We start from the raw sequence: 57,671 nt of genomic DNA, 5'->3' as shown, positions 1-57,671 counted from the left end.
GCTGTCATCCAGCAACGATTGACCGATCTCGTAACCTTGAGCTTTAAAGAAGGTATAAGTAAGACCGCCGCCGATCAGCACGTTATCCGCAATGTTAAGCAGGTTGTCGATAACATCGATTTTGTCCTTAACTTTGGAACCGCCGATGATCGCTGTGAAAGGACGATCCGGATTCGACAACGCTTTGCCGAGAACGGACAATTCTTTTTCCATCAACAAGCCGGATACAGCCGGAATTTGGTGAGCGATGCCTTCTGTCGATGCATGCGCACGGTGAGCGGCGCCGAACGCGTCGTTCACGAACAGATCAGCCAGCTCGGCAAATTGTTTTGCAAGCTCCGGATCGTTCTTTTCTTCGCCCGGATAGAAACGGACGTTTTCAAGCACGAGCACGTCGCCGTTGTTCATAGCGTCAACTTTCGCTTTTACCGCTTCGCCGATTGCTTCGTCAGCTTTGGCTACTTCTTTCCCGAGCAATTCGCCAAGGCGTTTAGCAGGCAGCGTCAAACGCATATCTTCGTTCACTTGGCCTTTTGGACGTCCCAAGTGGCTAGCCAGGATCACTTTCGCGCCATTTTCGATCAAATACTTAATCGTCGGCAGCGTCTCGCGAATCCGGGTATCATCCGTAATTTTGCCATCTTGCATAGGTACATTGAAATCTACGCGGACAAACACGCGTTTGCCGGTTACTTCCACATCACGTACACTTTTCTTATTCATCTCCACGTTCCTCCTATAGGTATGCGCGGCGCCCACCAGGGCTTGAGCACAGACAGGCTGCGCATTTCCGTTGCGACTTCGACTCTTGATTTCTCTCCTAAGCGGTACTACTTCTCTTTTTATATAAAAAAACGGTGTGTGTGTGAATGTCGGATTACATATAAAACCATGAACCAAAGAGGAGTCCTCCATAAAGGTTGCTCCTCTTCGGTAATGTTATCAAGGAAAAACGATATTACTTAACTTTTTTTGCGAAGTATTCCAAAGTACGAACCAATTGAGCAGTGTAGGACATTTCGTTGTCATACCAAGCAACCGTTTTAACCAGTTGTTTGTCGCCAACAGTCAATACTTTAGTTTGTGTAGCGTCGAACAGGGAACCGAAAGTCATACCTTTGATGTCCGAAGATACGATTTCGTCTTCTGTGTAGCCATAAGTTTCTGGGTCGGAAGCAGCTTTCATAGCTTCGTTGATTTCAGCTGCAGTTACTTTCTTCTCAAGAACAGTAACGAGCTCAGTCAGGGAACCAGTTGCAACTGGAACGCGTTGAGCCGCGCCATCCAATTTGCCTTGCAGTTCAGGGATAACCAGGCCGATAGCTTTTGCAGCGCCAGTTGTGTTAGGGATGATGTTCTCAGCAGCAGCACGAGCACGACGGAAGTCGCCTTTCGCATGCGGAGCATCCAAAGTGTTTTGGTCGCCAGTGTAAGCGTGGATCGTAGTCATCAAGCCTTCAACGATACCGAATTTGTCTTGAAGCGTCTTAGCCATAGGAGCCAAGCAGTTCGTTGTGCAAGATGCACCGGAAATAACGGTTTCCGAACCGTCAAGGATTTCATGGTTTACGTTGTAAACGACAGTTTTCATATCGCCTGTAGCAGGTGCGGAGATAACGACTTTCTTAGCTCCGCCTTTCAGGTGAAGCTCAGCTTTTTCTTTAGTAGTGAAGAAGCCTGTGCACTCAAGCACGATGTCTACGCCAAGCTCGCCCCAAGGCAATTCTTCAGGGTTGCGGTTAGCAAGAACTTTAACTTCTTTGCCGTTTACTTTGAAGAAGCCGTCATGTACTTCAACTTCGCCGTCGAACTTGCCTTGCGTCGTATCATATTTCAACAAATGAGCCAACATTTTTGCGTCTGTCAGGTCATTGATTGCTACTACTTCGATGCCTTCCACATTTTGAATACGGCGGAAAGCCAGGCGTCCGATACGTCCAAACCCGTTAATACCAACTTTTACACTCATGAATAGATCCTCCCAGTGTTTTTTTTATTATTCAAGACAGGCTGAATAACCCGCCATGAGTAAACCATTTAATAAACTTTCTTGTTTTGAGTGCGGAAAAGAGTTATTCCGCTTTGCGGCTCTCGCTTCGCTCGATCTCTTCCACGATTTCCTCCGCCGCGGCTTCATCGATCACAAGAATATCTTCGTGCCCGAATTTCAGCACGGCAAGAATGGCCTTCGCCTTGCTCTTACCGCCCGCGATGCCAATGACGGTTTCGGTACTCTTGATGTCTTCCAGCCGAAGACCCAGAGTCAGCATTTTGTGAACGACAACGCCATTTTCATCAAAATAGTATCCGAATGATTCCGCTAACGCGCCTTCCTTCTGCAGCTCTTGGACCACGGAAGATTCCAATTTGCGGCGGCGCGCCATCTCCATAGCATCACCGATTCCATGAATGATAATCCGCGCCTCGCGGATCATCTCTACGATATCGTGGATGTTAGGATCGCCTACGAGCGACTCGTACGCTTCTTTTCCGAGCAAATCAGGCACATGCAGCAGACGATACCCTGCTCCAAGCCGTTTTGCCATCCCGGAGGCAATCGTGTTGGCCTGTATCTCCAGACTTTCACCCAATCCGCCTCTCGCCGGCACAAACCAACATTGCTTCAGCGAAAGATTTGCCGGCGGGCTAAGTTGCTCCGCTACCTCGGCAATAGTAGAACCGCCGGTAACCGCAACTACGTCCTGGCTGCTCATGGCGCTTAGCAGAGCTTTGGCTCCTGCCCGGCCCAGTTCCTTCTTCGTCAGCGGGGAAGCCTCGCTGTCGCCAGGAACGATAACAACCTTACGAAGTCCGAAAGCCTTCTGAATTCTTTCTTCCAGATTGGATAATCCGAAGATTTCCTTAACGATCGGCTCCAAAGCCTCCAGCAGTTTCCTGCCCGAATCACTGATTCTCATGCCTATATTCTCGATTTCAATCAGGCCCTGAGCCTTCAGGAGATCCGTCTCGGCCCGCAACACTCGTTCTGTCATGTTCAGCGATACCGCAAGCGTTCTGCGGCCAATCACGTCCGACAACAAGATCTGGTGAAGAATGGTATACCTTTTCTTGAGAATTTCCATGAGATCAGGAAGAAGCTGCTTTTGCATTTCCAAAATAGTTCGCATGCTTTCCACTCCTGCAAGCTTCGTCTTCTCTCTCCTTCTCCTTGGTCCTAAAATGTCCCGGGTAAACTTTTTAAGTCCCACTGATATTCTAACCAATTTTTAGCTCTGATGCAAGCCTGACGTCCGTATAATTTACATTCTCGCCAAAGCCTATGCATAGCCTGATTTCGAACCTTTGGGGGATGGGCCCAGACAATAAAAAGGCTCCTTAGTGTTGTAATAGACGTCTTACCATCTATCCGACCATAAGGAGCGTTGCTCTTAAACTACATATATCCGTAAGCTTTAAAAGGCCGCTTTAATTGATATCGCGCTTTTAGGGGCCATCGAGAAGGAGAGTTCCGCTTCTCCTCGCAGCCGGAGTGATACATTCTCTACACCCTCCCCATCATTAAACAAAACGACGGCAATTGAATCATCCGTATTTTTGAAGGCGACGGAGCGAATGTGGTCTCCGGAGCTGTCGGAGTGTATTCGCACCGCTTTAGGGCGGATGATCTTGCTGAAATGCGCCAGCGCGTAGTAATCCAGCGTATAGGTCAGCTCGCGGGTTTGCTGATTGACCGTCACGATGCCGCGGCAAGTACTGCGCCCGAATCCCGGCACCACCGGGCCGTTGTTTTCATCGAGGGCCATGTTCCATAACACGAACGATTTGCTATGATTCCGTAGGATCTCGATCCCCGTCCGGAACACATTGGAGAAGGCCGGCTCGAAGGCAGGAATCCATTCTCCGCCCGATCCTTCGGTGAAATGAACTTCCTTGGCCGGAAAAGCCCGGCTGACCTCGCTCTGTGCCGACGCCTGACCTCCGTACCAGTGCCAGGCCACGCCGTCCACCTCTTCCTCCGCTTGGTTCAGCACCGTCAGCGGGTACTCCGGTTTATCCCAGTTGTGATCATAACAGAGAATCTTGGTGGAAATTCCATTCCGCCGGAAGGCAGGCTTTAGAAAATCTTTGATGAACTCACTCTGTACTTCAGGCAGCATCAGCATGCCGGGGTAATGTCCCGGAACAAATAACGGTTCATTCTGCGGAGTTATGGCATAGATCTGAAGCCCGTTCTCTGCGTAGGCCTGAATATACCGTACAAAATACTCCGCATACGCTTCATAATATTCTCTCTTCAGCTCCCCGCCGATCATGGAGCCGCTTGTCTTCATCCAGCCCGGCGCACTCCATGGCGAAGCCATCAGCTTGAGTTCCGGATTCCACTTTACCGCCTGCCGCAGCAATGGAATGATGTCCTGCTCGTCATGGGCGATCGAAAACCGGTTTAACGCCGGATCCGTTTCTCCCTGGGGAAGATCATCGTAGCTGTACATTTCCCTAGCATAGTCCGAAGCTCCCATGGGGTTACGAACCACCGAAAGCCCGATCCCCTCATTTGGATCAAACAGTCTCTGCATTACTTCCGCTTGCTGCTCCTCATTCAAAATCTGGTTCATCAAAAAGGCGGCTGAATCGGTAAAAGAGGCTCCAAAGCCGTCCATTTCTTGAAAAGTCCGGGTTTCATCCAAAGCCACCCGGACGGCTTCCACACCGATGTCAGCCGGCGTCAATTCCTGAGGGGATTTCTTGATGAACAGCTCGCGTTCTCCCAAAGATTCATATATCGTAAGCTCCTGCATGCTGTGTCCCTCCGTTTAATGGGTTAATCCGTTTTTACTTCATGCCCAGTTTTTCTTTGTTTTGCTTCATCTTCTCGCTGCGAATTTCAACGATCTTACTCCAGTTGTTGTCTTCCAGGAACTTTTTGTAAATCGACAAATTGTTGTTGAATTCATCGTCGCTCTTGGAGCGGATCATGCTGACGAGCGACGTGCTCCACTGGGTGTTGATAGCGGTCAGGGCGCGCGCTTCCTGCGTTCCTTGATCCGGATTTGTATTTTCCAGGATGAAATGCGGCTTCATTTTGCCTTTGCCCCACTCCTGCATTTGCTTGATCGCCTCAGGGAAAGCGTCGGCGCTCAGCGCTTTATGACGGTCATGTCCGAAGAACATGAATTCGCCCATCCGGTAATCCTTTTTGAATTTATCGGCATTGTTCAATTGAAGGTCTTTCACTTCCGGCGTGAATTGCACGCTTCCGTCGGCGGCTTTCGTATACGTTTCACCTTCGATACCGTAGTTCATCAGCATTTGGCCTTCTTCGCTCAGCAGGTACGTGAACACCTGGATCGCTTTAGCAGGGTCTTTACACTTCTTCGTGATGAAGCTGACCATCCAACCGGAAATGCCGGACTGGTTCAAGGTCGGCTGATTGCCGACAGTGCTTTGTGGACCGTCGATCGCGATGTATTCTTTGCCCGGATTCGCGCTCATGAAAATTTGCAGATTGCCGCCTTGCTGCGGCGTGCCGTCAAGCAGCATCGTAGCGTATTTGCCGGACTTCACTTTCTCTTCAAAGGCCGGGCCGTCATCGGCAAAGCTGTCGTCGCTGATCGCTCCGTCGCGGTACGACTGATTCAGCGTTTTCAGCCAGGTCAGATAGTCTTCATCGAGGTTACGGTCGTAGAACCCGCCGTTCGCGTCTTCCAGGGGCACTCCGATGAAGTCCTGCAACACATCGCCCAAAGAACCGGTGCCGGTGCCGATCGAGTTAAAGCCGAATGGGAACAGTTCAGGGAATTTCGCCTTGATTTGCTGCATCGAATTTTTGAAGTCGTCCGGCGTAGCAAAGCTCGGCTGGCCCAAAGCTTCATAAACATCCTTCCGAATCACGAACGCTGTCTTCGCCGGAATGTTACCGCTGTCATAATCCTCTTGCGTATTGGAGTAGTTCGGATAGCCGTAAGTTTTGCCGTCTTTAAGCTGGAACCAGTTCAGCGTGTCTTGAGCCGCTACTTTATTGAAGTAAGGATCGTATTTCTCGGCCAGCTCCGTCAATGGAAGCGCCCAGGTTGCCGCCTTCTGTGCGGCCGGTGAATTGTTGTCGAACGTCGTGAGGATGTCCGGCATGTCGCCGCCCGCGAAGAAGGTGTTCAGCTTCGTGTCGTCGCCTTTGATGAATTTGATGTTGATATTCAAATCTTCCTTAATCTTTTTGGTGACCACATCATTGCCAAAGTCGGTGTTCCACCAGTCGGCATTCACATACCAGGTCAAGTCCGTAGTCTCTTCTTTCGTATCCAGCTGCCAGGCCGGCTTCTCCGGATCCGGCGTATATCGTCCTTCTAGGGAAACCTCTTTGCCGGAGCTTTTCGAGCCGCCGCCGGATCCCCCGCCGCAGCCCGTTACGACCAGCGCAGCTGCCAAAAGTGCCGTGCCCACCTTAAGCCCTGTTTTGCCAAAAGCCTTGTTCATCTTCAACATCCAAACCCCTCCTCTTTTGTATTAAAGCGCTTTCTAATCCGCCCGGAGCCTACCCCGTATCGGTCGTTTTCCCCGGTTTCACAACATATACCTTATCTCTACTCCTTCACCGCCCCCAGCATCATGCCCGAGATAAAGTACCTTTGCAAAATTGGATACATCACAACAATCGGCAAGGTTGTAATGACGATCGTTGCTAGTTGAACCCCTTTCGTCGTCGTTTCAATGACGACCGATCCCCCGATATTCTGCATCGACTGCGTCTGGGACTGAACGATAATCTCGTACAGCTTCATTTGCAGCGGATAGAGGGCCTGATCGGTAATGTACAGCTTGGTCGTCATGAAATCGTTCCATTGTCCGACCCCGTTAAACAAGGCGATCGTCGCCATGGCCGGCATCGACAGCGGAATAAATATTTTCAGGAAAATGCGCCAGTCTCCGGCCCCGTCGATCTTGGCCGACTCTTCCAGCGAATCCGGGACATTTCGGAAGAAATTCATCAGGATGACCACATCGTAGTAACTGAACAGCGCAGGGATGATATACACCCAGAAGCTGTTGAGCAGCCCCAGCGATTTAATCAGCAAGTAGGTCGGAATCATACCGCCCGAGAAAAACATGGTGATCACGCCCATCGCCACATAAAGCTTGCGGCCGCGGACATATTTTTTGCTCAGACCGTAACCGATCATGGCACAGAAGAATACGTGCGTAATGACGCCGAGAAATGTTTTTGAGATCGAAATAAAGAAGGATTGCCAGATGCTCGTATCCCGAAAAACAGCTTGGTAGTTCTCCAATGAGAACTCTTTCGGCCAGAATACGAAGCCCCCCTCAGCCAGCGATTTGCCGGAACTGAAGGATGAAACGATGACGTTCCAAAGCGGTACAACAATGATGATCGTAAAAATACTCAGTAAAATCAGATTTATCGCATCAAAGACCCGGCTATCGAGATCTTGTTTAGCCACCGTTCTGCTCACTCGGATGCCCCCTTACTAAAGCACGGATTGATTATCATTCAATTTGCTGGTGACCTTGTTTGCCGTGACTAACAGAATGACGGACACAATTGAGACACCCAGGCCGACCGCCGTCGCGTAGGAAAAGTCGCCTTGCGTCATCCCCATGCGGTAGACGTAGGAGTTAATGACTTCCGCGCGGGCCCGGTTCTGCGAGTTCATCAGCACCAGCGTTTGATCCAGGTTGGAGCCGAGCAAGCCGCTGATCGTCAGAATCAGGTTCAAGCTGATGATCATTTTCATGTTCGGAATGGTGATGTTCCAGATTTGCCGCAGCCGGCTGGCTCCGTCAATCTTGGCCGCCTCGTAGTAGGTCGGGTCGATCTTCGACATAATCGCCAGATACAGAATGGTTCCCCAGCCCGCTTCCTTCCAGATGTCGGACAACGTGGCGATCCACCAGTACTTGCCGGCATCCAGCATAATATTGTGAGGTTGAGAGATCACGCCGAGATCCAGGAGCAGCTGATTGAACATCCCTGTCGTTGAGAACCAGGTAATCAGCATCCCGCCGAGCACGATCCAAGACAGAAAGTGCGGCAGATAGGAAACCGTCTGAACGATCTTTTTGAATCGGGTGTGACCAACTTCAAAGATCATGATCGCCAGCACAATCGGAATCACGAAACCGATCAACAGCTTCAGGAAGCTGATCCCCAGCGTATTGACGACCGAGTCCCAGAAATATTTGTCGGACAGAATGATTTTGAAATTTTCCAGTCCCACCCACGGGGCCGTGTCCAACGTATCGATGACCGTGTAGTTTTTAAAAGCGATCGTCAGTCCATAAATCGGAATGTAACAAAAAATAATCATAAAAATGACGCCAGGCAAAATCATCGACTGCAGTTCCCATTGCCTTCCGTAGTCGACCATAAAGTCTCTAATCCTTTGCCCCATGGGCTTTCTCTGCTCCAAATGCGCGTCTGATTTGGCCATCCCTTGGTCCCCCTTTTGGCTTCCATGCAATAAAAACGTTTTTATTTTCACATATAAAAATCTGTCCCTGGCCCCGCCAAATTTTCGCGGATTCTTCAGAATACAGCCTTCTTACTCTTGGCCAAGGTCGTTTCTTTGGATTTTCACTTGGCTTGATCCTCTGACAACCAGTTCTCCCGCCAATTTCTGCTTCTTGCCCTGTTCCTTCTTCTGGATCATGCGTACCAAATGGTCGATAGCGAGTACACCCTGCCTGGCGATCTGGTTCCTTACCGTTGTTAATGGAGGCGTGAAGTATTGGGCGATATCGATATCGTCAAACCCGACCACGCTGATGTCTGCAGGAACGTCGAATCCATGGGATTTCAGCGCCCGGATACAACCGATGGCACTCAAGTCGTTCCCCGCCAGGAATGCATCCGGCAATTTGTCCGGGTGCATATGAAGAAATGATTTTACCGCGTTGTAGGTGCCTTCTTCCTCAAAATAACCTTGGAGCACATAATCTTCATCCACGAGTAACTGATGCTCCCGCAAAGCCTCCAAATAGCCGTCCCTCCGCTGCACGCTGTCGAACATCGTGTCCACGCCGGAGATATAAGCGATTTTCTTGTGTCCGAGACTGATCAAGTATTTGGTTGCTTCGTAACCGGCCACGAAGGAATCGAAAATCACGCTGCCCATCGTTTCATTCTCCAGAAACCGATCCAGAAACACGGCCTTGATCTTTTCTTTCATCATCATGCTGACGTCTTCATCATCGATGCGCAATTCCTCATAAATAATGACGCCGTCGACCCGCCGGCCCAAAATATTGCTCATTATGACCTGTTTGTCGCGGGTTACAAATACGTTCAGCCCATAGCCGAGCCGGTCGCATTCACGGGCCATCGATTCAACCAGCGTATAGAAGTAGGGACCCGATACGCTGGTTGTAAAGAAGCCTAGCATTTTCGTTTTGCCTGTTTTAAGCTGCTTGCCGTTCAAATTCGGAACATAATTCATTCGTTTCGCCACGTTTAGCACATGCGATTTGGTCTCGGGGTTCAAAACATCGACATTGTTTAACGCATTGGAAACTGTCGAGATCGATACACCCGCCTCTCTAGCCACATCCTTGATGGTAACCTTACCCATATCCAATCTTCCTTTTTATAAAAACGTTTTTATAATCCTAAATTAGCATAGAAGCGCTTTCATGACAATGCCTATTTTGCAAAAATAGTTCTCGTCTACCACTCTCGCCCGTTCTCCATATATTCCCCTGGAACTTTTTTAGAGAACTTGCTTGCTTTTTAAACTCGTATGTCATATAATCATTTTTGCTACGCTAAATGGATGTAACTAATCCATACAACTTGCGCCCGTGGTCCAATGGATATGACGTAGGCCTCCGGAGCCTGAGATCGAGGTTCGATTCCTCGCGGGCGCGCCATTATACTTATCAGCAGATTGCTGGATATCATATGTTTTACCCACTAACCCTTATGCACGGGTTTTTTTATTACACAGAGTTTGACTTTCTTTGACTTTCTGTTTTAAATTGTTTATTATGAGGTTAATATTCATCGATTCCGTCAATTCTGAAATTGATTGAACCGATTTCGTTCACATGGTTGATCCAACTAATAAGGAGGTTTTATCGGTGAGTTATATTCCTATGGTCGTTGAACAAAGTAACCGCGGTGAGCGCGCTTATGACATTTACTCCAGACTGCTGAAGGACCGCATCATTTTCCTGGGTTCTCAGGTGAATGACGTCGTCGCAAATGCGATTATTGCGCAAATGCTGTTTCTGGACGCGGAAGAACCGGGCAAAGACATCCATCTCTACATTAACAGCCCTGGCGGTTCCATTACAGCCGGGATGGCCATTTTCGATACGATGCAGTTCATTAAGTCCGACGTCTCCACCATTTGCGTGGGTCTCGCGGCTTCCATGGGCGCTTTCCTGCTGAATGCCGGCGCCGAAGGCAAACGCTACGCGCTGCCGAACAGCGAGATCATGATTCACCAGCCGCTCGGCGGAGCCGAAGGCCAAGCTACCGATATCGAAATCCGTGCCCGCCGCATTCTGAAGATGCGCGACAAGCTGAACAAGATCTTGGCTGAACGCACTGGCCAGCCTCTTGACCGGATTGAGAAGGATACGGACCGTGACTACTTCATGAGCGCGGCCGAAGCTAAAGAATACGGCCTGATCGATCGCGTTATCGAGAAAGTCACGCCACAAGGCGTATAAGAGGTTAAACTTCATACGTTAATAAAGCCAAGGACCGCTCCTGGGGTGTACCGCACTCCTAGGGCGGTCCTTTTTTTATTCGTGATAAACCGGTACTAGGATGGGTTGTTGCTCCCCAAGCGCACCGTCACTTTGCCGGGTTGCCTTGCTTTTTCGCCGATTCGGTGAAAAAATATGAGCAGAGAAGTTAGCCACCCACCAACTAAGGAGTGAACAAGATGAGCCATACCCACGATGAACAATGGACCGAGGTTCGCCGGACGCTTGCCCAAGTAGCCACCGGAACAAAAAAGGCCGACCTGGTCGTTAAAAACGGAACGCTCGTCAACGTATACACCGGACAGCTTCAAGCTCATACCGACGTGGCTATCGCCGCAGGGCGGATCGCTTATGTCGGCGATGCCAGCCATACGATCGGCGAAGATACGGTAGTGCTGGATGCGAAGGGACGCTTTATCGCACCGGGCCTGCTGGACGGGCATATGCATGTCGAGAGCACCATGCTCTCTGTCACCGAGTTCGCCAAAGCCGCATTGGCGAAAGGCACCACCGGCATTTTCATGGACCCTCATGAAATCGCCAATGTGTTTGGAGCCGACGGCGTACGCTGGATGCACGAAGAGGGGCGTGCTCTGCCGCTGAAGGTATACACAACCTTCCCTTCGTGCGTGCCCGCCACGGACAATCTTGAGGACGCCGGAGCGGAGCTGAACGTAGCCGATATCGAGGACGGAATGACCTGGGAAGGCGTCGAGGGACTCGGCGAAGTGATGAACTTCCCGGGCGTCGTGTACGGCGACCCCAAAATGACCGGCGAAATCGCCGCGACATGCCGGGCAGGCAAGGCGGTCACCGGGCATTTCCCGAGCGAGGACGAGCCGATGCTGCAAGCGTACATCGCCTCAGGCGTCACGTCCTGCCATGAGACGGTAACGCGCGAGCAAGGCCTGCTGAAGCTTCAGCTAGGCATGCATCTCATGATCCGCGAGGGCTCCGCCTGGCATGATGTGAAGGAAGTGATCAAGGTCGTGACGGAAGATCACGTGCAGCCGGGCAACATCATGCTGGTTACGGACGATGTTTACCCGCAGACCCTGATCGAGAAGGGTCATATGAACCACGTCGTCCGCCGGGCCATCGAGGAAGGCGTCGAGCCGGTCACCGCCATCCAGATGGGCTCGATCAACACGGCCCGCTATTTCCGGGTCGACGGTGACGTTGGCGGCATCGCGCCGGGCAAATGCGCCGATCTGCTGCTCATCGACAGCCTGAAGGACATGGAGCCGTCCACCGTCATCACGGACGGCAACGTGGTGTTTGACGGCGGCGCGCTGAAAATGGCCTTCCCGGCCTATGTATATCCGGAAGCCGCACGGCAGTCGGTGCACTTGGCGCGGCCGCTGGAGGCGCGCGACTTCGCGCTGGCGAGCAGCCGTAAGGACGCCGCAGCCGAAACGGAAGTGAACGTGATCCGCGCGATCGAGAACAGCGCACGGACTGCACGCGGCACTGCACGGCTCTCCGTGAAGGACGGCTTCATTCAGCCGAGCCTGGAGCAGGATGTCATTACGCTGGCCTGTATCGACCGCCATCACGGCACCGGGCAGATTTCCCTGGCCTTCGCGCAGGGCTTTGGTCTGCAGCGCGGTGCGGTCGCTTCGACCGTGGCGCACGACAGCCATAACCTCCTGGTCATGGGCACCAATCCGGAGGATATGGCCTTCGCGGCCAATGAATTGGCTAAGCTCGGCGGCGGCATGATTGCCGTTCTGGACGGAAAGATACTGGCCTCCGTGCCGATGGTTATCGCCGGCTTGATGTCCGATCAGCCGCTGGAGGTCGTCGTGAAGGAAGTCCAGGCGCTGGAGCAAGCGTGGAAGACACTGGGTTGCGAGTTGAACGCGCCATTCATGACGTTCTCGCTGATCGCCCTTCCGGTTATTCCCGAGCTTCGCATCACCAACCGTGGCTTGGCGGACGTCGACAAGTTCGAGCTGATCCCTGTGGAGATTGTCTAATTTCAGCTAAATCACAAAAAAGACGGTACAAGGATATTCCCTTGCACCGTCTTTTTTTTATTATTTCGATTTAATCCCCAGCTCAGGGAACGAAAAATAGAACTCAGGGAATCCGAACACGTACGGAAGATAATCGTACAGCTGGAAGAAGATAACGACGCCGTTATCTTTTAAATAGTAATCCGGGTTGTTCCCGATCGTCTTAAATCCGCCGAAATACCCCTCGGTTTGTTGAAGCTGCTTGGCAATGGAAGGATCGACGATGCTGCGGAAGTTCGGATTGGCACGCAAGATTTCATCAAGGGTCAGCAGCTTTCCGTCGCTCAGACGGAACGTCAGCCCTTCCCTGACGCTTATGCCGTGTGCCCCGCCTGTATAAGCATAGGTCTGCTCAAGAATGCTCAGCAGCCCGCCACGGTTGTATGTGACGGTGTAATTGCCGAGATACTCGTACGGGCTGCCGTTGGGTGAAGGCTGGTTCTTCTTCGCTTCTTTAAGCGAATTTTGCATAAACGTCTCGGCCCTGGATTGGAGCAGGGTGTTGATCTTCTCCTCGGCTTGCTTGCTTTTCAAATCGCTGACCTGAGGATATTGGATCTTGATGGAGGCCTCGGGAATCACCTTCTCCAAGTTACGGGTGCTGATTTTAATATCATTTAACCGGTGAGGAGTCAGGTTTAGCGCAGTTCCGGCCTCATTCCACTGCGTGGTATATCCCAAATTGTCCGAAAGTACTTTCACGGACACATAAGGGTTGCCGTCCACTACTTTCCACTCGTAGGGAAGGATCTGCGTGCTCCCGTCTACAATAGCTTTGGCTCCGGTTTCCCCCGGTTGAAGCTGAACGACCACATTCTGCCGTTTAAGAGTGTACGTATTCGATGATTTGTCGTACTTGACCGGAATCTTCAAGTCTTTACGGATCATCTCAAGAGGGACAAGCACGCCCTCCTTGCCCTGCAGACCTTGCTGTTTAAGCGGCTTCCCCTTCAGCGTAATATTGACCGGCTGTCCGACCTCAGGCTTTTGGACCTGCTTCGCCGAAAGCTGCCCAGAAGCATGCGCTTGAGCCTGAGCCTGGGCTCCCGGCCAAGGAGGGGTGCCGCTCCATCCCGAAACCAGCAAACCGATGGCGAGCATACCGCTCCCTATTTGAAAAGCGAACTTTTTCATTTCTCGACCTCATCTCTTCTCGGAGTTACACCCATTATTTCCGCGAGTGAGGAAAATCATGTAGACGTTCTGGAGTTTACTGACCGGTTGTGCCCGCTACAGCGTCCGTCCGGATTTCTCCTTCGATTGGAACCGTCAAAGCCGATGCCTTGCCCCCGTTCCCCGCCGAGCTGATTCTTCCGAGCTCGGTGGACTTCCCGTCAGGGGTTACGGTACCGTAAACCAGTAATTCCGCCATAAAGTTATCGGAGAAAAACACCGCATCGCCAAAAGACTTTGGAGGTTTCCCGCTTTCACTTTTTTCTCCAAGACTATCCTTCTGCCACTTTACGACCAGCAGACCTTCCTTGTTGACTTCCGCATACCAGGTCATCCCTTTATAATCCCGCTTCAAACGGAGCGCTTCTCCTTTAGGAAAAGTGTTGGTGGTTGTAAACCCTTCCCCCGTTATCGGAAGCGGCTTGAAGCTGTCCTCATAGACCAACTCCAACCGGGAGGCGACCTCCCGGGCGTCGGTCAAGTCTCCGCTCATGAGGGTAGCATAATCCGCCTGTCCGGAAGGCGTCCGGATCACCGCCCGATTCTGGTCCTTATTAAAGGATACGGCACCGCCGAGTTGCTCGGAAATGAACCTTAGCGGCACATATGTCCGTCCTTCCTTCACGGTAACCGGCACATCGATGGCCACCTTTTTACCGTTGATTTCTGCGGTCTTCTCTCCCGCTTTCAATATAATCGTTTTCTGATTGGACGGGCTGGACACAATTACTGTTTTCTTTTTTGATTCATAGGAAATGTTCCAAGCCGGATCCTTCAAAGCAACAAGTTGAATCAGGGTACGGTTGTTCACGTTCAATACTTCCACTTGCAGTCTTCCGTTTACAAATACACTCGCTTCCTCTTTAACGGCAGGTGCTGCGGAGGCCGAACCCTGGGCCGCAAGCAGTGAGCTTAAAATGCCCGCCATAACTGCTGTTCTCTTTAAGTTGATCATCGCTTAGGACCTCTCTTTACTCGAATTTAAATTATAGACGCAAAAATACGGGGCAAAGTTTCCGCTACCCTACATCCATCCCTACCCCCGATTAAATCTTCACAAACAAAAAAAGAGCGTGTTATCCACGCTCTTCTCAAAGGCATTATTCCCGGCCGCTCTTAAGCTCGGTCCAGAAACGGTCATATACTTGCAGCTTGTCGCCGACATCCTGTAACCACTCGGTCCAGGACAATTCGTCTTCCGACAAGTTGATCATCTTATCGTTGTTGTATTCTTCGCTATGAAACTCGTGAGCTTTCGTGTTCGGATCGCTGTAACCGATCGATTCATAGTTTGTGGCGCTATTCTCGGGATCGAGCATGAAGTTAATAAACTTCTCTGCCAGCTCCTGATGCTTTGCGCCTTTTGGAATCGCATAGTTATCGGACCAGATCGTGCCGCCTTCCTTAGGCACCACGTAGGCCACGTCCGGGTTATCCTTGACGATGACGGAAGCGTCGCCGGACCAAACCGTAGCGATCCAGCCTTCCTCTTGAATCATCTTTTGCTTGATGTTGTCGGTGTCAAAAGCGAGTACGCTTGGCAGCAAGTTCTTCAAATCTTCCACAGCTGCGGTAATTTCGCCTTCGTCCGTCGAGCTGTTGGATTTCCCGGCTTTTTTCAACGCCATGCCAATAACCTCGCGGTTATCGTCAAGAAGGATGACTTTTCCTTTGTATTCCGGATTCCAGAGATCTTCCCAGCTGTCGATTTCGTCTTTCACATATTTCGTATTGTATGCGATGCCTGTGACGCCGGAGGTATAAACTACAGAGTACTTGTTATCCGGGTCAAAGGACGGGTTCTTGTAGGTATCGGCAATATTCGAGAAATTCGGGATATTGTCCTTGTTCAACGGGGCCAGCAAATCCTGCTTGATCATGGTGGCAACCATGTAATCGGAAGGCTGGATCAGGTCATAGCCCGAACCGCCCGCCTTGATCTTGGCAAGCAAGTCTTCATTGTTGGCAAATACGTCATAGTTGATCTTCACGTCGTACTCTTTTTCGAATGCCGCGAGGACATCCGCATCAAAGTTGTCAGCCCAGCTGTAAATGTTCAGCGTTTCCTTGGAAGATCCGCAACCGGACAATACTGTAAGCACCATAGCGGCCGCCAGTGCCAGGCCGGCCCATTTCATTTTTTTCAATTCTTTATCTCCTCTCTTTCTTTCATCTGATATATCTAATATATCGATAATCCGGTGGTCATTTGCTTAAGCATTTGCCGGGATATCTAGAATTTCGTCAACTAACTCCGTTAAAACGGCAGGACCGAGCGTTTCTTTTGGCCCTTTCCTCTATTTAACACGAACTGGGCCAAGAAAATCAATGTGACGCTCACAAGGATCAAAATGGTACAAAGCGCGTTAATTTCCGGGGAAATACCCCGTTTGACCTGTCCGTAGATGTAAATCGGCAGCGTCGTCGAGCTTGGTCCGCTGACGAAGAAGCTGACCATGAAATCGTCCAGCGACATGGTGAATGCAATGATCGCTCCCGAGATGATCCCCGGCATAATCTGCGGCAGGGTGACATGGCGGAAGGTCTGCCAAGCATCGGCCCCAAGATCCTGGGCCGCTTCTTCCAACTGGCCTCCCATGCCGGTCAGTCTCGTCGTCACAATCACATAAACATAAGAAATGCTGAACGTGATATGCGCGATAATAATCGTCAACTTGCCGAGCGGGATATGAAATTGGGTAAATAGCACAAGCAGAGACAAGCCCATAATAATATCCGGAATAATAATCGGCAAATAAAGCAACCCGCCTATGCCGGCTTTACTTCTTCGTCCGACTTTACGGATAGCAATTGCAGCCATCGTTCCCAACAGCGTCGAGAACACGGTCGATACCAGTGCCACGATCAGCGTGTTGCTGAGCGCCTCCATGACACGGCGGTTGCTGAACAAGGAGACGTACCATTCAAACGTAAATCCGCTCCAATCTGCGGCAAGCCGAGAACTGTTGAACGAATACGCAATGATAAAGGCGATGGGCAAATAAATAAAGATCATGACCAGCAGGGAATGGATCCCGAGCAGCGGGTGATTCTTGCTCTTCATCAGCGCCCCTCCTTTGCAGTCATGTGTCTGGATGTCATGGCTTTATTGAAGAGGGCGATCAAGATCAGCGACGTGATCACGAAAATAACCGACAGCGCAGAGCCGAAGGGCCAATTTCGCGCCCCAAGAAACTGGCTTTGGATAATGTTGCTGATCATCGCCGATTTGGCTCCGCCGAGAATATCGGTCACCACGAACATTCCGGTTGTCGATACATAAACCAGCACCGAACCGGTCATGATTCCGGATTTGGTTTGCGGCAGCGTAATATGCCAGAACGATTTCCAACCGGTCGCTCCCAGATCGCTGGCAGCCTCAAGCAGTTTCTTGTCCATTTGCTCCAGCGCCACATAAATCGGCAGCACCATGAACGGAATGAAGGTGTATACCATGCCAAGCAGCACAGCCCCCTTCGTATAAAGCATTTGAAGCGGCTCTTGGATGAAGCCTAAGTCGAGCAACAGATTGTTGACCACGCCCTGCGTCCGCAGCAAAAGCACCCAAGCATAGGTACGGATCAGGAAATTGATCCAGAACGGAACCGTGATTAACGCGAGTCCCCAAGTCTGCATTTTCGGCCCGGCATTCGCAATATAATAGGCCAGCGGATAACTGAGCAGCAGGCATAAGGCCGTTGTCACTATGGACAGGACTATCGTGTCCCAATAAATGCCTAAATAAAGCGGGTCGAAAAACGTGGCGTAAGCGTCGAGATTAAAATGAAATACCACGTTGCCGAGATCGTCCCGGCTCATAAAAGAAATCCCTACCACGATCAGCATTGGCACGACCAGGAACAGGCTCAGCCACAGGAGGACCGGCAGAAGGCCCATGCTAGATTTCTTCATGGCCCGATTACCACCTCATCCTCCGTATTCCAATTTACGCCGACTTTCTCTCCAACCTGCCAAGTGCGTTCATCGGTAAAATCAAGTACGATGGATACCGTCATCGGCTCATCCTCAAGCTGAACGACCAGTTTATGGATGCTCCCCAAATAAAGGACGTCCAACACTTCGCCGATGCGCTTGGCTCCGTCCTGCGAACGGACGGCCTTCAATTTTTCCGGACGCACGGCAAACAACCGCCCATCCTGTGAGAAAATATTGTTCTCTCCCACAAATGTAGCGGAAAACAGCGTAGTCGGCGTAGCGTAGATTTCCCGCGGCGTGCCGATTTGCTCAACCTTACCGCTGTTCATGATCACGATCCGGTCGGACAGCATCATGGCTTCCTCCTGATCATGCGTGACGTACACAAACGTAATGCCAAGACTGCGCTGCAGATGCTTCAGCTCCGATTGAAGGTTCTTCCGAAGCTGCAAATCCAGTGCGCCTAGCGGTTCATCCAGCAACAGCACCTTAGGCTTGTTTGCAATCGCGCGGGCAATCGCTACGCGCTGCTGCTGTCCGCCGGAAAGCTGGTGCGGATAACGCTTGACCAGCGGCGTCAGCTGAGTCATTTCTACCGCTTCCTGTATACGTTCCTGCTGCTCTTTGGCCGGCAGCTTTTTCATTTTCAGCCCGAAGGCGATATTGTCCTCTACCGTCATATGCGGAAACAACGCATAATGCTGAAAGACCAGGTTCAAATCCCGGCGATTCGGTGGCAGACTCGTCAGATCGGCACCATCCAGCAGGATTTTCCCCTTGGTCGGATACTCGAATCCGGCGATCATGCGCAGAATCGTTGTCTTGCCGCAGCCGCTCGGGCCCAGCAAGGTCAGGAATTCCCCTTCCTTAATGGTGAGCGAAAGCGGGTGCACAACGACTTGTCCAGCAAAGTGTTTTTCAACCCCGGACAATTCAATCATTTATGCAGCAACTCCTTCATAGGTTGTGATTGTGGTTAAAGTCAGCTTTAAGAAAAAAAAAGCCATATCCATTGGTATGGCTTTATCAGGTCCAACGATTCATTTTTTGCATATTCACTATACCTTGTTTTAGTCCCGGTTACAACACTTTTCTAGGGAGGTTGCCGGATCTCGGGCGCAATGCCGATGCTGTTTTACAAAGAAACAAGCTCCCGCCGGAGGGCGGAAGCCTGTTTTCAGAAACATGTTGCAAACTTGTTACAGCTCGCTCCAATTTATTGTAACTTCAATATATCCTTCCGCATCCCTTTCGGAGCCGCTGCTAATCATAGAGCTTTCCTTCGTGCTCTCTCCCATCAAGGATACGCTGGATTCTGTAGAAGCATTTAGCACATCGGCATAACTGCGCTTCTTCAGATAATCGGAATACAGCTCATTCAGTTTTTTCGCGTCTTCTTTTGTTTTATAAATCATCAGTACGGACTTTTTGCCGCCGGAACTAGTATCATTGAGATGAGTTGTCTTGAAGTCTGCCGGAAGCGGAAAATCGGAAGGAAGATGCTGCGGTCTCTTTGAAGAGCTCCCCGATGTGGCCGGAGGCTCAGTCTGAGTCGGCGGAGGTGTGACCACCGGCGAGGCGGAAGATCCGTCGCTGCTGCCGATGCGTACTTTGTTGTTAGCAGCGTCAAATTCAACGGGAACTTGAAGCGCCTCCGATACGGCTCTTACAGGCAGATAGGTCGTGTTGTTATAAGTAATAGGAGTCAGTACCTTACCCTTACTGTCCACCGGTTTAAAATCCTTGTCATTTACAACGATGCCAAGACTGGTATTAAGATAAGCCTTGATTTCCTGCAGGTTGCTTCCCGCATATACTCCAGCGGCACCTGTTGTCAGCATTCCGATGATGGTAGCGCCTGCCACCCATTTCTTTTTGACCATAACTCGTCTCATCTCCCGTCACTACCATTTAATGGACTACCTACGAATTTTAGAATAAATCCCTAAAGATAGTAACAGGCCCATGAGTCTCACTCAAGGTGCTTTATCCCCATTCGATTAGTTCTAACACCCTAAATTCACCCAAATAAACCTAATACCACCACAAGCAAGTCGGCAGGGGCTCGGTTTCTGGGAGTGAGTGGATCCTTATCGCCGTGCCGGAGGGCGGTGCTCAATTCTTAACTAACCCCAACAATCCCCCATCGCTTGACGCTGTAAAAAGAACAGGTTGATTCTTCCGGTTAAATAGCAAGACGAGGGGCTGCTGCCCAGGCTCAAATATGACGATTGCCTCACGAATCATATCGTCAAACCATTCGTTGTGCACGCGTGTATGCAGCGGAACCTTCATTAATATGCCTTTGGGAAAGTCCAAGTTGCTGCGTCCGTTCAGTCGCATGTCAGCTAAAACGACCTTCATCTTATCGCTGAGCTTATTATCGAACTTTACTCTTTTGATCAGCACGTTTTTATCCAGATCCACAATTTCAATAAACCCCTGCGGCGGCTCCTCCTTAGCAGCGACGATATCCGCTTGGCTATAGCATCCAATCATTAGGGCAACGCACAAAATCCCGGTGATCCACTTGCTCCGTAATCGCATCCTCATATCCCTCCATCAGTGAACAAAATTGTGAAATAGTGAGACCATACGGCTCGGATATAATATGTGCATACATATCCCTAAAAAACAGTACAAAAAAGAAGCCAAGTCTCATGACAGTTACAACTGCCTTGAGCCCGGCTTCGGTTCGTTTCTTATTTCATTTCAAAAATGACGCTGAGCGTTGTCTTCAAAGTCACTTCGCCCGGCTCAATAGCTGTGCTCGCGGCTGAATCCATGGTCTTCATCTGAAGAGCTTCATTTTGCATATAGACCGGAGTTTCTCCTCCGCCCGATTGCGTTACGCTTACTACTACCCCAAGACTGCGGCCGGCGGATTTGGCAATCGCTCCCGCTTTCATCTTGGCATTGTTCATCGCCTTCTCGATTACTTGCTCCTGGTATTGATCCGGATTCTCGGTGCTAAACCGGATATTGTCGATGCGGTTGGCTCCGGCTTGCGAAACGCCGTCCAGCAGTTGACCGACTTTTGCCAAATCGCGATAAGTCACGTTCAACGTATGCTGCGCGGTGTATCCTTTTACCTTTTGTCCTTCTTTTTCGGTGTAGGTATAGTTAGGCTGTACATAGAATTGACCGGTTTGAATGTCCTTCGCGTCAATCTTCCAAGTATCCTTCAGTAATGTATTGATTTTAGCAATCTTTGCCGCATTTGCAGCTTGCGCTTCTTTTGCCGTATCGGCCTGTGTTTCCACGCCCAGCGACAGATAAGCGACATCCGGCTTGGCTGAAATTTCCCCGCTCCCTACGACGCTAATAATATTCTTCTGCAACTCATTGTCGGCATAGACCGGATGGTTGGAATTGATCGATCCACTCAAAAAAGTCCCTCCTACCAGCAAAGTTCCTGCTATTAACACTGCGCCTACCGGCTTTATCCAAGTTTTCATGTCATGACCCTCCATTTATTGGTGAATTTAACTACTAAACGCAATACAGAATCAAATGTTGCAGGACATACCATAATCAAAAAAATTATCTTACTCCTGTTATGACCGATCGCTTAATCCTGAAAAACCAAAAGGGGATGAAACCGCTCGCATGAACGGAGTCATCCCCTTCTTTTGTTGGATAAGAAAAGTGAATTGGAGTAATCTTACTGGTTCTCCAATTCCTCTTTGCTAACCAGATTGATCAAAGCGTTTGCAGCCTGCTCGGCGTCTGCACCTTCCGCGCTGATGTAGATTTCGGTGCCGGTGCTGATGGCAAGGCTCATTATACCCATGATACTCTTGGCATTCACTTTTTTATCGTCTTTCTCAACGAAAATTTCGGACGAGTATTTATTCGCTTCCTGAACGAAAAGCGCCGCCGGCCGGGCGTGAAGACCCGTTTTCAGACGAACGGTTACCGGGTTTTTGATCATCAAACCTTACCCCCTATTACAATTTCGATCACGTGTTCAACAATGTGAACATTTATAATTTATATCATTATATCATACACAGCCTGCGTCACACTAGCAAAACAACTTTAGCTCCCCCGAATTTTTTCCGCCAGCTCGTCGATTTTGCGCAGCCGGTGGTTGACACCGGATTTGCTCACCGTCCCTTTTAACAACTCGCCGACTTCCTTCAGGTTCATATCCGGATGCGCCAGACGCACCTCGGCAACCTCCCGCAACTTATCGGGCAGGTTTTCCAGGCCCATTTCCTTCTGCAGCAGCTTGATGTTGTCGATTTGCCGTACCGCCGCGCCGATCGTCTTGTTCAAGTTCGCCGTCTCGCAATTGACGATCCGGTTGACGGAGTTACGCATATCGCGCATGATCCGCACGTCCTCGAATTTGAACAAAGCCTGATGCGCACCGATGATATTCAACAGCTCGATGATTTTTTCGCCTTCCTTGATATAAAAAATAAAGCCTTTTTTCCGTTCAATGCAGCGCGCATTCAGATGAAACTCATTGGCCAGATCGACCAGCGACTGGCAGTGCTCTTCATACATGGAGGAAATCTCCAGGTGGTACGAAGACCCTTCGGGATTATTGACCGAGCCTCCAGCAAGAAAAGCTCCCCGCAGGTACGCCCGCTTACAACAGTTTTTCCGGGTAAGCTCCGGATTAATCCCGGGCGTGAAAATAAATCCTTCCGAAACAATATGAAGTTCTTTCAGGACTTCCTGAACCCGGCCAGGGATCCGTACGATGTAAACATTGTTCTTCTTGAGACGCATTTTCTTACGTACAAGAAGTTCCGTATGGATCTGGAAATGCTTCTTCAACAAAGAATAAATCCGCCTTGCTATCGCGGCGTTTTCCGTTGAGATATCCAAAATGACCTTTTTGTTCGAAACCTGAACCGAACCGTTCATTCGAATCAGCGCGGACAACTCCGCCTGTTCACAGCAGGCATCGGCTTCGACCATGGTCAATTCTTTTTTGGTTTGCGCCGCAAACGACAAGGGACTCACCTCTTTCGTAAAATCCAGTTTTGCACCAGCTGATAAATATGGTGGCTCAATTTGTCCGCATCATGCCGCAAATAGCGGCGGAACAGGACAAGCGTATCCGCGATGACTTTATAGCCCCGGCCTGTCACAACATCCCAATCGACCTGAACGGGCTTGGCGCCTTTCTCGGCGTAGAAATCCTGGACCTGGGTCGGGATTTCGCCATCGTTGACAATGACGTAATCAAACAAGTGGTGACCCACATGCTCATACACGGCTTGCAAATGGTCGCTCACCGTGTAATCGTCGGTTTCGCCCGGCTGGGTCATCACATTGCAGACGAATATTTTAATCGCGCTCTCATTTTCCAGAACCGCCTCGGCCAGCTTGGGCACCAGCAAATTCGGAATGATGCTCGTGTACAGGCTTCCCGGTCCGATCAGAATCGCATCGGCTTCCCGGATCGCCTCGACAGCTTCCGGTAAAGGTTCGACCTCTTCCGGCTCGAGAAAAATCCGCTTAATTTTGCCGCCGGCTTCCGGAATCTTGGATTCGCCCGTAATAATCGATCCGTCTTCCATCTCCGCATGCAGCACGACGGCCTGGCCTGCGGCCGGCAATACGCGCCCGCGTACGGCAAACACGCGGCTGAGCTCACGGACGGCGGTGACGAAGTCACCGGAAATGTCAGTAATCGCAGCTAGAATCAGGTTGCCCAAGCTATGGCCGGCCAAACCTGATCCGGAAGCAAAGCGATAGCTTAACATATCCGACAACAGTGGCTCCACGTCCGCCAGCGCGGTCAATACGTTGCGGATATCCCCTGGAGGCGGCATTTGCAGCTCGCTCCGGAGAATTCCGGAGCTGCCTCCATCGTCGGCTACCGTAACAATGGCCGTGATATCGAGCGGCTTTTCCTTCAATCCGCGAAGCATGACGGATAGGCCGGTTCCCCCGCCCATCACCACGATTCGCGGCACTCTTCCTTCCTTGGCCCGATCTATCACTTCTGACTCACCTCTTGACTTTCTGAGCGGCCTCTAATGCCGGTCCCGGCCCTCGTCCCGGTGACTCACGCGAATCGTCTCCGTTTCGCTGGTCCCGAGCATCCGGCCCAAATATTCCGCGATCGCAACCGAACGGTGTTTGCCGCCGGTACAGCCGATCCCGATAATGACCTGGCTTTTTCCCTCTTTATGATACTGAGGCAGCAGGAAGTGCAGCATGTCTAGCAATTTGGTCAGGAATACCTGGGTTTCCGGCCACTTCATAACATAATCATATACTTCACTGTCTTGTCCCGTGTGTGGACGAAGCTGCTCTATATAATGCGGGTTCGGCAGGAAACGGACGTCAAACACCAGGTCGGCGTCGATCGGTATGCCGTACTTGAACCCGAAAGAAGTAATATTAACAGATAAATTGCTGCTCTCCAAGTGGGAGAACCGGGAAATGATCTTTTCTTTAAGCTGCCCCGGCTTCATGTTGCTGGTATCGATCACTTGAGTTGCCGACAACTTCAGTTCCTCGAGCATCTTGCGTTCCAGCCGGATTCCGTCGAGCGGCATTCCTTCCGGCGCCAGCGGATGGCGACGGCGGCTTTCCTTATACCGCTGTACAAGCACGGCATCGGTTGCGTCCAGGAACAGGATTTCGCTTTTGATCGTAAAATGGTCCTTGATATACCCGAGCGATTCTGACAGCGCCGTAAAGAACTCCCGGCCGCGCAGGTCAATGACTAGCGCCACTTTGGCGATCTTACCCTTCGATTGCTCGATGAGTTCGGCAAACTTAGGGATAAGTACCGGGGGCAAATTGTCAACGCAGAAAAATCCGAGATCCTCCAAGCTTCTTACGGCCAACGACTTTCCGGCTCCAGACATGCCTGTGATAATGATCAGATTGGCAACAGAAGAAATATCTTTTTCCGGCATCCTTTTCCCTCCTCGCAAAGTCTCCTATTCCTCTATATCTCTTGCATGGGATTCCTGATTACTGCTAATTAAGAACGAAGGAACAAACCGGCGGCCCCAACCATTCCGGCATCGTTGCCCAAAGAAGCGGGAACGATTTGCAATCCTTTTTGAACCGGTTCAGGAGTATGCTTCGCAAACACACTGCGTACTTCATCAAACAGAATGTCACCGGCTTTGGAAACGCCGCCGCCGATAATGAACAGTTCAGGGTTCAGCACGACAGCTACTGCCGCCAGCGATTTCCCAAGATAGAATGCAGCACGGTTTACGATGCGTACAGCCGTTTCGTCGCCGGCTTTAGCCGCGTCGAATACATCCTTCGCCATGATGTTGTCCACAAGGGCAAGAGACGTACGTTCGCCGCGGGCAACGGCATCCTTAGCCATCCGAATGATTCCCGTAGCCGAAGAAACCGTCTCCAGGCAACCCATTTGGCCGCAGCCGCATTGAATCGCTTCCAGATCGGGAACGACAGCCATATGTCCAAGTTCCCCAGCCAGGCCGGAGAAGCCTTGATAAATTTTGCCGTCAATGATAATACCGCCGCCGACTCCTGTACCCAGGGTATAGCATACGCAATTTTCGACGCCTTTGCCTGCGCCGCCCCAAGCCTCGCCGAGTGCTGCCACGTTGGCGTCGTTGTCTATTTTGATCGGCTTGCCCAAACGTTCTTCCAAGATTTCACGGATGTGAAGATCCTTCAAACCTACATTCGGCGCAAAAATAATAATGCCTTCGCGAACGTTAGTAAAGCCGGCCACCCCGGCACCTACACCTGCCACTTGCTCCCACTCAAAAGGGGATTGTTCCACAATCAGGCGAACGTAACGCTCAATGTTATTGATGATCGTTTCCGCGCCTTTCTCCGTTTCGGTGGGCCCTTCGTAAGTATGAAGAAGCTGACCTTCCTCATTACAGATGCCGACTTTAATCGCCGTCCCGCCCAGGTCAACACCAATGTAGATTTTTTCAGACATTGTACAAGCCACCTTTTTCTCTTAAATAGTAAATAATAAAAGTTCGAGTTCAAAAAGTCAGGTTTTCAGGACCGAAGCTTATCCTTCCGAAGTGCGTTTTTACAAAACGCTTTAGGTTGGATGAAGTTAGGGACTGAGTAGCGGAGCTAAACGTTTTCGTAGAAAACGACTTCGTAAGCATTTGCTCATTAGGTACGTGAGCAACGGAAGGCCCGGCTGAATTCAGGATTCGACGTCGAATCCTCATCCTGATCTACTTCGTCGTGGAAAGATGACTTTTTGGACAACCTTAAAAAAGAATATTCCTACGTACCAACTATAAGCGAACCCTCCCGTTCGGTCAAGAGACGCAGGGAGACCGAGAATCCAGTAAAGACAAGGCTTCCGGGCAATATGACAACGATCACAGCCCCATAAGTTCAGTGTCCGGCCAGGTCCTTCCGGCAAGGGTATAGGCGGCCTGTCCTTACTGTGGAATGCAAACGATATGCGAGAGCAGCACGCCCATGCCGATATAAAAACAACCCCGACTCCTACCCAAGGAAATCGGGGCTATCCATTATGTTAAGACAATATCCGCTTTTGCCCTTCCAAGGCGCGGATCGGTGCGATATTTTGCGTGAATTCCAGAGTTCCGAGATAACGCCCGTCCTCACTGCGGACCGCGAAGTAACGGATGTACACAAATTTATCCTTGACCGGAATCCAGAAATCCTCGGCATCCTTTTTGCCCGATTTAAAATCAGCCAACAGCTCCTCGACGACGTGTACGCTTTGGGGCGGGTGACAGTTCTGAACCGTACGGCCGATTACCGCCTTAGTCCGCGCAAATATGCGCTCCTTGCCGTGCGAGAAATACCGGACCACATCATTCTCATCGATAAAGGTCAAATCGACGGGCAGGTGATTCATGACCGCTTCAAGCTGCTCCACCGACAAAATGCCGGTTTGGAATTTCACGAAGCCCTGCGGTGGCGTTTCGCCTTTCCCCTCCTCTTCCTCAGCCGCCAGGTCGGGAAGCGGTACGCGTTCAGGAACCCATTCCTGCTCGGGAGCCGTCAGGCAAAAGCCGATCTGGTCGGATTCCCGGGCGATTCGCACCCACTCGTCCTCCGTTAATTTCTCAAGCGCCATCGGAAGCAGGATGTTCTCCTCTTTAAAGATCATGGCATTCACTTCCTGGATAATCCGCTCAAGATCAATGGACAGCGTCTCCTTGTCCCCATCATAAGCGGCCAGCTTGCCCTTGACCTCCTTGATCATCATACGGATGCCGTCATCAACACCCCACATGACTTTAGTCGGCCCGTAGATCCCGTACTTCTCCAAATAAGGGAAGAGCAGATTTTCCTTGCGGCTGTAATGCTTGTCAAGATCCAGCAGCAGGTTCAAATCCTCCAGCAGCTTTAATACGATGTCCTCGGAGTCTTCTTTCCGGAATCTATCCAGATGCAGCTCCAGCTTAAAATTAATCAACCGCTCAATTTCGCGATTCTCCAATTTGAAGGTATGCACGGGATGTCCGGGCTGCTCCTCCGGCTTGGAAGAACGGTGAATATCCTCAATCGATCCTTTGAAAATCGCCGTATGCACGGAACACAACCGCTGCACTTCCTCAACCGGAATGCCTTCCTCTTCCATTAGCGCATGCTCCATAGCGGAAATCTCAGATACCGTTACATCGCCTACAGCTTCTTCAAAACGCGCCTTGACTTCCTCCACGCTCTTCCCTTGATGCAGCTCCTTGATGATTTCCTTCAGCAGAGCCTGACGGCGCGTCTGTTCCGGCACCCCATGCTCCCGGTTATTGATGAGTTCGCTCATTGCACGGATCTCCCTTCGTTCTTCCATCTCAATCTATTTGCACACCAATAAGTAAAATTCAATTGATAACCATTCTCATATAAAAAAAGTAACATGGCGGGCAATTTGAACTTGTGATTAGAATCACAAATTTAATATGTTGTTCTTGGCAGTTTATTTTTCCTCACCAATTTGCAACAATAGAGTCGAAAAGCCAGAAAGGAAGGATCCCAGTTATGATACCAGGCAAAAACATTCTATATATTGAAGATGATCCCGAAATCGGGGAATGGGTAAGCAGAGATTTAAAAGAGCGCGGCTATAGCGTCACCTGGCTCACCAGCGGGGAGCGGGCGATCGAGGAGGCAGCCTCGTGCAACTTGGCCATTCTCGATGTCATGCTGCCCGGACTGGACGGATTCACCGTCGGACAGCGGCTCAAAAAGCAATATCCGGGACTCCCGATCTTGATGCTGTCCGCCCGAACCTCTATCGACGACAAGCTGCAAGGATTGCAATTTGCCGACGATTACCTGACCAAGCCGTTTCATCCCGATGAATTAGCTGCCCGGGCGGAAGTTCTCCTCCGTCGCAGCGGCCCTCCTTCAGCCGAACCTCTGGAGCTTCGCCACCTGCTCGTCTACGAGAAGGAGAATATCATCAAAAACCGTGAGACCGGGGAAGAAATTACGCTGACCGGAAAGCAATTTCATATTTTTCAATACCTGCTGCGGCATTTGGGTCAAATCATGACGAAGGAACAGATCTATGAGGCGGTTTGGGGAGAGCCCTATCTGGACGGGGATAAAACCTTAATGGTGCATATCCGCCATATGCGCGAAAAGCTGGAGCGTGACCCCGCCGCGCCCGAAGTCATCGAGACGATCCGCGGGATCGGTTACCGGGTACGGGCATGAGAAGACACAGCGGCCAGCCTTTCAAGAAGTTCCGCAACTCGCTGTTGTCCCGCTATTTGGGCATCATCGGCTTCGCGCTTGTATTTATACCCATTCTGATCCCGGTGAGCTTTTTGGCGTCATGGGGCGTCAACCGGGCTTTCTTTCCCGCGTCTGTTCCAGACAAAACGGAGGTCGTCCGTTCCTACGGATCGGGACTACAATTGGAGAATGCTTGGCATAATGCAGCCTCATCTCTAAGCGGCAAAACCCCCGAGGAAATTAACGAAAGACTTCGGGCTTTAAAGCAGGATTATCCTGATGCCTCGATGTTTTGGGTAGATGCGGACGGACTGACCCGCCTGCAATTGCCGGAACAAAGCGGTTTGCCGTCCAAATGGACGCCGGAAGATGCGGTTGCCTATATGAAGCATGCCGTGGATTCCGATCCTTTTACCGTCGTCGCTTTTATTGGCGGCAAAAGTCAGGCCGCTGGCCAAGGCTTTATGGTGTTTGAGCTCCCGCGCAAAAATATGAAACCGTTGACCGGAGGCCGGGAAGGGGATTATCGGTTTTACGGATTCTTTATCTTCTTGATGTTCTCCTTCTTTATTCTGATCTCGTATTTATTCTTTCGCGACATCCGCAAACGCCTGCTTCGGTTGGAATCCGGCATGACCCGTACCGGACCGAACGGATTGCCCGTCCGTGTCCCGTTGGGCCGGCCCGATGAAATCGGACGCCTGGAGCAGGCCTTTAACCATATGGTTGACGAGCTCGATGACAGCCGACGCCGGGAACATGAAGAGGAGGAGCTCCGCAAAAGCCTGATCAGTAATTTGTCTCATGACTTGCGGACGCCGCTGACCGTGCTTGGGGGCCAGCTCTATTCCTTCCGTAAAGAGCCATTGTCGGATCAGGGTCAACAAGCCTTGGCGCTGATGGAGACCAAGATTAATGACCTGAGCGGTCTCATCGATCATCTCCTATCCTACAATCTGCTCGCCAGCGGGCGCTACGTGATGAATCTGGAGGATCGGGACATGCTTCGCGTCGTGCGGGTGAGCGCCGCCGCTTGGTACCCGCTGTGGGAAAAAGCGGGAATCGAGGCCGATATCGATCTGCCGGAGGATCCCTTGATTTGGCACATAGATGAGCAGGGTTTCCGCCGCGTACTGGATAACCTGTTCCAGAATCTGGTCCGTCATGCGGGATCCGGCGGTTATGTCGGCATCTCGATCGAACAGCGCCACCGGAAAACGGCGCTGGTCATCGCCGATCGCGGCCCAGGACTTGGCTCCGTTTCCCCTGCTAAGGGTGCCGGTCTCGGCCTGCAAATCGTCGATCTGCTGCTGCGGGAAATGGGATTGGTCCGGGAGACGGTGTCTTATCCTGAAGGAGGAACAAGGGTGTACATTTATCCCCTTCAGTAAAATTGAGTTATCGTCCATATAGGTTATACTGTAAATATTCATTGTTCGGTCGTGAAGAACACGCCGCTCTGGCATATTTCCCTCCCTTATGGGGAGGCGAAGATGTCAGGGCGGCTTTTTGCTTTTCTACCCCAATACCCAATTAATGAGAGGATGGTGTTATTAACGATGTTGAGGTTCGAACAAGCTTATAAGGAATGGATTCAAGCAGCTATTGAGGAGGAGCAAAACTTTAGAAGACGCGAAATATTGGAAAAGGGTCTCGGCCATGGCACCGTTGAATTTTTGCGTTCGGTTTGGTTCCCTGCCGTAAAAAACTTCGACCACCTATATCCGGAGTGGGAAGTACGAGATGCAAACAACGGCTACCGCTACGTGGGTCTAGCCTACCTGCCGGGTGGCGCAGCAAAGGGAGACATCGAAATTCAAGGTTACGGACCTCATGCAAGAGATCTCGATGTGCGACGCTTTAAAGACTTATGTTGGCGGCACTGTTTAATGGCATTGGACGATTGGATTTTTCTCCCGATAGCTTTTCTTTCCATCACCGACGAACCGAAACGCTGCCAGCAGTTGGTCCTCGCCTTTATCGGAAAGTTTATCAGCACGGACATACCTTCTCCCTTAACCTGGCTCGAGGCGGAGACTCTTCGTTACGCTAGACGGCAATTCCGCCCGTTTACACCAGCAGAGCTGGCGAACCACCTCAGAATAACCCCTCAACACGCTAGAAGGATTCTTCACAAACTAGTCGAGCTCCGTCTTCTGTTCGTCGCCGGAGGCCAGTTACGTTACCGCACGTATGGGTTACTGGGTTGATCTTTTCGCTGAATGTACTCAATAACCGCTGGAGTTTCTTTAGGCAACCAAGTTTCCACTTGCCATGGAGCTCCCTGTCTCCGGACTCACTGCGCCTAACGAACCCAGTAAACCTTATTTGGGATAAATACCACGTTTTGAGATTCTAACGAACCCTAGTAACCTTATTCCGAGAAAACTGCTACTATCTATGCCTAAATTTACTCAATAACGCCGCTGAAGTTCGTTAGATCTGATTTGAGGTCATTTTTTCGCAAATAAGCACCGTACGGTTCGTTAGAATGCTGGGTTGGCAGGGGTCCAACCAAAGATTTAAACAAAATTTAAACTTGGCCCCCCTTCACCTTTAAACTTCGGACGATATGATCATTACCGAGGTGATATTACGTGAATCATGAAATGATTATTCAAACGAAGGATTTAACTAAAAAATACCGTGGACGGCCAGCGGTGGACCATTTGAATCTGGAAATAGCCAAAGGGGATATCTACGGATTCCTCGGCCCGAACGGAGCCGGCAAAACGACAACAATCCGCATGCTGCTCGGTCTGATCCAGCCCACTGAAGGCTCTATCCGCATCTTCGGCCGCGAGCTGCGCAAGGATAAACTCGCAATACTCCGCCGGATCGGGTCGCTCGTTGAGTACCCGTCCTATTACGGCCATCTGAACGCCGTAGACAACCTGGAAGCGATCCGCCGCATCCTGGGCGCGCCGAAGTCGCGCATCGACGAGGTGTTGGAGATCGTCTCGCTGACGAGTGAGTCCCGCCGGGCGGTTAAAGGCTACTCCCTCGGGATGAAGCAGCGGCTTGGCATTGCCGCCTCCCTGCTTGGCAGCCCGGATTTACTCATTCTCGACGAGCCGACCAATGGTCTTGATCCCGCCGGAATTCATGAGATCCGCGAGCTGATCAAGAGCATGCCGGCCCAGTACGGCATTACCGTGCTTGTCTCCAGCCATCTGCTGGGCGAAGTCGAGCAAATGGCCAACCGGGTAGGTATCATCCGGGAAGGGCAAATGGTATTCCAGGATACGATCCAGAACCTGCGCCTTCAAGCCTCGCATGACATGGAGCTGGTCGTCTCCGAGCCCGATTCTGCGCTTTGGCTGGCCCGCGACCTGGGTGCTGCCGGTATCTTGAAGGAGGGCACGCTGGTATTCCCGGGCATGAAAGATCCGCAGGTGGCCCAACTCGTCAAGCGTCTGGTCGAGAACGGCCATGACATTTACCGGGTGGAACAGAATAAAAAGTCGCTTGAAGATATTTTTATGGAAGTTATCGGGGAGGGAGTCCGGCCATGATGCTACGTTCTTTGTCGGCCGACTTCCTCAAAATCCGCGGGAAAGGAATCTGGTTCCTTATTTTTCTGGCCCCAATCGGTCTTGTCGCCATGCAGGCGCTCAATTTCGGGCTGCGGCTTGATTACCTGAAAAAGCAGTACGCGGAGGACCTCTGGGGCGGCCTGATCGACAATGTCGTCATTTTCGTTCCCATTGCGCTTTACCTGGGCGTAACCTTGGTCAGCTCTTTGGTCGCTAATGTGGAACATCAAATGAGTTCCTGGAAACAACTTCTGGCGTTGCCTATTTCCAGAACCGCCGTGTTCAGCGGCAAGTTTACGCTTTGTTTTCTGCTGCTTACGGCGTCCTGTATATTGCTGCCGATCTTTACGATCGTGCTGGGCCTGGCGCTTGGTTTCGGTACTGATATTCCGCTGAGCGACATCCTGCGGATGGGCTTCTTCCCTTACCTGGGCGCGCTGCCTTTGCTCGCGCTTCAGTTGTGGCTGTCGCTAACCTTCCGAAACCAGGCTCTGCCGGTGACATTTGGGGTAGCGGCAGCCATCATATCTCCGTTTGCCCTTCAGCTTCCGGAATGGTTCCCGCTCAATTGGCCGACCTTCAGTTACAGCGGCCCTCATGCCAGTTGGTTCGTCAGCGCAGGCATCATCTGCGGCGCCGTTATCATGGTGATGGGTATGATCCACTTCAACCGAAAGGATGTGGAATAAATGGGCTCCTTTTTCCGTGTTTTGTCTTCGGAAAGATTGAAAATGTCGAAGTCGCGCATCTGGCTGCTTCTGCTGGCCAGTCCCCTGTTGTCTACGTTGATCGGCGCGCTGACCGAAACGTCGTATAGCGATGCGAACCCTTGGACCGTCATGCTCGGCGCCATGGTCACGCTTCATGCCTTGTTCTTCCTGCCGATTATGTCCGGCCTGTTCCCGGCCTTCCTATGCCGGTACGAGCATACCGGCGGCGGCTGGAAGCAACTGCTTGTCCTGCCGGTCTCGCGAACATCAGTTTATCTGGCCAAGTTCACCGTCGTGGCTGGCCTGCTGGCCATTTGCCAGCTGCTGTTCCTGGCCGGCATCCTTGCCGCCGGCTGGATCCAGGGCTTCAAGACCCCGATCCCTTGGGCCGCAATCGCCTCCAGCCTGCTGGGCGGCTGGGTTTCCTGCCTGCCGCTTGTTGCGCTGCAGCTCGGCGTGTCCCTGAGCTGGGCGAGCTTTGCCGCTCCGCTCGCCCTGAATGTCTCGCTGACGATCCCCAACATACTGATCGTCAATTCGGCAAAAATCGGCCCATTCTATCCGTGGGCCCAGCCCGTTCTTGCCATGATGCCAACCAGGGAGGAGAACTTCGGCGCGTTTAACCTTCCGCTCGAAAGCTTGATGATTACCGTCGTCGGCAGCTTCCTCCTGTTCTTCGCAGTCGGACTGATCCATTTCCGACGCAAGGAAATTTAACGCCTGCCAAACAAACAAACCGTCCGGAAGGAGCATCCCAAAGCATCTATAAAGCTAAGGGGGCGCTCGCTACCCGGGCGGTTTTTCTATGGATTGGAACTTTTCTTACTCTATTTGGTATAATTATGGAAATCAAGGAATACGAAAGGGGAGCTGATTCATGTTTAGCGATAACCATAAACCTTTCCGCGAACCTGACGACCCGTACGCCTTTAAAGCCAACTACGATACTAACCAAAAAAAGCTTCAATCCGAAGGGACATCCGGGCTTTGGAGGCAAGTTTCAAATTTACTGATCCTTGTCGGCATTATTGGCGTAATCGTTCTTTTGATAAAAATATTCTAGCTCACATCGGGCCTGACGCCCGCTTAATGCGCCCCGCCGCTGCCTATGCAGCGGCTTTTTTCGTTCCTCCCGCTTCATTTCATGACAGTTGTCACCCTCATTTCATGACACTCCTTACTAACGACGGTTCCTTCCCTCCGGTATTCTATGGATAAGATCAGTAATAACGGAGGCGAACTTATGGAAGCCATTATAGAAATGAAGCATGTCAGCAAAATGTTTAAGGATAAAAAAGCGGTCAACGACCTTTCTTTTCGAATTGAAAAAGGCTCGGTTACGGCGATTCTGGGACCCAACGGGGCGGGTAAAACTACCGCGTTATCGATGATCCTCGGGTTACTTGAGCCAACGGAAGGTGAGATCAAAGTGTTCGGCAAAGCCCCCAAGGAGCAATCCGTCCGTGACAAGACCGGGGCGATGCTTCAGGAAGTCAGCATTATGGACCGGCTGAAGGTCAGAGAGGTACTGGACCTCATCCGCAGTTACTATCCGAACCCGATGGATATGGAATCTCTGATAACCCTGACCGGGCTTCAAGACAGCGACCTCAAGCGATACGCGGAAAAGCTGTCCGGCGGACAAAAGCGCAGTCTCGGCTTCGCTCTCGCCATGGCGGGCAATCCCGACCTGCTCTTCTTCGATGAGCCGACGGTCGGACTGGATATTACCGCCCGCCGCCGATTCTGGGACAGTGTCCGGAAGCTGGCCGGACAGGGTAAAACAATTATTTTCACGACCCATTATTTGCAGGAAGCTGACGATACCGCCGATCGGATTCTTCTTTTTCATAAAGGTGCCCTGGTAGCAGACGGAACGCCGGATGAGATCAAGGCCCGGATCGTGAAACGCTCGGTCTCCTTCCTGCCCCGCCAAGATGGACCGGGATTCCGCCAACGGCTTAAAGCCTTGCCGCTGCTAACCGATCACTATGACAGGGATGGACGGATCTACGTGAATACGGACGATACCGACCTGGCGCTGGAGTCCATTTTTGCGGAAAAGCTCGAGGTTCGGGATATCCGGATCGACCAAGGGCGATTGGATGAGGCTTTTGAACAACTGACCGTAAATCAAGAGGAGGCCGTATAACTATGAAAACGTCCATGCTGTTAAAACAATGCAAAGCCGAGCTGTTGCGGGTAATCCGAAATCCCTACTATGTATTCTGGTCTCTGTTGATGCCGATCGTGTTCTACTTCATCTTTACCCGGGTCGTCAATACCGGGGCTGACAATCAGGCGGAATGGGCCGCACATTATCTCATGTCGATGACCACCTTCAGTGTAATGGGCTCTGCCATAATGACCCTCGGCATTCGTCTGGTACAGGAACGGACACAGGGCTGGACGACTTTCATGCGGGTGACGCCGCTGCCTGGCCCCATCTATTTCTTTGGAAAAATGTTCAGCCAAACGGTAATGCATCTTCTCTCAATCATCTTCATTTTTGTGGCGGGTGTTCTGATCAACAACGTATCGCTGCCTATCTCTATTTGGATCTACAGTGCATTGTGGATTCTGATCGGCTCCTTGCCATTTCTGGCCATCGGTACGCTGGTCGGCACCATGAAACGGGTCGACACGGCCAGTGGAGTCAGCAACGCCATTTACATGGCTCTCGCTGTTATCGGCGGCATGTGGATGCCGATGGAAGTCCTGCCTAAGCTCATGCAAAACATCGGGAAATGGCTGCCTTCCTACAATTTCGGCAACGGAGCATGGGAAATTATTCGCGGGAATGCACCGCATTGGAGTAATGTTGTGATTTTGCTGGGCTATCTCATTCTGTTTATGATACTATCCACGTATATCAGAAAAAAACAGGAAGTGGTGTAGCTCAAAATGTCAACCGGGAAAAAGTTCACGCTGTTTCCAAAAAAGTACGGATTATTTCCTTTCATGTGGCTGATCTATATCGCTCTGCCCATATTCAACATCCGTAACGAGACCGGCCTGAAGCTGATCCTCGGCTACGCAATGATCGCCTTATTCGTTGTAACCTATCGTCAGCTCTACATGGTATCGGGAAAAGCCTTTTCCCTGTGGCTCGCTCTGCAAATGGCGATCATCGTCGTGCTATGCATGTTCTACAATCCGTTTAACCTGTACATGGGCTTTTTCACGGCCAATTTTATCGGGTGGTATACCGATCACCGCAAATTCAATATCGCCATGATCGCCTTTGCTTTGGTCGAGCTTGTGCCCCTATCGCTAGCAGTAGCAAGTATATCGCTAAATGATTTCGTCTTTACACTGCCCTTCTTTGCCATTATGCTTGCGTCCCCTTTCGGGATCCGCTCTATGGTCCGCAGACAGAACCTCGAAAAGGAGCTGGATCTGGCGAATCAGCAGATCAAAGAGTTGGTCAAACGGGAAGAGCGCATGCGCATCGCCAGGGATTTGCATGACACCTTGGGGCATACCCTGTCGTTGATCACTTTAAAAAGCCAGCTCGTAGAAAAGCTGGTACTTAAAGATCCGGAGCGTGCCCAAACGGAAGCCGGGGAGATCCAGCGGACCTCCCGGGCCGCGCTTCGCCAAGTGCGGGAGCTCGTCTCCGATATGCGGGCCGTAAGTGTGGCGGAAGGTCTGGCGGAGGCCGGGGAAATCCTCCGGGCCGCCGACATTTCTCTGGACATTGAAGGGGATGCTGCTTTGGAAAGTGTATCCGACCTGACGCAAAACATCCTCAGCCTTTGCATCAAAGAGGCTGTCACCAATATCGTAAAGCACAGTGAGGCAAGCCGCTGCTTCATCACGATCAGCACAACCGATGCGGTCGTTAAAGTGTCGGTGGAGGACAACGGAAACGTACTCGAAACGGGAGATACGATTGCCGCTGCCGCCAAGGTTGATCCTGGTAACGGGCTCAAAGGAATGGCCGAACGTCTTTCCCTAATTGATGGTTCCTTGTCTTTATCTTCCGGGGAGAAAAACGGTTTGCGGCTTCTGGTAACCGTCCCCTTAATCGTTAAAGAACAGAAAGAAGGTGTATCGGCGTGATTCGCATTGTCATCGCGGAAGACCAACGCCTCCTGCGAGGCGCGCTCGCCTCTCTGCTGGATCTCGAAGATGATCTCGAAGTCATCGGACAAGCGGCGGACGGGGTTGAAGCGTTCGACCTGATTGAGCGGCTCCAGCCCGATGTCTGCCTGATGGATATCGAAATGCCCCGGCTTAGCGGGCTCGATGTCGCAGACAAACTGAAGGTGCAAGGGTCTCCGTGCAAAGTGATTATTTTGACTACCTTCGCCAGACCGGGATACTTTGAAAGAGCCGCCAAGGCAGGCATTCAAGGCTACCTGCTCAAGGACGAGTCCAGCGATGAGCTGGCCGAAGCGATTCGCCGCGTCATGGCCGGACATCTGGAAGTATCGCCCGAGTTGGTTTTCGGCAGCATGCGGGAGGAAAACCCCCTTACCGCGAGGGAACAGGATATCCTAAGGCTTGCAGCAGGTGGGCATAGCGCCGGGGAAATCGCCTCAAGCCTGCATTTGTCCTACGGTACGGTGCGCAATTATATTTCCGAGATTTTGAATAAGCTTGAAGTGAAGAGCCGGATCGAAGCCGTTCGTCTTGCTGAAGAGAAGGGTTGGATTTGAGATATTGTCAAAATAAATAAGCGCCGTTTAACCCTGCTTCCAAGGTTAAACGGCGCTTTGCTTATGCTGTCTTACGGGTTCAAGGTCTCGCTCCAGTCATGTACCATGCTGCCTTCGAGGTATTTCTCGCAGTCCATCGCGGCCATGCAGCCCGACCCGGCAGCGGTGATTGCCTGACGGTAGCGCGTATCCTGTACATCTCCGCAGGCGAATACGCCCGGGATATTCGTCTCCGTCGTACCCGGCTTCACGACAATGTAGCCGTGATCGTCGGTAGTAATCGCGTCACCCAGAAACTTCGTGTTCGGCGTATGCCCGATCGCCACAAAGACGCCGTCAGCCTTCACGAGTTCCTCCTGATTGGTTTCATTATTCCGTACTTTCAAGCCTTTCACTATGCCGGTCTCATCCGTTTCAACCGATAACGGAGTCCGGTTCAGCGCCCATTTCACCTTCTCGTTGTTCTTGGCCCGGTCCTGCATAATCTTGGAGGCCCGCAGCTCATCACGCCGGTGCACCACCGTCACACTGGAACCGAATCGCGTCAGGAAGCTAGCTTCCTCCATAGCGGAGTCGCCGCCTCCGACCACGACAATCTTTTTGCCGCGGAAAAAGAATCCGTCGCAAGTTGCACAAGTGCTGACCCCGCGACCTACGTTTTCCTGCTCGCCCGGAATCCCGAGATATCTCGCCGAAGCTCCGGTCGACAAAATGATGCTCTCCGCTTCCAGTTCTTCTCCGCCTTCTACCTTCACTTTAAACGGACGATCGGTAAAATTCACTTGCTCCACCCAACCGCTGCGAAACTCGGCACCAAAACGTTCGGCTTGTTTACGCATATTGTCCATTAGCTCAGGTCCTTGGATGCCCTCGGGGAATCCAGGGAAATTCTCCACTTCGGTCGTCGTCGTCAACTGCCCGCCCGGCTGAACTCCTTCAATGACAAGCGGGTTCAAATTCGCACGGGCCAGATAAATGGCCGCCGTCAAACCTGCGGGACCTGTTCCGATTACAATTGATTTGTACATGGCGCCTCCTCCTTGAAATATGTAATTCTCAACATAAAAGATATTCAAAAGCCAGGCCCTCTAAAGCCTGACTTATTGAAACTCACACTTATACTAAGTTTTACCCAAGTTGGACTTGCTTTACCCGTTTTTGTACAGCTATTGGACGGAAGGAAAGATGGTTTCCATCTTCTCCTTCACTCCGCATACTTCATCGATCCGTCGGGTATACCGGCGGGCCGTGGATGCCGAAATCCCATAGCGCTCCGCCACGGCTTCGTAAGTAACAGGACGACGGTGGATTTTGGCCGTCAAATATTCCAGCGCGGCGGCCCATCCTTCGATATGCGTAATTTCGGGAGTCTCCGGATATAATAGGGTGAGAAATTCCGCCCATAAGGTTTCAAGATCATGCTGCTGCTGAAGGTCAAAGCTCCGCTTCATCTGCTTCAACGCCAAATCGACGACCGCCTGCCACTCGGTCTTCCAGACCGGTAAACCTGATGCGACCCGGCTGGGATCTACCAGCGTGGTTTTTTCGCCGAAGCAGACGGGCAGCGGGTGATTAACGCCCAGGTTACGAAGGACGAACAAGGCGATATCTTTTAAATACTGATCTTCTTCAGGTTCCAGCAGAAAAGCCTTCAGCGCTTCCTCCACTTCCAGGTCGGCAATCAGGCCGAATGCCTGGATGACCTGCAGCTTCGTCTTTGCGTCCCCGTGGCGCAGCGCCCAGAAAAAGGACGAGCGTACCAACGGATTCCCGCTAATTTCGGAAGCCAGATTGTCTTGGGACGTTTCCCAATGCTTGAACTGCTCTTCAAATGGAAGATGATAATGATAGCTAACCGTCATAGAGCGGGAAGTTTGAGCCCCGGTCGTCTCCCGTTCATCCAGGCCCTGCAAATAAAAGTCCGCTACTCCGCTGCCAGGATCCAGCCTCTTAACCTTGCGCCACAATGTCTTGGCAGCGCTCATACGCTGCGTATGATAGGCCGCTACCGCGGCATAATGATACAACGAAGGGTCCTGGTCCATCTCTCCATTTCGAAGCAGCCGGCTAAAATGTCCGAAGGCCGCTTCATGCTCGCCAAGAATCCCCATCGTTGTCGCTAACTTAAACACATGCTCCTGGTGGAAAGGAATGATTTTGCGCAACCGGCCCGAAAGCTCCAGCAGTGCAGCGCTATTGCCCGCATGCTGATAAAATATAGCCAAATTGCACAGCCCATGCAGATTGCCCGGCTCTTTCTTCAGTACCTCTCCGATCGTACCCATGGCTTTGTCGAACAGGCCAAGATAGTAATAGCCAAGCGCCAAATTGTTGTGGGCCGCATGGAAATCCGGGCGCTTCTCCACGATTTCCTCCAAGATCGCCACGGCTTGCGTAAACTTGCCTTCTTCCAGCAATTCACGGGCCCGGTCGTGCTCAACTACGCCTTCCATCGATTTGATGCTCTTCAGCTTCGTCGGACGATCCAGTTCGTATTGGAGCAGGTCCATCATTTCCTCCGCCTCCGTCAGGAACTGGCCGTTGGCATCCTCCTCCAAATACGTCACCAGCGCCTCTTCGGCAGCTTCGAAATTATCCATGTTCGCATAGTTATTTGCCATATAGAAATAACATTCCGTCATATTCGGGTCGATCTCCTTCAGAACGACGGATAACGCGGCGTTAGACGCCTCGTAGTCCCCCATTTCCGACAAAATCCCCGCCATATTGCAATGGTTTACCGGATTGTTCGGTTCATACTCCACCGCTTTGCGAAAATATTTTAATGCCTTGTCGTAGTGGTAACGGTCCAATGAAGAGACAGCCCGCTCAAAGAAAAAGCCCGCATCCATAGAGATCGGCAGTACGTTTCCCCGTTTCTCTTCGGGTTCCCTTTTCTCTTTCAAACAAGGCACCTCCCTTTTCTTACTCTCAAGTCTTATTCTCCATCTCACAGTATACCATAGTGAAAGCTGTCCTCCCACGGGAAATACTTACGGAAAATTGCACATTCCAGAGGAATTTCCACCAGCAAAAGGAAAGGGAGAGAATTGTCGAATCGGATGGATATTGAATGTGAGACGACCAAAACAAAAAAGACGGTCCCAAGACCGTCTTAAGATTTACTCAGTAACCTTTATTTCGTTAAAAGAAGCGGAATCATCGTTCTCCGCCGTCCCTCGAACGTGGCCAATTCGCGCACACCGAGCTCGTACAACAACGCCCGCGCCTTGTCCAGATGCTCGCTCAACTTGAGCGGATCATGCGCGTCCGAACCAACCGTAAGCGGAATGCCCATCTGTACGGCAGTCTCCAGAATCCGGCGGCTCGGGAACATTTCCGCCACAGGCTTGGACAGCCCGGAAGCGTTCAGCTCCATCGCTACGCCGGCCGCTTTGACCGCGCTCAGCGCTTGCCGCTCCAATTCGATGGTTTCCTCTTCTCTCGCCGGGTCCGGCCGGTTTCCGAAGCGCTTAATTACATCGAGGTGGCCCATGATGTCGTACAACCCGGTCCGTGCCGCCTTGGCAACCGCATCATAATACCGTTCATACACGGCAAACACGTCCTGGCCCTCCCAGTTATGCACCTGCCGGAAGTCCGAAATATCCCACTCGCCGAGAAAATGAACCGATCCAATCACATAATCCCAAGGATACTTCCGGATAATGGAACTGATCTGCTCTTCCCAGCCTTCGATGTAATCCCCCTCTAAGCCTACCCGGACGTCGATATGACCGCGGTACTTTTCCTTGAGGGCAAACGCCTCTTCCACATAACGCGGCAATTCTTCCATCGGCATGGCCATTTCCGGATAATAGGTTGCCGGATCGACATGCAGCAGCGGCATATGATCGGACAGCCCGATTTGGGTCAAACCGATCTCAATACCGCGCTGTACGTACTGTTCCAACGAACCAACGGCATGCCCGCAACGGGCGTGATGGGTATGATAATCGATCAGCATCCTGGATCACCCCGCCTTAGTCGCGGCGCGGCCGTTCATGACGCCGCTCCAGTTCGCGCATGATGTCATCGAGCGGCAAGTTGCGCTCGCGCAGCAGCACCAACAGATGATAGATCAAGTCGCTAACCTCGTATCGCAGCTCGTCGTTATCCCCATTCTTGGCGGCGATGATGGATTCGGCGGTCTCCTCGCCTACTTTTTTCAAAATTTTATCGATACCTTTATCGAACAAATACGTGGTATACGCGCCTTCCGGGCGTTCTGCGTAACGTTCGGCGATCAGACGCTCCAATTCGTCCAGGACCGCAAATCGGCTGCCAAGATCCGTGCTTTGCAAAACCTGATTTTCGGGAACGAATTCAGTCCAACCGGTAGATGCTCCGGGTACTGCGTCGCCTGCCCCAACGGCCGCCGTGCGGAAGAAGCAAGTGTCCTCCCCGGTATGGCAGGCCGGTCCTTGACGGTCCACTTCCAAAAGTAGCGTATCCCCATCGCAATCATAGCGGAGCGCACGAATTTGCTGGGTGTTGCCCGATGTCGCGCCCTTATTCCACAATTCGGAACGGGATCGGCTCCAGAACCAGGTTTGGCCGGTTTCCACCGATTTGCCTAAAGATTCCCGGTTCATGTAGGCGAGCATTAGCACTTCTTTGCTGGACGCATCCTGAACGATGGCCGGAACCAGTCCGTGCGCATCCCATTTGATCTCCTGCACAAGCGCCTCCAGCGGCAGGGAAAGCTGCAGCGATTGGTTTTGTGTCATCGTATTTCCACCCCTCTGGACTTCAGGTCCTTCTTTAAATCCGGTACTGCTATTTCTTTATAATGAAAAATCGTCGCCGCCAGCGCAGCGTCCGCCTGTCCTTCCGTGAATACTTCATAAAAATCATCCGCCTTGCCAGCGCCTCCGGAAGCGATGACCGGAATCCCTATCGAGCGGCTTACCGCACTCGTAAGCGGCAGATCGAATCCGTCCTTGGTGCCATCGGCATCCATGCTCGTCAGCAAAATCTCGCCCGCACCCCGCGACTCGGCTTCTTTGACCCAATCCAGAGCTTTAATTCCGGATGCCTTGCGACCGCCATGCGTATAGACCTCCCATTCCCCCCACGCCGGATTGAACTTGGCATCCACCGCCACAACGATGCATTGGGAGCCAAAACGGCGCGCTCCGTCGGAGATCAGCTGAGGGTTCAGGACGGCCGCCGTGTTGATGCCGATTTTGTCGGCCCCGGCCCGCAAAATGCGTTTCATATCGTCGACTTGCGAGATCCCGCCTCCGACCGTGAAGGGAATCGCAATTTCTCCGGCAGTCTGCCGGACGACTTCGATCATCGTAGCCCGGCCTTCATTCGAAGCCGAAATATCGAGGAATACAATCTCGTCCGCCCCTTCGCGATCATACAGCGCGGCCAATTCGACCGGGTCTCCGGCATCGCGGAGATTAACGAAATTGACGCCTTTCACAACCCTGCCGTCCTTCACGTCCAGGCATGGAATGATTCGTTTTGCCAGCATCGTCCTCTCAACTCCCCTTCTCTATTTCACTGCCGATGAAATGGCTTCGAGCGCCGCCGCTAGTTCAATATTGCCGGTGTAAAGCGCCTTGCCGACAATGGCCCCGCCGATGCCTTGATCGGCGTAAGCTGCCAGCTTAAGGAGATCGTCCTGCACCGTTACTCCGCCGGAGGCAATCACCTTGCGCCCCGAAGCCTGAGCGAGCGAACGAATGGCTTCCACGTTCGGTCCTTGCATCATCCCGTCCCGGGAGATATCGGTGAAAATAAACGTCTCCGCCCCTTTGGAGGCAAGCTCTTTGGCCAAGACTTCCGCTTGGACCTCGGAGGTCTCCAGCCAGCCGCGCGTCGCCACGTATCCGTTACGCGCATCAATGCCGATGGCGACTTTGTCGCCGTAGGTACCGAGCACAGCCTCTGTAAAAGCGCGGTCTTCAATCGCCGCGGTGCCGATAATGACCCGGCTGACGCCGAGGCCAAGCAGCCGCTCAACATCGGCCAGCGTCCGCAGGCCGCCGCCGACTTGCACCGGCACCTGCACGCTGCGGGCGATCTCGCCGATGAGCGCATCGTTCACCGGGTGCCCGGCTTTGGCTCCGTCCAAATCGACCAGATGGATGAAGCTTCCCCCTTGTGCTTCCCAAGAGCGGGCGACTTCCACCGGATTCTCATTGTATACCGTCTCACGGGCGTAGTCCCCCTGGACAAGCCGTACACATTTTCCTCCCCGGATGTCGATCGCCGGGTATATCACGAATGAAGACATGTTTCTTCCTCCCGTTCTTTTATATATAAAGTTTGTCGCGGAGTTCCCTTCATTGGAAAAATTCCAACGAAATGGCGTTGAAACACTCAACGCTGGGGGCCTGGTTGGATATTCTCCAATCATTTTGGCCTTGTCGAGCCCGATTCGGGTACATTTCGGTCATCTCATTGGATAATCTCCAATGAATCAGCCCGCTCTGCCTTCTTGGACCCTTTTCGTTGGATATTCTCCAACAAGGGGATCCACCCTCCGCTACTTGCCCTTTGCTTAAGTAGTAGTTACCTATACCTATTTACGCTCTGCCAGCGACAGGAAGTTGCGAAGCAGCGCCATGCCGAGCTCGCCGCTCTTTTCCGGATGGAACTGCATGCCATATACGTTCCCGCGGCCCACGATGGCCGTAACCGGATGGCCGTAGTCCGTAACGGCCAGCAGATCTTCCCGGCGCTCCGGCAGCACGTGATAGGAATGGACGAAGTATACATGTCCTTCCTCAAGGCCCGCCAGGAGCGGGCTATCCGGCTGCAGGAACGCCAGCCGGTTCCAGCCCATATGCGGCACCTTCAGGCCGCCCATGGGGCCACCGGCACTCGCTGCGGCGCCATGATCGCCGCTAGCGCTGGTGCCCGCATCGGCACTGCCGCTTACCGCGCTGCCTCCTGCAAAGCGCACCGCCTTGCCCGGCAAAATGCCGAGCCCCTCGTTCCGCCCATGCTCTTCGCTCTCGCTGAAGAGCAACTGCATGCCGAGGCAAATGCCGAGCAGCGGCATTCCCGCCGCGGCCGCCTGACGCACCACGGCGTCCAGCCCCGACGCGCGGAGATGCTCCATCGCGTCGCCGAAGGCGCCTACGCCGGGCAGCAGCACGCCGTCGGCGCCCAAGATCGCGTCAGCGTCACCAGTGACGAGCCCCTCGTAGCCGAGCCGCTCGACAGCCTTGCTGACGCTGTGCAAATTCCCCATGCCGTAGTCGACAATTGCAATCGTCACCTACAGCACTCCCTTCGTCGACGGCACGCCCGTCACGCGAGGATCCAGGCTCGTCGCCTCATCGATAGCACGGCCGAGCGCCTTGAACACGGCCTCGATCATATGGTGCGTATTCTGGCCGTAATGCACGATCACGTGCAGCGTGATCCGTGCCTCCAGTGCCAGCTTCCAAAGGAACTCGTGTACGAGTTGAACGTCGAAGCTGCCGACCCGGTCGGATGGATACTCTGCACGGTATTCAAAATGCGGCCGGTTGCTGACGTCGATAACGACCTGCGCAAGCGCCTCATCCATCGGGATGAATACGCTGGCGTAACGCTTGATGCCCCGCTTGTCGCCGAGCGCCTCACGGAGACATTGCCCCAAGCAGATGCCGATATCCTCAACCGTGTGATGATCATCGATATCGATATCCCCGTGCGCCTGCACCGAGAGATCAAAATGCCCGTGCTTCGTAAATAAATCCAGCATATGGTTCAAAAACGGAACATCCGTCTCCAGCTCCGATTGACCGGTGCCATCGACCGCAAATTGCAGCTTGATGTCCGTCTCATTCGTTTTGCGGCTGATCTCCGCGCGGCGTTCCCGCGTTTCAGAATTATTGGTTGTCATTGTTCGCCCCCGCCTTTCCTTCTTTAAGCAGCCGGATCTCAATCGCCCGGGCATGACCTTCCAGGCCTTCCCGACGCGCCAGCTCAATGATCGTCGCGCCGTTTTGCAGCAGCGCTTCCTTGCTATAGTAAATCAGACTCGATTTTTTAATAAAATCGTCCACATCGACCGGCGACGAGAACCGCGCCGTGCCGTTGGTCGGAATAATATGGTTCGGTCCGGCAAAATAATCGCCCACCGGCTCCGAGCTGTATGGACCAAGGAATATAGCCCCGGCGTTTTCGATCAAGCCGAGATAAGCCATCGGCTCCTCTACGATGAGCTCAAAATGCTCCGGCGCCAGCTTATTGATAACGTCGATTCCCTCAACCACGGAATCGACGAGAATGACTGCGCCATAATCTCGAACCGACGCTCCGGCGATGTCCCGGCGCGGCAGCTCCGCCAGTTGGCGCTCCACCTCCGCCTGACATGCCTTGGCAAAAGCCTCGGACGACGTCACGAGGATCGCTGAGGCCATCTCGTCATGCTCGGCCTGCGACAGCAGGTCCGCCGCCACGTAGGCCGGATCGGCGCTGTCGTCCGCCAGCACGGCGATCTCGCTCGGCCCGGCGATGCTGTCGATGTCGACCACGCCGTACACCTCGCGCTTCGCCAGCGCGACGTAAATGTTGCCCGGTCCGCAGATCTTATCGACCGGCGCAATCGTGTCCGTGCCATAGGCCAGCGCCGCTATGGCCTGAGCCCCCCCGACCCGGTAAATTTCGTGCACACCGGCTTCTGCCGCCGCGACGAGGATATACGGGTCGATACCCGCTTTCCCGCCGGTGGCCGGCGGCGTGACCATCACGATCTCCGGCACGCCGGCAACTTGTGCCGGAATGACGTTCATCAGCACCGAGGAAGGGTACGATGCTTTGCCGCCCGGCACATACACGCCCACCCGCTTGAGCGGGCGGATGATTTGACCGAGCAGAGTGCCGTCCGGCTGCAAATCCATCCAGGAGTTACGCTTCTGTCTCGTATGAAAAGATCGTATATTCGCCGCGGCCGCCGAAATAGCCTCGACAAACGATGGCTCCACCTGGCTGTACGCCGCCTGCAGCTCCTCCTGCGTCACCCGCAGTCCGGCCGTTTCCAGCTTCACTCCGTCGAACTTCTCCGTATACCGCAGCAGAGCGGCATCTCCTTCATTTTTCACATCCATGACGATGGTCCGGACCGCTTCATTTTGCTCCGCCGATCCGTATTCGACCTCCCGCCGCAGATCAAATTCCTGTGCCTTTACGATTTTCATCCCGCAGCCCTCCCCGGCTTCCGTCATTCCTTATCTTCAAACTTCCTTACATCTTCTTTACTTGTATCTTGTTTAAGTTTCCTGTTTGCGCCTGAGCGGCAAACTCCCCTACTTACACTTCGCTTTTCGCTGCAATGGCCTTTTCGAGTGCATCGCATACCGCTTGAATCTCCGCATTTTTCATCCGATAGCTGACACGGTTGGCCACCAGCCGGCTTGTAATTTCAAATATACTTTCGAGCTCCACCAATCCATTCTCACGAAGCGTCTGACCCGTTTCGACCATATCGACGATCCGGTCCGCCAGACCGATCAGCGGCGCCAGCTCGATGGAGCCGTTCAGCTTAATGACCTCCACCTGCTGCCCATGCTCGCGAAAATACTGCGATGCGACATTCGGATACTTCGTCGCCACACGCTGGTGAATCCCCGGCTTCCAATCCGGCAGCGCAATGACAGACATCCGGCAACGGGCGATCCCGAGGTCCAGCAGTTCGTACACGTCCCGATTCTCTTCCATCAGCACGTCTTTGCCGACGATCCCGATGTCAGCCACGCCGTATTCCACATATGTAGGCACGTCGACCGGCTTAGCCAGAATGAACTCCATACCGATCTCCGGCAGCGGAATGACCAGTTTTCGGGATTCATCCACATCCGTCGGAATTTGAATCCCCGCCTCGCGGAACAAGGCCGACGCTTTTTTATAAATACGCCCTTTAGGCATAGCAACCTTTATAATTTCGCCCAAGACAGATCAGCCTCCTTTCGACCACAGTATTACAATTAATGTCCATTCGCCTCATTTGCCTCACTAGCATCAGCTATTCCAACCAACACTCCATTGTAGGCGGGCTACTACTCTCAACTATTGGTCCCCATCACAATTAACTGGAAAATCTGCAGCTAAATTCTCTCTAAGCAGCCAATTTTAACGATTAGATGGAAAATCTACAGTTAATACCCCAAATAACCGATCAAACTCTCGAGAATCCATGAAATAACTGCATTTTTTCCAGTTATTTATCCTTAACTGCTGGTGTCCAGCAAATTAACTGTAGTTTTTCCAGTTAATTTGCTGCGGAGAAGACAGCTTCATCGCAAAGATGATCTACATCTTTCCGTCCTCCCTAAAAGCTCGTATAAGTCCGGATCTCGCCGTATGCCGGGCCCAGCGGCCCCGTCCGGACTTCCCTGGCAATCGTGTCGCTCAGTACATTCTCCGGCCCTTCTACATGGCGCATCACTACGCTGCGTCCTTCACCGCGCAGCTGCGCGGCTTCGTCAAACGCCAGCTTGCGGTTCGCCGCATCATACTGCATCAGCACCGGCAGCTCCCGCTCCGGCTTAATTCCGTCCACCCCGTCAAGAATCCGGTTGGTCTTAAGCGAGAAGCCCGTTGCCGGTGCCGGACGCCCAAACTGCTGCAGCAGGTTGTCGTAGCGTCCGCCGCTGCATACCGGGAAACCCAGCTCCGCAGCATAACCTTCGAACGTCATGCCCGTATAGTACGAGAAGTCGCCGATCATCGTCAGATCGATCATAACGTGCTGTGCCACGCCGTAATCCTCCAACGTGTCCCAGACCTCGCTCAGATGCTGAACCGCATGCTGCGCCAGTGGATTCCCGCTGAGCTCGAGCGCCTGGCGGCAAATCTCTTTCCCGCCGCGCAGCCGAAGGATGCCCTCCAGCTCTTCGCGCTGCTCCTCCGACAAAGACAGGCCCGCCAAAGTCTCGCGGTAACCAACATAGTCCCGGTGAAGCAGCCCTTCCTTCAGCGTTTCCCGGATCTCCTCCTGCCCGGGTACCGCGTCTTCCAGCAGCCCGTTCAGGAATCCGACATGACCCAGCGCAATCTTGAAGGACGTAACTCCGGCCGCTTTCAGGGAAGCTACCGCAAGGGCCACCACTTCCGCATCCGCCTCCGGGGAGTCGTCACCAACAAGCTCTACGCCGGTTTGAAAAAACTCGGCCTCTTTGCCCGCTTCCTCTTCAATCGCGCGAAACACGTTAGCGTGATAAGACAACCGCAGCGGAAGAGGCTCCTCCTTCAGCATCGATGCAACGACCCGAGCGATCGGGGCCGTCATATCCGAACGGAGAACCATCGTAGTTCCCCGATTGTTGAGCAGTTTAAACAACTTACGGTCCGACGTCGAGCTGGCCATGCCTACCGTATCGTAATATTCCATCGTCGGCGTCAGGATTTGACGATAGCCCCAGCCGGACATGCAATCCAGCACGCTGCGCTCGATCGCCCGCAGCTTCTCGGCCGCATACGGCAGATAATCGCGAACGCCGGCTGGTTTTTCAAAGCCCTTCGGTTTCGACAAAACGCTCACCTCACCACATAGAGTTACTTTTTCATCTCGAAGTTTTCTTTATTATATTAAAGTGCTACCATACTACCAAATTAAAGAATATGGCATATCTTATCATACTTGCTCCAGAACCGTCAACGCCTGCTTAGGCTTGTCCCGGCGGTGCCGGAACGAACTGTACTCCTAGTATATTAGGAAAATTATAGAATGTCATGGCCGGTCCGATTCTTTTTCTCGCACACAAAAACCGGCTTGTTCTCAAGCCGGCTTCGCTCCTTACATATTTACATTTACAGTAGGGGTGGAACCGTGGTCTTCTTGCCCCGGCAACATCTTCTTTTTCTTCTTCTTTAATGAATCCGGCACATTTCCAAGGAACCAGGAAGCGAAGGGAAGCCGTTTGAAACAGAACTGCACAAACACCCATGACAGAACCAAGGCGCAAACCGAACCGCCGATGATAAAGAAAAAATAAGCCAGCGAAAAATCCTCTCCCGCCAAACGATTGCGGAATTTTCGGTAGATCAGCAGGACAAACGGATGGAACAGATAGATGGCGAAGGATAGCTGGCCCAAGCGGGTCATCGCCTTCACCCAGAAAGCCGAGCCCTTACGGTAAAGCAGAAAGGCTCCTTTTAACAGTACGACCGCAGAGAGCAGCAAATGGATGTTCCATACAAGCTCAAACGTAGTCGTATCCGGCAAATATAGTTTTTTTCGGAATCCATAGTACAGCTGCACGTCGACAAACGCCATGATCAGCCAGCTCCCCCAAAGCGATAAGGTGAATACCTTTTGAAGCCTGGTAGCTTGTTTCCACCCCGTGGTCAGCCAACCTTTGATTTTATCGAAGTAAATCGCCAGCACGGCACCCAGCATGTAAAAGGACATATACGAAGGAGCATAACTCCCTTTGTTGGGAAGCTCCAACTGATATTTATTCCAGAAGAAAAAGGCCCATTGAATCGCCAGTCCTGCGGGAAGAACCCATGCGACAGCTACCCTGCTCTTGCCCAGAGACTGAATTAACCAAAGCAGCAGCGGAAACAGAATGTAAAATTGAATGTTAATAAAAATAAAATATAAATGTGTATATGCACTGCCCGTCAATAGCTTGATCCCCAGCAGTTGAAGCAGTTCCGTGACCGAATGATCGAGGAAATCCCTTTGGATCCAGACTGCCACAAGAAAATAACAGAAGGATACGAGCAAATAAGGCAGGATAATGTAGGTTAGTCTTTTTTTATAGAACCGACCGATCAGGCTCTTACTTACCGGCTTATCATAATAGTTGTAGAACAAAACGAAACTGCTCAGAAAGATGAACGAACTTGTCCCGATTCTAAAAAAGATGTTCATCCAATTGTAAAAGTAAAAAGCGGACGAATCCAAGGCTTGCCACCCGGCCGCAAATGAAGAGGCATGCACTTGAATCACGCAAAATATGGCGAATGCCCGAAACAGATCCAGCTGGGGCAATCTTTCCTTGACCTTCGACTTCACGTCATCAACTCCCAGTATTCATAGGCTCTCTGATGCTAACTACCTCTGCGATGTAACAAGACGTAAGTTAATACCATTTAGTTACCCTATATCCTGCTGAAATGAAGCTGTGAAAATATTGAAATGTCCTAAAACCGCAATCCCAATTCTAATCCCATCATACCTAATTCAGGAAAATTAGGGAACTACATTATCTATTCCAGTCATCGCAGTAACCAATATCCACGATTCATAGGTTACTCCCATAAACTGAATTTGCGCTGAATCGATGCTGAAAGTAAGTTGCTACATTTTTTACCTGACGTTCAAAAAGGCCTATGCGCAATGCGCATAGGCCTCTCTTATTTCTAATAGTCAAAACATCTTTGCCCGTTACTCCCCGTCAAACGTCTTCGCCTTCTCAACGGGTCCGTTAATGGCTCCCTCCGGGTTTTTCCGTTCCAGCACCCGCAGCGGGTTTCCCCCGACGAAGGTTCCTGCGGCTACATCCTTATGCACTACCGAGCCGGCGGCCACTACAGCCCCATCACCTATAGTGACTCCAGGCAGAATGGTCGAATTGGCGCCGATCAATACCTCATCGCCAATCCGCACTTCGCCGAGCCGATACTCTTTAATCAAATACTCATGCGCCAGAATGGTCGTGTTATATCCGATGACCGAGTTCCGGCCGATCGTGATGAGCTCAGGATAGAATACATCGACCATGACCATCAGGCCAAAGGCCGTATGCTCCCCTACTCTCATGCCAAGGATTCTTCGATAAATCCAATTTTTAACGGACAATACCGGACAATACCTGCTGATCTGTATAAAAATAAAGTTTTTGACGCCCTTCCACGGACTTACCGTCCGATAGAGCTGCCATAACGCGTTTGGGCCCTCGACCGGATAGCGTTTGACCTTTCTCACTTTTCCACTGACTCCCATCCCAGCACACCATATAAATCGGTCATGTCCTGCAGGATATAATCCGGATCATATTGACTTAACACTTCTGCGCCTTTCAGCGACCAGGCAACTCCAGCTGCCTTCACCCCAGCCGCCTTCGCGGACTGAATGTCCGCCGCACTGTCCCCTACCATGAGCGTTCGGGACGGATCCGCCCCCAGCTGTTTCACCGCCGTTAATACGGGCTCGGGATGCGGCTTCGGATGCTCCACATCCTGTACCGTCACGATCGTGTCCATATATTGCTTGAGTCCGAACAGTTCCAGTGCCCGAAGGGTCGTTGGTCTGATTTTTGTCGTTACGACGCCCATCTTGATACCACGTTGATGCAGCGTGCTGATGACTTCATTCACGCGGGGAAACTCTCGAACCATCGCGTCATGATGCAGCCCATTGTAGGAACGATAGTCTGCAACCAGCTCGGCGACTTCCTGTCTCCCCGAAAAAGTTTGCATCTGTTGCTCCAGCGTCATTCCCATATGCGGAATGATTTGTTCCCTTGTATACGGCTGTTGGGGAAAATGACTGCCCAGTACATGCATGAACGTAGAGATGATCAGTTCATTAGTATCGATAATAGTTCCATCAAGGTCAAATAATACGGTGTTAATCATGCAGCGGTTGCTCCTTTATTTCTCCGTTGATTCCTTTGTCTCCTCGGTGATAACTTCGTCCCCTTTTACAGCGGATGCCTCATTAGAATGCGCAGTCTGGGACTCCTGTACAGGGGCGGAAGTCAGGCTCTCCACCTCTTTTACCCGCGTTGAAACAATCGGGTCGCAGTACCGCGGCAGATCCCTTACGGTTCTGCGGCGGATGATGATCATGGCTACAGCTACAACTACGAAAAGAATAGCCAACAATTGCGATATTCGGACATTCCCGTAAGACGGAGCCAGATAGCCCTGTTCGAAGCCCATCCAAGTCATAGGCGTCCACAATCCGTTCACGAAGGAAGCAAGCCAGTCTGCGCCTTGGAAAGCCAGGCTGTCCGTTCTAAGCGCTTCGATAAAGAAGCGACCGATCGAATACCAGATGAAATAGGAGAAGAATAATTCCCCTGCCCGCAAAAACTTCTGTCTCCGCAAAATGATCAGGATAACCAGCCCTACGAGGTTCCATAGAGATTCATACAAGAAGGTTGGGTGATGGAAGGTACCCTGTACATTCATTTGATTCACAATAAATGAAGGTAAATGCAAATAGTCGCTCAAGAAGCCCTCGGTTGTCGGACCGCCATACGCCTCCTGATTGACAAAGTTGCCCCATCGGCCGATCAATTGGCCAATAAGGAGCGATGGTGCGCATATATCGGCGATTCGCCAGAAGTTGTAACCCCGTCGACGCGTAAAGATGACCGCACAAATAATCGCACCGATGAGGGCACCATATATAGCGATACCGCCATTCCATATTTTAAAAATATCGAGCAGGTTGTTCTTATAATCATCCCACATAAAGGCTACAAAGTAGATCCGTGCCGCGATGATGGCCGAAGGAACTCCCAATAGCAGCAAGTCCATGAAGAACTCCTGTGGAATTTTGAATCGTTTCCCTTCCCATATGGCAAACACCAGCCCCATCAAAGCTCCGAAGCCTAAGATTAATCCATACCAATGTACTTCAAGACTACCGATCGAAAAAGCGATCGGGTTCAATAACAAGGTACCCATCATTCACGCTCCTAATCCAAATCGTCGATATCTTCAGCAATCGTCTCTGTCAGCTTCGTCGTAAATTGCAGGGCGGCATTGTATCCCATCCGTTTCAGACGGAAGTTCATGGCGGCCACTTCAATAATTACCGCCAGGTTTCGTCCCGGGCGAACTGGAATCGTAACCAAAGGCACATCGGTGTCGATAATCCGCGTGGTCTCTTCGTCCAAACCCAAGCGGTCGTACTGCTTCTCCTGCTGCCATGCTTCCAGTCGGACTACCAGCGTAATCCGCTTGTTGTTCCGGATCGCACCGGCTCCGAACAAGGTCATTACGTTGATGATACCTACTCCCCGGATCTCGAGCAAATGGCGGATCAACTCAGGTGCCGAGCCGTGCAGCTGATTATCCGACGTCTGACGGATTTCCACTGCATCATCGGCAATCAGGCGATGGCCGCGTTTAACCAATTCGAGCGCCGTTTCGCTTTTCCCGATACCGCTGGTACCGGTAATCAGCATGCCGACACCGTAAACATCCACGAGTACCCCATGGATCGTCGCTGTTGGAGCCAGTTTCCGTTCCAGGAAGCTGGTGATCCGGCTGGAAAGGATCGTCGTGGCCATACTGCTGCGCAATACGGGGATGTTCTTCTCTGAGCTAATATCGATTAATTCTTGCGGAACTTCCCAAGATCTCGTGACGATTATACAAGGCAATTCCTCGCTGCTGCATAGGCGTTCCATCCGGTCTTTCCGTTCGTCCAAAGGAAGCGTCTCATAGAAGGCCAACTCGGTTTTGCCGAGAATTTGCACGCGCTCAGGCGGGTGATACTCGAAATAACCAGCCATCTCAAGACCCGGACGATACAAGTCATCCACGGTAATAACCCGTTTAAGCCCCTGTTCCCCGGAAACAACCTCCAGCCCGAATTGGTGAACCAATTCGGATACTTTTACTTTTTTAGCCATGGTGTTCTTCCTTTCCGAAATGGCCTTCCGTTAAGTTTACTGGGTAATCCTACCCACTTGCGGACCCGGCCTGCGATAATATGTAAAAATCCGCTTCATCCTTCATTCCTGTCAATGTATTCATCGTAAAGGAAATTACGCTGTAAATCAATCACAGCCCCAAAAAGTAAAATTAAAAAACCGCCCCGAAGGGCGGTTCTTATGTCGATTCTTATCGATTAGGAGAAGAATACGTTCAATTCGGTTTCTTTGTCGAAGATATGAATTTTGTTCATATCGATGGCCAATTTCACGTTGTCGCCTTCGCGAGTATTGGAACGTCCGTCTACGCGAGCGATCAAGGAAGAACTGCTTGCCAAGTAGAGCAACATTTCATGACCCAGGTTCTCGGTTACGTCTACGTTTGCAGTAAAGATCGTGTTAGGGGATCCTTCCAAGAAGATTGGCTCTTCATGGATATCTTCTGGACGCACGCCCATGATAACTTCTTTACCGTTTACATATCCTTTTTCCTTCAGAACTACAGCTTTACCTTGTGGTACTTCTACTTTTGCGAAGTCGGATTGGAAGTAAACCGCACCGTTTTGTTCAACCAAAGTACCGTTGATGAAGTTCATCGTTGGGGATCCGATAAATCCGGCAACGAAGATGTTTTGCGGTTGGTTGTACAGCTCTTCAGGAGAAGCAGCTTGTTGAATGATACCGTCTTGCATAACTACGATCCGGTCACCCATCGTCATAGCTTCTGTTTGGTCATGTGTTACGTAAATGCAAGTAGTTTCAAGACGTTTAACCAGCTTAGTGATTTCCGCGCGCATTTGACCGCGCAGTTTAGCATCCAAGTTTGAAAGTGGTTCGTCCATGAGGAAGACTTGTGGATCGCGGACAATAGCGCGGCCCAAGGCTACCCGTTGACGCTGACCACCGGAAAGAGCTTTTGGTTTACGATCAAGCAAATGCTCGATATCGAGAATTTTAGCTGCTTCGCGAACGCGTTGATCGATTTCTTCTTTCTTCACTTTACGCAGTTTCAAACCGAACGCCATGTTTTGATAAACGTTCATATGCGGATACAAAGCGTAGGATTGGAATACCATCGCGATATCGCGGTCTTTAGGAGCTACGTCGTTCACGACGCGGTCGCCGATGTACAATTTACCTTCGGAGATTTCTTCCAGACCTGCAATCATACGCAGGGTAGTCGACTTACCGCAACCGGAAGGTCCTACCAATACGAGGAATTCTTTATCAGCAATATCAAGATTTACGTCAATTACAGTTGCTTTGTCTGCGCCTGCATATTTCTTATAAATGTGTTCTAAGCGTACGCCTGCCATGGGTTTGGCCTCCTAATAAGTTAATTTTAGAGTATTAATCTAAAAATGAAATCGGATACAATTCATATTTATATATTACCTATTCGGGCGGAAAACCGCTATGCACAAACTGCACAAAAAACATTAGGCTCTTTTTGTCACTTTGTACAATAGTAATTCCAGGTTGATTAATACCGCGTCACGAAAGGTCCGGACATCCAGTCCTGTTTCCTGTTTGATCTTGTCGATCCGGTACATCAACGTATTCCGATGAATATAAAGCCGCTTTGCCGTCTCGCTTACATTGCAGTCCATTTGAAAGAAGGTTTCCAGTGTTGTCCTCATTTCTTCATCCGCAAAGATACCTTGATGTCCGCTCGTCTCATTAATGAAACGTTCGCGATCTTCCGCCGGAATACTGGATACTAACCGTTCCAATTGTAGCTCCCAAGGTAAATGAATATGCTCGGTCACGTCGAATAGATGTCCGATCCTTAACGTTTCCCTTAATGCCAAAGCCGCCCGGGCAATATGATGATCGCCTGAAATCAGTTCGTGGACGGCTAAATGACAGCCTCCCCCAACCCATTCATTTGAAATCAGTTCATAAAGTCCTTGGCACAAGGCACCGAGCAAATCCCTTTCGTTGTCAGCTCCTTCTTCGCTCTCTTCCCGCAGATCTGTCAGTAAGGCTTCGCTTACTAGAATCATCCAATCCTCTTTTATAGGTATCAGCAGCAAGTCACCGCCGAAATAACTCCTCAGCAATTTGTACAGCTTGGAAAATGCTACGCCTTGACCGGCACGATTCTCCCAACTTACGAGAAAAGGCAGCATTGGCGTCTGCAACCGGGATTTCAAGGCCATATTCTCAGGTACCGCGGCATGCAGATCCTCGCGATCCAGACATTCCTCAATCCAAACACCAAGCTCGATGCTCCGGGACTCCTCATCTTTTTTGGCTGGCGCGGCCTTCCCGGTGTCGTGCGTTCCAGCAATCAATAGCCCGATAAGCTTCGCCTCGACTTCCGTTAAGCTTGCCGCATCCGCTTCAAGGATTTGTACCGACGACGTACTTTTTCTTTTCCATAACCAAATATACCGGTTATCCAACCGTATCAAGCCATTATGCGAGCCATGGGCACCTTCACCAGCCTTCGCCGCTAATGACTCCCATTCCGTCATCCCCATCTCCATCACGGTTAAAGGAATGCCCGAGATTTCCTCCACCTGTTGTTTCAGCGAATTCATTTCCATACCCGTTGCCCTTCCACTCCATGAATTATGATTATTAATGCTATTTTAGCATAACCTGTCCGGGTTACGATAATGCCGCCGATCTGTCAGCCGGTATTTATATTAGTAAAACACAAAAAGCCGCCAACCGAAGTTGACGACTTTTGACATGAGCCATGAAGGACTCGAACCTTCGACACCCTGATTAAAAGTCAGGTGCTCTACCAACTGAGCTAATGGCTCAAAAGAAATGGTGGAGGCTGATGGATTCGAACCACCGAACTCGTAGAGAGCAGATTTACAGTCTGCCGTGTTTAGCCACTTCACTAAGCCTCCAGGGTTATGCTGCATTAAGACCGTAGTCTTAAGGAACATAAAGTGGCTCGGGACGGAATCGAACCGCCGACACGAGGATTTTCAGTCCTCTGCTCTACCGACTGAGCTACCGAGCCATATGAAATTGGTCAAAAAAATAAAGCGGTTAAGTTGGTAACTTTCCCACTTCATTGTGGAAATATACATTCTGTAAAAAATGGCGGAGCCGACGGGATTCGAACCCGCGGTCTCCTGCGTGACAGGCAGGCATGTTAGGCCTCTACACCACGGCTCCGCATTTGGTAAAGATGGTGCCGTCGAGAGGACTTGAACCCCCAACCTACTGATTACAAGTCAGTTGCTCTACCAATTGAGCTACAACGGCACGTTGTGAAATATGAAATGGTGGAGGCTGAGGGGATCGAACCCCCGACCCTCTGCTTGTAAGGCAGATGCTCTCCCAGCTGAGCTAAGCCTCCTGGGTAATATGGTAGCGGCGGAGGGGATCGAACCCCCGACCTCACGGGTATGAACCGTACGCTCTAGCCAGCTGAGCTACACCGCCATATTAATAATATTAAGCTTGTACAAATGGCGGAGAGAGAGGGATTCGAACCCTCGCACCGCTTACGCAGTCTAACCCCTTAGCAGAGGGTCCCCTTATAGCCACTTGGGTATCTCTCCAAGCCATAAATTCAAGGTGTTAATCCTTGAAAACTGGATACGAAACTTGAGTTTGCATTAGAAATTTGGATAAGCCCTCGACCGATTAGTACCTGTCAGCTCCATACATTGCTGCACTTCCACCTCAGGCCTATCAACCTCGTGGTCTTCAAGGGGTCTTACTAGTTGGGAAATCTCATCTTGAGGGGGGC

General features: G+C 51.6%; 54 protein-coding genes, 9 tRNA genes and 1 rRNA gene (1 of these 64 running past the window's edge). 13 read left to right on the top strand and 51 right to left on the bottom strand.

Going from position 1 to position 57,671, the window contains the following annotated elements; translation table 11 throughout:
• The 8 genes from KB559_RS22095 to KB559_RS22060 all read right to left on the bottom strand — a co-directional run.
• A protein-coding gene (locus KB559_RS22095) for a phosphoglycerate kinase (RefSeq protein WP_211025173.1) crosses the window boundary here: on the bottom strand, window positions 1-723 show its 5' portion. It extends 459 nt beyond the left edge of the window; only the first 723 of its 1,182 coding nucleotides appear in the window; it begins with the start codon at window positions 721-723; its stop codon lies beyond the left edge, outside the window.
• A 235-nt stretch (window positions 724-958) separates the two neighbouring features.
• Window positions 959-1,969: a type I glyceraldehyde-3-phosphate dehydrogenase gene (gene gap / locus KB559_RS22090; protein ID WP_211025171.1), complete on the bottom strand. Its 1,011-nt coding sequence runs from the start codon at window positions 1,967-1,969 to the stop codon at window positions 959-961.
• A 103-nt stretch (window positions 1,970-2,072) separates the two neighbouring features.
• Window positions 2,073-3,128: a sugar-binding transcriptional regulator gene (locus tag KB559_RS22085; protein ID WP_211025168.1), complete on the bottom strand. Its 1,056-nt coding sequence runs from the start codon at window positions 3,126-3,128 to the stop codon at window positions 2,073-2,075.
• A gap of 285 nt (window positions 3,129-3,413) precedes the next feature.
• Window positions 3,414-4,760: a glycoside hydrolase family 30 protein gene (locus tag KB559_RS22080; RefSeq protein ID WP_211025166.1), complete on the bottom strand. Its 1,347-nt coding sequence runs from the start codon at window positions 4,758-4,760 to the stop codon at window positions 3,414-3,416.
• Between the two features lie 34 nt (window positions 4,761-4,794).
• The gene (locus KB559_RS22075; RefSeq protein WP_211025164.1) at window positions 4,795-6,444 is read right to left on the bottom strand and encodes a type 2 periplasmic-binding domain-containing protein; all 1,650 of its coding nucleotides are present in this window, start codon (window positions 6,442-6,444) and stop codon (window positions 4,795-4,797) included.
• A gap of 98 nt (window positions 6,445-6,542) precedes the next feature.
• Complete coding sequence (locus KB559_RS22070; protein WP_211025162.1) at window positions 6,543-7,430, bottom strand: carbohydrate ABC transporter permease; 888 nt, start codon at window positions 7,428-7,430, stop codon at window positions 6,543-6,545.
• A gap of 15 nt (window positions 7,431-7,445) precedes the next feature.
• Window positions 7,446-8,408 carry an ABC transporter permease gene (locus tag KB559_RS22065; protein ID WP_211025160.1) on the bottom strand — a complete coding sequence of 321 codons (963 nt, stop codon included), beginning with the start codon at window positions 8,406-8,408 and terminating at the stop codon, window positions 7,446-7,448.
• Between the two features lie 111 nt (window positions 8,409-8,519).
• Window positions 8,520-9,545, bottom strand: coding sequence for a LacI family DNA-binding transcriptional regulator (locus KB559_RS22060; protein ID WP_211025158.1), 1,026 nt, complete (start codon window positions 9,543-9,545; stop codon window positions 8,520-8,522).
• A gap of 223 nt (window positions 9,546-9,768) precedes the next feature.
• Between KB559_RS22060 and KB559_RS22055 the strand changes: the two genes are divergently transcribed.
• From KB559_RS22055 to ade, 3 genes are all read left to right on the top strand, one after another.
• Window positions 9,769-9,843, top strand: a tRNA-Arg gene (locus KB559_RS22055).
• Window positions 9,844-10,053: 210 nt separating this feature from the next.
• Entirely contained in the window at window positions 10,054-10,650 is a 597-nt protein-coding gene (gene clpP / locus KB559_RS22050) for an ATP-dependent Clp endopeptidase proteolytic subunit ClpP (RefSeq protein WP_280520401.1), read from the top strand.
• Window positions 10,651-10,868: 218 nt separating this feature from the next.
• Window positions 10,869-12,668 (top strand): adenine deaminase, encoded by a 1,800-nt coding sequence (ade, locus tag KB559_RS22045; RefSeq protein WP_211025154.1) that lies wholly within the window; start codon window positions 10,869-10,871, stop codon window positions 12,666-12,668.
• Window positions 12,669-12,728: 60 nt separating this feature from the next.
• Here the strand turns inward: ade and KB559_RS22040 are convergent, their stop codons facing one another.
• The 15 genes from KB559_RS22040 to KB559_RS21970 all read right to left on the bottom strand — a co-directional run bounded on the left by KB559_RS22040 (window position 12,729) and on the right by KB559_RS21970 (window position 27,552).
• On the bottom strand, window positions 12,729-13,841 hold the full coding sequence (locus KB559_RS22040; protein ID WP_247682027.1) for a PdaC/SigV domain-containing protein: 1,113 nt from the start codon (window positions 13,839-13,841) through the stop codon (window positions 12,729-12,731).
• 76 nt (window positions 13,842-13,917) lie between these two features.
• Complete coding sequence (locus KB559_RS22035) at window positions 13,918-14,835, bottom strand: copper amine oxidase N-terminal domain-containing protein (RefSeq protein ID WP_211025152.1); 918 nt, start codon at window positions 14,833-14,835, stop codon at window positions 13,918-13,920.
• Between the two features lie 145 nt (window positions 14,836-14,980).
• Window positions 14,981-16,027, bottom strand: a complete 1,047-nt coding sequence (locus KB559_RS22030) for an ABC transporter substrate-binding protein (RefSeq protein ID WP_282103195.1) — start codon at window positions 16,025-16,027, stop codon at window positions 14,981-14,983.
• Between the two features lie 110 nt (window positions 16,028-16,137).
• On the bottom strand, window positions 16,138-16,944 hold the full coding sequence (locus tag KB559_RS22025; protein ID WP_211025150.1) for an ABC transporter permease: 807 nt from the start codon (window positions 16,942-16,944) through the stop codon (window positions 16,138-16,140).
• Entirely contained in the window at window positions 16,944-17,792 is an 849-nt protein-coding gene (locus KB559_RS22020; RefSeq protein WP_211025148.1) for an ABC transporter permease, read from the bottom strand. Before KB559_RS22020 ends, KB559_RS22025 begins: the two co-directional genes overlap by 1 nt.
• Window positions 17,789-18,757 (bottom strand): ABC transporter ATP-binding protein, encoded by a 969-nt coding sequence (locus tag KB559_RS22015; RefSeq protein ID WP_211025146.1) that lies wholly within the window; start codon window positions 18,755-18,757, stop codon window positions 17,789-17,791. Before KB559_RS22015 ends, KB559_RS22020 begins: the two co-directional genes overlap by 4 nt.
• A gap of 258 nt (window positions 18,758-19,015) precedes the next feature.
• The gene (locus tag KB559_RS22010; RefSeq protein ID WP_211025144.1) at window positions 19,016-19,699 is read right to left on the bottom strand and encodes a stalk domain-containing protein; all 684 of its coding nucleotides are present in this window, start codon (window positions 19,697-19,699) and stop codon (window positions 19,016-19,018) included.
• Window positions 19,700-19,931: 232 nt separating this feature from the next.
• Window positions 19,932-20,363: a hypothetical protein gene (locus tag KB559_RS22005; protein WP_211025142.1), complete on the bottom strand. Its 432-nt coding sequence runs from the start codon at window positions 20,361-20,363 to the stop codon at window positions 19,932-19,934.
• A 155-nt stretch (window positions 20,364-20,518) separates the two neighbouring features.
• Window positions 20,519-21,274 carry an SIMPL domain-containing protein gene (locus KB559_RS22000; protein WP_211025140.1) on the bottom strand — a complete coding sequence of 252 codons (756 nt, stop codon included), beginning with the start codon at window positions 21,272-21,274 and terminating at the stop codon, window positions 20,519-20,521.
• Between the two features lie 206 nt (window positions 21,275-21,480).
• Complete coding sequence (locus KB559_RS21995; protein WP_114497387.1) at window positions 21,481-21,750, bottom strand: HPr family phosphocarrier protein; 270 nt, start codon at window positions 21,748-21,750, stop codon at window positions 21,481-21,483.
• Between the two features lie 107 nt (window positions 21,751-21,857).
• Window positions 21,858-22,787 (bottom strand): DNA-binding protein WhiA, encoded by a 930-nt coding sequence (gene whiA / locus KB559_RS21990; protein WP_211025137.1) that lies wholly within the window; start codon window positions 22,785-22,787, stop codon window positions 21,858-21,860.
• Window positions 22,788-22,792: 5 nt separating this feature from the next.
• Complete coding sequence (locus KB559_RS21985; protein WP_211025222.1) at window positions 22,793-23,737, bottom strand: gluconeogenesis factor YvcK family protein; 945 nt, start codon at window positions 23,735-23,737, stop codon at window positions 22,793-22,795.
• Between the two features lie 78 nt (window positions 23,738-23,815).
• Window positions 23,816-24,709 carry an RNase adapter RapZ gene (rapZ, locus tag KB559_RS21980; protein ID WP_211025135.1) on the bottom strand — a complete coding sequence of 298 codons (894 nt, stop codon included), beginning with the start codon at window positions 24,707-24,709 and terminating at the stop codon, window positions 23,816-23,818.
• Window positions 24,710-24,777: 68 nt separating this feature from the next.
• Window positions 24,778-25,728: an ROK family glucokinase gene (locus KB559_RS21975; RefSeq protein ID WP_211025133.1), complete on the bottom strand. Its 951-nt coding sequence runs from the start codon at window positions 25,726-25,728 to the stop codon at window positions 24,778-24,780.
• 564 nt (window positions 25,729-26,292) lie between these two features.
• Window positions 26,293-27,552: a DUF438 domain-containing protein gene (locus KB559_RS21970; RefSeq protein WP_211025131.1), complete on the bottom strand. Its 1,260-nt coding sequence runs from the start codon at window positions 27,550-27,552 to the stop codon at window positions 26,293-26,295.
• 215 nt (window positions 27,553-27,767) lie between these two features.
• Between KB559_RS21970 and KB559_RS21965 the strand changes: the two genes are divergently transcribed.
• The 6 genes from KB559_RS21965 (at window position 27,768) to KB559_RS21940 (ending at window position 33,432) form a co-directional block, all read left to right on the top strand.
• Complete coding sequence (locus KB559_RS21965) at window positions 27,768-28,448, top strand: response regulator transcription factor (protein WP_211025129.1); 681 nt, start codon at window positions 27,768-27,770, stop codon at window positions 28,446-28,448.
• Window positions 28,445-29,860, top strand: coding sequence for a sensor histidine kinase (locus KB559_RS21960; protein ID WP_211025127.1), 1,416 nt, complete (start codon window positions 28,445-28,447; stop codon window positions 29,858-29,860). The genes KB559_RS21965 and KB559_RS21960 overlap by 4 nt, the downstream gene beginning before the upstream one ends.
• 168 nt (window positions 29,861-30,028) lie before the next feature.
• Window positions 30,029-30,679: a transcriptional regulator gene (locus KB559_RS21955; RefSeq protein ID WP_211025220.1), complete on the top strand. Its 651-nt coding sequence runs from the start codon at window positions 30,029-30,031 to the stop codon at window positions 30,677-30,679.
• A gap of 399 nt (window positions 30,680-31,078) precedes the next feature.
• Window positions 31,079-31,984, top strand: a complete 906-nt coding sequence (locus KB559_RS21950) for an ABC transporter ATP-binding protein (protein WP_211025219.1) — start codon at window positions 31,079-31,081, stop codon at window positions 31,982-31,984.
• The gene (locus KB559_RS21945; RefSeq protein ID WP_211025125.1) at window positions 31,981-32,694 is read left to right on the top strand and encodes an ABC transporter permease; all 714 of its coding nucleotides are present in this window, start codon (window positions 31,981-31,983) and stop codon (window positions 32,692-32,694) included. Before KB559_RS21950 ends, KB559_RS21945 begins: the two co-directional genes overlap by 4 nt.
• On the top strand, window positions 32,695-33,432 hold the full coding sequence (locus KB559_RS21940) for an ABC transporter permease (RefSeq protein ID WP_211025123.1): 738 nt from the start codon (window positions 32,695-32,697) through the stop codon (window positions 33,430-33,432).
• A gap of 289 nt (window positions 33,433-33,721) precedes the next feature.
• On the opposite strand, the gene KB559_RS25410 is transcribed toward KB559_RS21940, so the two are convergent.
• Window positions 33,722-33,856 (bottom strand): hypothetical protein, encoded by a 135-nt coding sequence (locus KB559_RS25410; RefSeq protein ID WP_282103194.1) that lies wholly within the window; start codon window positions 33,854-33,856, stop codon window positions 33,722-33,724.
• Window positions 33,857-33,958: 102 nt separating this feature from the next.
• On the opposite strand from KB559_RS25410, the gene KB559_RS21935 reads away from it, so the two are divergent.
• Genes KB559_RS21935 through KB559_RS21920 form a run of 4 tightly spaced genes read left to right on the top strand, consistent with a single transcriptional unit; the run spans window position 33,959 to window position 37,379 of the window.
• Window positions 33,959-34,867, top strand: a complete 909-nt coding sequence (locus KB559_RS21935) for an ABC transporter ATP-binding protein (RefSeq protein WP_211025217.1) — start codon at window positions 33,959-33,961, stop codon at window positions 34,865-34,867.
• Between the two features lie 2 nt (window positions 34,868-34,869).
• A complete protein-coding gene (locus KB559_RS21930) occupies window positions 34,870-35,613 on the top strand; it encodes an ABC transporter permease (RefSeq protein WP_211025121.1) in 744 nt (247 codons plus the stop codon).
• 6 nt (window positions 35,614-35,619) lie between these two features.
• Entirely contained in the window at window positions 35,620-36,780 is a 1,161-nt protein-coding gene (locus tag KB559_RS21925; RefSeq protein WP_211025119.1) for a sensor histidine kinase, read from the top strand.
• Window positions 36,777-37,379: a response regulator transcription factor gene (locus KB559_RS21920; protein WP_211025116.1), complete on the top strand. Its 603-nt coding sequence runs from the start codon at window positions 36,777-36,779 to the stop codon at window positions 37,377-37,379. Before KB559_RS21925 ends, KB559_RS21920 begins: the two co-directional genes overlap by 4 nt.
• Window positions 37,380-37,450: 71 nt before the next feature.
• Here KB559_RS21920 and trxB read toward each other — a convergent pair whose 3' ends face one another.
• The 27 genes from trxB to KB559_RS21785 all read right to left on the bottom strand — a co-directional run.
• Entirely contained in the window at window positions 37,451-38,407 is a 957-nt protein-coding gene (gene trxB, locus KB559_RS21915) for a thioredoxin-disulfide reductase (RefSeq protein ID WP_211025114.1), read from the bottom strand.
• 138 nt (window positions 38,408-38,545) lie between these two features.
• A complete protein-coding gene (locus tag KB559_RS21910; protein WP_211025215.1) occupies window positions 38,546-40,231 on the bottom strand; it encodes a tetratricopeptide repeat protein in 1,686 nt (561 codons plus the stop codon).
• Window positions 40,232-40,515: 284 nt separating this feature from the next.
• On the bottom strand, window positions 40,516-41,346 hold the full coding sequence (gene hisJ / locus KB559_RS21905) for a histidinol-phosphatase HisJ (RefSeq protein WP_211025113.1): 831 nt from the start codon (window positions 41,344-41,346) through the stop codon (window positions 40,516-40,518).
• A gap of 16 nt (window positions 41,347-41,362) precedes the next feature.
• Window positions 41,363-42,109, bottom strand: a complete 747-nt coding sequence (hisIE, locus tag KB559_RS21900) for a bifunctional phosphoribosyl-AMP cyclohydrolase/phosphoribosyl-ATP diphosphatase HisIE (protein ID WP_211025111.1) — start codon at window positions 42,107-42,109, stop codon at window positions 41,363-41,365.
• On the bottom strand, window positions 42,106-42,864 hold the full coding sequence (gene hisF / locus KB559_RS21895) for an imidazole glycerol phosphate synthase subunit HisF (RefSeq protein ID WP_211025109.1): 759 nt from the start codon (window positions 42,862-42,864) through the stop codon (window positions 42,106-42,108). Before hisF ends, hisIE begins: the two co-directional genes overlap by 4 nt.
• A gap of 21 nt (window positions 42,865-42,885) precedes the next feature.
• Window positions 42,886-43,629 (bottom strand): 1-(5-phosphoribosyl)-5-[(5-phosphoribosylamino)methylideneamino]imidazole-4-carboxamide isomerase, encoded by a 744-nt coding sequence (hisA, locus tag KB559_RS21890; protein ID WP_211025107.1) that lies wholly within the window; start codon window positions 43,627-43,629, stop codon window positions 42,886-42,888.
• A 288-nt stretch (window positions 43,630-43,917) separates the two neighbouring features.
• Window positions 43,918-44,619, bottom strand: a complete 702-nt coding sequence (hisH, locus tag KB559_RS21885) for an imidazole glycerol phosphate synthase subunit HisH (protein ID WP_211025105.1) — start codon at window positions 44,617-44,619, stop codon at window positions 43,918-43,920.
• The gene (gene hisB / locus KB559_RS21880; RefSeq protein WP_211025103.1) at window positions 44,620-45,231 is read right to left on the bottom strand and encodes an imidazoleglycerol-phosphate dehydratase HisB; all 612 of its coding nucleotides are present in this window, start codon (window positions 45,229-45,231) and stop codon (window positions 44,620-44,622) included.
• Complete coding sequence (hisD, locus tag KB559_RS21875; protein WP_211025101.1) at window positions 45,218-46,528, bottom strand: histidinol dehydrogenase; 1,311 nt, start codon at window positions 46,526-46,528, stop codon at window positions 45,218-45,220. The genes hisB and hisD overlap by 14 nt, the downstream gene beginning before the upstream one ends.
• Window positions 46,529-46,640: 112 nt before the next feature.
• The gene (hisG, locus tag KB559_RS21870; protein ID WP_211025100.1) at window positions 46,641-47,279 is read right to left on the bottom strand and encodes an ATP phosphoribosyltransferase; all 639 of its coding nucleotides are present in this window, start codon (window positions 47,277-47,279) and stop codon (window positions 46,641-46,643) included.
• Window positions 47,280-47,658: 379 nt separating this feature from the next.
• A complete protein-coding gene (locus KB559_RS21865) occupies window positions 47,659-48,861 on the bottom strand; it encodes an ATP phosphoribosyltransferase regulatory subunit (RefSeq protein ID WP_211025098.1) in 1,203 nt (400 codons plus the stop codon).
• A 264-nt stretch (window positions 48,862-49,125) separates the two neighbouring features.
• A complete protein-coding gene (locus tag KB559_RS21860) occupies window positions 49,126-50,352 on the bottom strand; it encodes an acyltransferase (protein ID WP_211025096.1) in 1,227 nt (408 codons plus the stop codon).
• 372 nt (window positions 50,353-50,724) lie between these two features.
• Window positions 50,725-51,264 (bottom strand): acyltransferase, encoded by a 540-nt coding sequence (locus KB559_RS21855; RefSeq protein WP_211025094.1) that lies wholly within the window; start codon window positions 51,262-51,264, stop codon window positions 50,725-50,727.
• The gene (gene ppaX, locus KB559_RS21850) at window positions 51,261-51,917 is read right to left on the bottom strand and encodes a pyrophosphatase PpaX (protein ID WP_211025092.1); all 657 of its coding nucleotides are present in this window, start codon (window positions 51,915-51,917) and stop codon (window positions 51,261-51,263) included. Before ppaX ends, KB559_RS21855 begins: the two co-directional genes overlap by 4 nt.
• Before the next feature lie 15 nt (window positions 51,918-51,932).
• The gene (gene lgt, locus KB559_RS21845) at window positions 51,933-52,976 is read right to left on the bottom strand and encodes a prolipoprotein diacylglyceryl transferase (protein ID WP_211025090.1); all 1,044 of its coding nucleotides are present in this window, start codon (window positions 52,974-52,976) and stop codon (window positions 51,933-51,935) included.
• Between the two features lie 11 nt (window positions 52,977-52,987).
• Window positions 52,988-53,929 (bottom strand): HPr(Ser) kinase/phosphatase, encoded by a 942-nt coding sequence (hprK, locus tag KB559_RS21840; protein WP_211025088.1) that lies wholly within the window; start codon window positions 53,927-53,929, stop codon window positions 52,988-52,990.
• Window positions 53,930-54,147: 218 nt separating this feature from the next.
• The gene (locus KB559_RS21835; protein ID WP_211025086.1) at window positions 54,148-55,266 is read right to left on the bottom strand and encodes an ABC transporter ATP-binding protein; all 1,119 of its coding nucleotides are present in this window, start codon (window positions 55,264-55,266) and stop codon (window positions 54,148-54,150) included.
• Between the two features lie 123 nt (window positions 55,267-55,389).
• Window positions 55,390-56,496 carry a PucR family transcriptional regulator gene (locus tag KB559_RS21830; protein WP_247682026.1) on the bottom strand — a complete coding sequence of 369 codons (1,107 nt, stop codon included), beginning with the start codon at window positions 56,494-56,496 and terminating at the stop codon, window positions 55,390-55,392.
• 155 nt (window positions 56,497-56,651) lie between these two features.
• Window positions 56,652-56,724: transfer RNA gene (locus KB559_RS21825), tRNA-Lys, on the bottom strand.
• A gap of 8 nt (window positions 56,725-56,732) precedes the next feature.
• Window positions 56,733-56,817: transfer RNA gene (locus tag KB559_RS21820), tRNA-Tyr, on the bottom strand.
• Window positions 56,818-56,860: 43 nt separating this feature from the next.
• Window positions 56,861-56,933 (bottom strand) — tRNA-Phe (locus KB559_RS21815).
• A gap of 81 nt (window positions 56,934-57,014) precedes the next feature.
• Window positions 57,015-57,091, bottom strand: a tRNA-Asp gene (locus KB559_RS21810).
• Between the two features lie 14 nt (window positions 57,092-57,105).
• Window positions 57,106-57,181, bottom strand: a tRNA-Thr gene (locus tag KB559_RS21805).
• An 18-nt stretch (window positions 57,182-57,199) separates the two neighbouring features.
• Window positions 57,200-57,275, bottom strand: a tRNA-Val gene (locus KB559_RS21800).
• A 9-nt stretch (window positions 57,276-57,284) separates the two neighbouring features.
• A tRNA-Met gene (locus tag KB559_RS21795) sits at window positions 57,285-57,361 on the bottom strand.
• Between the two features lie 27 nt (window positions 57,362-57,388).
• Window positions 57,389-57,480, bottom strand: a tRNA-Ser gene (locus KB559_RS21790).
• 65 nt (window positions 57,481-57,545) lie between these two features.
• Window positions 57,546-57,671, bottom strand: a 23S ribosomal RNA gene (locus tag KB559_RS21785); the annotation flags it as partial.

The sequence above is a fragment of the Paenibacillus sp. Marseille-P2973 genome, assembly GCF_018101095.1.
GTDB classification, from domain to species: domain Bacteria; phylum Bacillota; class Bacilli; order Paenibacillales; family Paenibacillaceae; genus Fontibacillus; species Fontibacillus vini.
This window is presented reverse-complemented; position numbering and strand designations above follow the sequence as displayed.

Excerpts from the sequence above, each read along its gene's own strand:
- gap (WP_211025171.1), bottom strand. The coding sequence starts at position 1,969 with ATGAGTGTAAAAGTTGGTATTAACGGGTTTGGACGTATCGGACGCCTG.
- KB559_RS22085 (WP_211025168.1), bottom strand. The coding sequence starts at position 3,128 with ATGCGAACTATTTTGGAAATGCAAAAGCAGCTTCTTCCTGATCTCATG.
- KB559_RS22080 (WP_211025166.1), bottom strand. The coding sequence starts at position 4,760 with ATGCAGGAGCTTACGATATATGAATCTTTGGGAGAACGCGAGCTGTTC.
- KB559_RS22075 (WP_211025164.1), bottom strand. The coding sequence starts at position 6,444 with ATGTTGAAGATGAACAAGGCTTTTGGCAAAACAGGGCTTAAGGTGGGC.
- KB559_RS22065 (WP_211025160.1), bottom strand. The coding sequence starts at position 8,408 with ATGGCCAAATCAGACGCGCATTTGGAGCAGAGAAAGCCCATGGGGCAA.
- KB559_RS22060 (WP_211025158.1), bottom strand. The coding sequence starts at position 9,545 with ATGGGTAAGGTTACCATCAAGGATGTGGCTAGAGAGGCGGGTGTATCG.
- ade (WP_211025154.1), top strand. The coding sequence starts at position 10,869 with ATGAGCCATACCCACGATGAACAATGGACCGAGGTTCGCCGGACGCTT.
- KB559_RS22040 (WP_247682027.1), bottom strand. The coding sequence starts at position 13,841 with ATGAAAAAGTTCGCTTTTCAAATAGGGAGCGGTATGCTCGCCATCGGT.
- KB559_RS22035 (WP_211025152.1), bottom strand. The coding sequence starts at position 14,835 with ATGATCAACTTAAAGAGAACAGCAGTTATGGCGGGCATTTTAAGCTCA.
- KB559_RS22025 (WP_211025150.1), bottom strand. The coding sequence starts at position 16,944 with ATGAAGAGCAAGAATCACCCGCTGCTCGGGATCCATTCCCTGCTGGTC.
- KB559_RS22020 (WP_211025148.1), bottom strand. The coding sequence starts at position 17,792 with ATGAAGAAATCTAGCATGGGCCTTCTGCCGGTCCTCCTGTGGCTGAGC.
- KB559_RS22015 (WP_211025146.1), bottom strand. The coding sequence starts at position 18,757 with ATGATTGAATTGTCCGGGGTTGAAAAACACTTTGCTGGACAAGTCGTT.
- KB559_RS22010 (WP_211025144.1), bottom strand. The coding sequence starts at position 19,699 with ATGGTCAAAAAGAAATGGGTGGCAGGCGCTACCATCATCGGAATGCTG.
- KB559_RS22005 (WP_211025142.1), bottom strand. The coding sequence starts at position 20,363 with ATGCGATTACGGAGCAAGTGGATCACCGGGATTTTGTGCGTTGCCCTA.
- KB559_RS22000 (WP_211025140.1), bottom strand. The coding sequence starts at position 21,274 with ATGAAAACTTGGATAAAGCCGGTAGGCGCAGTGTTAATAGCAGGAACT.
- KB559_RS21995 (WP_114497387.1), bottom strand. The coding sequence starts at position 21,750 with ATGATCAAAAACCCGGTAACCGTTCGTCTGAAAACGGGTCTTCACGCC.
- KB559_RS21985 (WP_211025222.1), bottom strand. The coding sequence starts at position 23,737 with ATGGGCGGGGGAACCGGCCTATCCGTCATGCTTCGCGGATTGAAGGAA.
- rapZ (WP_211025135.1), bottom strand. The coding sequence starts at position 24,709 with ATGCCGGAAAAAGATATTTCTTCTGTTGCCAATCTGATCATTATCACA.
- KB559_RS21975 (WP_211025133.1), bottom strand. The coding sequence starts at position 25,728 with ATGTCTGAAAAAATCTACATTGGTGTTGACCTGGGCGGGACGGCGATT.
- KB559_RS21970 (WP_211025131.1), bottom strand. The coding sequence starts at position 27,552 with ATGAGCGAACTCATCAATAACCGGGAGCATGGGGTGCCGGAACAGACG.
- KB559_RS21965 (WP_211025129.1), top strand. The coding sequence starts at position 27,768 with ATGATACCAGGCAAAAACATTCTATATATTGAAGATGATCCCGAAATC.
- KB559_RS21960 (WP_211025127.1), top strand. The coding sequence starts at position 28,445 with ATGAGAAGACACAGCGGCCAGCCTTTCAAGAAGTTCCGCAACTCGCTG.
- KB559_RS21955 (WP_211025220.1), top strand. The coding sequence starts at position 30,029 with ATGTTGAGGTTCGAACAAGCTTATAAGGAATGGATTCAAGCAGCTATT.
- KB559_RS21950 (WP_211025219.1), top strand. The coding sequence starts at position 31,079 with ATGATTATTCAAACGAAGGATTTAACTAAAAAATACCGTGGACGGCCA.
- KB559_RS21945 (WP_211025125.1), top strand. The coding sequence starts at position 31,981 with ATGATGCTACGTTCTTTGTCGGCCGACTTCCTCAAAATCCGCGGGAAA.
- KB559_RS21940 (WP_211025123.1), top strand. The coding sequence starts at position 32,695 with ATGGGCTCCTTTTTCCGTGTTTTGTCTTCGGAAAGATTGAAAATGTCG.
- KB559_RS25410 (WP_282103194.1), bottom strand. The coding sequence starts at position 33,856 with ATGAAGCGGGAGGAACGAAAAAAGCCGCTGCATAGGCAGCGGCGGGGC.
- KB559_RS21935 (WP_211025217.1), top strand. The coding sequence starts at position 33,959 with ATGGAAGCCATTATAGAAATGAAGCATGTCAGCAAAATGTTTAAGGAT.
- KB559_RS21930 (WP_211025121.1), top strand. The coding sequence starts at position 34,870 with ATGAAAACGTCCATGCTGTTAAAACAATGCAAAGCCGAGCTGTTGCGG.
- KB559_RS21925 (WP_211025119.1), top strand. The coding sequence starts at position 35,620 with ATGTCAACCGGGAAAAAGTTCACGCTGTTTCCAAAAAAGTACGGATTA.
- trxB (WP_211025114.1), bottom strand. The coding sequence starts at position 38,407 with ATGTACAAATCAATTGTAATCGGAACAGGTCCCGCAGGTTTGACGGCG.
- KB559_RS21910 (WP_211025215.1), bottom strand. The coding sequence starts at position 40,231 with ATGGATGCGGGCTTTTTCTTTGAGCGGGCTGTCTCTTCATTGGACCGT.
- hisJ (WP_211025113.1), bottom strand. The coding sequence starts at position 41,346 with ATGCTGATCGATTATCATACCCATCACGCCCGTTGCGGGCATGCCGTT.
- hisIE (WP_211025111.1), bottom strand. The coding sequence starts at position 42,109 with ATGACACAAAACCAATCGCTGCAGCTTTCCCTGCCGCTGGAGGCGCTT.
- hisF (WP_211025109.1), bottom strand. The coding sequence starts at position 42,864 with ATGCTGGCAAAACGAATCATTCCATGCCTGGACGTGAAGGACGGCAGG.
- hisA (WP_211025107.1), bottom strand. The coding sequence starts at position 43,629 with ATGTCTTCATTCGTGATATACCCGGCGATCGACATCCGGGGAGGAAAA.
- hisB (WP_211025103.1), bottom strand. The coding sequence starts at position 45,231 with ATGACAACCAATAATTCTGAAACGCGGGAACGCCGCGCGGAGATCAGC.
- hisD (WP_211025101.1), bottom strand. The coding sequence starts at position 46,528 with ATGAAAATCGTAAAGGCACAGGAATTTGATCTGCGGCGGGAGGTCGAA.
- ppaX (WP_211025092.1), bottom strand. The coding sequence starts at position 51,917 with ATGATTAACACCGTATTATTTGACCTTGATGGAACTATTATCGATACT.
- lgt (WP_211025090.1), bottom strand. The coding sequence starts at position 52,976 with ATGGGTACCTTGTTATTGAACCCGATCGCTTTTTCGATCGGTAGTCTT.
- hprK (WP_211025088.1), bottom strand. The coding sequence starts at position 53,929 with ATGGCTAAAAAAGTAAAAGTATCCGAATTGGTTCACCAATTCGGGCTG.
- KB559_RS21835 (WP_211025086.1), bottom strand. The coding sequence starts at position 55,266 with ATGGCAGGCGTACGCTTAGAACACATTTATAAGAAATATGCAGGCGCA.
- KB559_RS21830 (WP_247682026.1), bottom strand. The coding sequence starts at position 56,496 with ATGAATTCGCTGAAACAACAGGTGGAGGAAATCTCGGGCATTCCTTTA.